This window comes from Catellatospora sp. KI3 (genome assembly GCF_029948125.1).
Lineage (GTDB): Bacteria > Actinomycetota > Actinomycetes > Mycobacteriales > Micromonosporaceae > Catellatospora.
The window spans coordinates 1-57,671 of the sequence record NZ_JASAMB010000013.1 but is presented as its reverse complement, the minus strand read 5'-3'; the positions used below and the strand labels follow the sequence as shown (position 1 = coordinate 57,671).

Sequence of the window (57,671 nt, the reverse complement as noted above, 5' to 3'; positions counted from 1 at the left end):
GGCCTGGTTGACCGCGGCTGAGCGGATTGACTCGAACAGGTCGAAGTCGTGGTGTGCGCCGGCAGCTCGGCGTACCGGACTGGAGCGCGCGACGCTGCTTGTGACCGTTCGGCAAACGCGCGCGCGTGCGACGCCGGTACTACGAGGTCGTTCTGCCATGGATGACCAGCAGCGGCGGCCCGTCGCGTAGCGTGAGGTCGCCGTAGTATCCGTAGCGGCCGATGAGCCCCGCGATGGGGTCTGTGCTCTCACCGACCGCCCGTATCGCGAGGTATGCGCCGGCTGAGCTGCCCGCGATGAACAGCGCCTCGGGATTGCCGCCGTACTCGGCGGCATGCATGCGTACCCAGGCGATGGCGCCCGGCGCAACAGGGCGGTCGCGACCCGGCGACCGTCGGCTGGTCGGAGGCGAGGAGCAAGCGCACGCCTCTGATCCTCCACGCCCGGGCCATGCCGGCGAGGTCACGGCCCGGGGAAGCGCTTGTTGGCCGATACCGTGGCAGCGACGTCGCCCCGATGCCGGCCGCGCCTCGACTCAAGCCTCAGCTGAGAGTGACGATCTCATTCCTGCAGGACGCGCTGCGGCTTGAACCGGCGAACCTCCTGCGGCCAGCCGCATGCCTGCGCGATCTTGCCGGCCCACATCCGGGCGGTCGCCTCATCCGGCACGTTCACGATGGTCAGGCCGCCCAGGAACTCCTTGCTCTCGACGTAGGGCCCGTCGGTGAAGACCACCGCGCCGCTGGTGGCGTCCGCGTTGAAGACCGGGCCGTCCTCTTCCTCCAGGCCCCCGGCGAAGACGAATGCCCCGGCGGTCTTGATCTCATCGACGACCGCCCTGGCGAGTGGACCGCGCCCGCGGAACCACTCCTCGGTGTGGTCACCCACCCACTGCTGATTGAAGTAGATGAGGTACTCAGCCATGTCCGCTCCCTCTGATCGTCCCCGGACCCGACGTCCGTGTCTGCATACGCTACGAACGGCATCCGGCGGATCCGACACTCTCCAGCTTGATTTCTGTCAACTGGTCAACCGTCGCGCTCACCTCGGCAGGAGCGTGCCTGAGTCGTCCGAGCACACACGTGCCGGCACTGCGAGGACGGTGAGGAAGGCCGCCGCCGGTACAAGCCCGGCATGCCGTTCCCGGCGAGAACATTTCGCGGATCAGGCGGTGCGGATGCGCAGTGACTCGTACGTCGGCACCAGCACCCGCCGCGCGGGAGCCCGGGACACCACCTGCCACGGCCGCCCGTCGGCGGTCAGAGCCTCCAGCAGCCGGGTCAGCTGCACCCGCGCCACCGCCGCGCCCAGGCACAGGTGCCGGCCGGCGCCGAACCACAGCTGCCGGGTCTCCGGCATGTACTGCCGGGTGATGTCGAACGGGCCCGCCTTGTTGTCGGCCACGTAGGTCAGCATCATCACCCGGCCGTCGCGGCGCAGCCGCCGCCCGGCGGTCTCGGTGTCCCGGGCGATGTGCCGCCCGATCACCGGCGCGGGCGTGGTGACCCGCAGGCCTTCACGCACCGCGTTGGCGGTGAGCCCGGCGTCGGCCAGCAGGCGGTGCTGTTGGCCGGTGTCGTGCAGCAGCGCCACGGTCCGGGTCAGCGACGACGCGCCGGTCTCGGTCCCCGCGATGACCAGCAGCGTTGTCAGCCCCTTCGCCAGGTCGAGCCCGAGGCCCAGACCTCGGCAGCGGCCCAGGAGGGTGTCCGGCCCACCGGTGCGGTAGGCCCGCTCGACGTCGGCGGTGATCGCGTCGACCAGCCCGCCCGCCTTGGCGATCACCTCCGGCGCGAGCGCCGTGGAAGCCTGCGTGCCCAGCGCCAGCGCCGCCAGCCGCTCGGCGGAGGCGAACAGCGCCAGCGCGGCCTCGTCGTCGCAGACGGCCACCCCGAGCAGGTCGGCGACCGTGTACGCCGACGTGGTGCGGACCACGGCGGCCAGGTCGACCTCCTCGCCGGCCGCCAGGCGGGCGCGTAGCCGCGCGTGGTGCGGACCCTGCACCCGGTCGACCAGCCGGCGGGCGCTGTCCTCGGTGAACAGGTCCCGGGCCAGCGAGCGCAGCTCGGCGTGGCGCGCTCCGGCGAAGAACGACGCGAACTCGGCTCCGAACAGCTGACCCCACAGGTCGCCGACACCGCCCTCGCCCACCATGCTGAACGAGGGATCGTTGAGGATGCGCCGGGACAGCACCGGGTCGGTCACCACCCAGCCGAGCCGGGGCAGCCGCACTATCGGCCCGAGCACGCGGCCCAGGGTCAGCAGCGTCCACAGCGCCGGGTTGCCCGCTCGCAGCAACCGGGCCTCGTGCCGGCGGGCGTGTGCGTGTTCTGTCACCAGACCGTGAAGCATTTTCGCCCTCCGACTACCGTGCACGAATGGTAGGCCATGCCGGGACGCTGCTGGGCGGCCCGGCCGTGCAGGAGGTGGGATGAGAGCCAGGATCGTCGGGGTGGAGGCGCACCTGCCGCCGGTGCTTGTCAGCAGCGCGCAGGTGGAGCGCCGGATCGCCGAGCACAGCCCGGGGTTCGTGCCGCACGCCTCCATCGTGGAGCGGCTGACCGGCATCCGGCACCGGCACTACGCCGCCGACGACGTGCAGGCCTCCGACCTGGCCGTGGCCGCGGCCGAGAAGCTGCTGGCCGGGCAGGGCCTGGGCGTGTCCGAGGTGGACCTGATCGTGTTCGGCTCGGCGTCGCAGGACCTGATCGAGCCCGCCACCGCGCACATCGTGGCCGCGAAGCTCGGCGCGAGCTGCCCGGTGTTCGACGTGAAGAACGCCTGCAACAGCTTCCTGAACGCGGTGCAGCTCGCCGAGGCGCTGATCGTCACCGGCCAGCACCGGCGGGTGCTGGTCTGCTCGGGGGAGGTGCCCTCCCGCGCGATCCGCTGGCAGGTGCGCGACCGCGCCCAGTTCGTCGACGCGTTCGCCGGGTACACCCTGTCCGACGGCGGGGCGGCGATGCTGCTGGAGGCGGCCGCTTCGGGAGGGATCTTCCACCGGCGCTTCGCCGCGGACTCCACCGCCTGGGACGTGGGCACCTTGCCGGCGGGCGGCACGATGCGCCCGCGCGACCTCGACGCGACTTTCTTCAGCGGCGACGGGCGGCGGCTGCGCGATGTGTTCGTCCGCAACGGTGCCCGGCTGTTCCTGGAGGCGCTCGGCGACACCGGCCTGAGCTGGGACGACTTCGCCGTGGTGGCGGTGCATCAGGTGGCGCTGCCGTACCTGGAGCAGCTGCGCGCCGGGCTGGGCGTGCCGGCCGACCGGCTCGTCGTGACGCTGCCCGAGCACGGGAACCTGGCCAGCGTCACGCTGCCGTTGCAGCTGGCCACCGCGATCCAGGACGGGCGGTGCGGGCCCGGTGACCGGGTGGCGCTGATCGGCCTGGCCGGCGGGGTCAGCCTCGGCGTCATGTTCGCGGAGCTGTGATGGGCCACCCGCTGTGGGTCGTCATCCCGGCGTACGACGAGCAGCGTTCGATCGGGGCGACGCTGCACCGGCTGACCGAGCAGACCGACTCGGCGTTCACCGTGGTGGTCGTCGACAACGCCAGCACCGACGGCACCGCTGCGGTCGCCGCCGGGTTCGCCGACCGGCTGGACCTGCACGTCATCACCGAGCCGGTGAAGGGCACGGGCGCGGCGGCCGACACCGGGATGCGGTACGCGATCGCCCACGGTGCGACGCTGCTGGCTCGAACCGACGCCGACTGCCTGCCCGCGCCGGGCTGGGTCGCCGCTGTGCGCCGCGGCTTCGGCGACGGGCTGCGGATGCTGAGCGGCCCGCTGCGGCCCCGTGCCGACGAGTTTCCGCTGCGCTGGTGGGAGCGGCGGCTGCTGCCCGCCGTGGTGTCGGTCGCGGCGGCGTTCGGCCGGTTCCGGCCCGGCAACCGCGACCGGGCGTACGTCGGCCCGTACGTGATGATGCCCGGCTGCAACCTGGCCATCACGGCCGAGCTGTACGAGGCGGCGGGCGGCTTCCCGCGTACCCGGATCGAGGACGTGCACGAGGACCGGGCCCTGGTCAACCGGGTGCGGCGGCTCACCGGCGCCTACGGCCTGCGCCGCGACGTGCTGGTGCACGGCTCGGTCCGGCGGCTGCGCGCGTACGGCCTGGTCGGGACCCTGGCCTGGTACGCCGACCACCGCTACACCCCCGACCGGGTGGACATCCGGTGAACCCGGGGACCTGGGAGCGCCGGCTGTACCGGCGCGCGCACCCGTTCGCGTACCCGCTGCTGCGGCTGCTGGCCCGGCGCGGTCCGGTGGTGCGGGTGCCCGGTCTGGGCGTCGTCGTCAACGACGCTGGCCTGGCCCGGCAGGTGCTGCTGGACGGCGAGACGTTCCGCAAGGACGGCCCCGGCTCGTCGGGTGACCTGTGGACCCCGATCCTGGGCCCGTCGGTGCTGCTCAACATGGAGGGTCCGGCGCACCGGGCGCTGCGCGGGCGGCTGGCCGAACTGTTCACCCCCGGCTACGCCGACCGGCTGTGCGAGCGGGTGCTGGCCGGGCCGCTGGCGCAGCTGTCCGCCCGGCTGGGCCGCGGCGAGCCGGTGGATCTGGTCGACGCGATGCGGGTGATGGCGGGGGCGGTCATCTGCGCCGTCGTCGGGCTGGACTCCCGCTCCGAGGACGACCACCGGCGGATGTTCCACCGCGGCGAGCAGATCGTGTCGATGGTGACCCTGCGCACCCGGACCCTGTCCCCCGCCCAGGCCCGCCGCGCCCGCGAGGTCCTGGAGCCCGTCGGCGACGTCGCCGCGCGTGCCTACCGCGCCGGGGACGAGGCCACCGTGATGGGCCGGATGCGGGCGCTGGGCATCTCCGAGGAGCAGGCGCGCGGCGCGGCGGGCGCGTTCTTCCTCACCGGCACCGAAACCGTCGCCACGCTAGTGCCGCGCCTGATCGCGCTGCTGCACGACGCCGGTGACCTGGACCGGGTCGCCGCCGACCTGACACTGCTGGACCCGGCCGTGGATGAGGCGATGCGGGTCAGCACCCCGACGCCGGTGATGCTGCGCAGCGTGCACGCCCCGGCCGCGATCGGCCCGGTGGCCGTCCGGCCCGGGGACCGGGTGCTGCTGGCCACGCACAACTGCTGCCAGGCGTACGGGCCGTTCGACCTGGACCGGCCGCACCCGCCGGAGCTGCGGCGGCTGTGGTTCGGGGCGGGTCCGCACTTCTGCATCGGCTACCCGCTCGCGATGGCCGAGATCCGGGCGGTGGCCACAGCTGTGCTGGCCGCCGCGCCGCTGCGGATCGTGCGCCGCCGCGCCGCCCGGGGCGTGCTGATCCCGACCTACCGGGAGCTGGTGGTGTGCCGATGAGCCTGGTGGAGCAGGTGCTCGCGCAGGCGTCGCGGACTCCGTCGGCGGTGGCCCTGGTCGCCGGCGACGGCGCGGAGCTGACCTACGGGCAGCTGCGCCGGCAGGTGCTGGCGGTGCGCCACGGACTGCGCGAGCACGGGCTGCGGCCCGGCGACGGGGTGCTGTTCTCGGTGCGGCCGTCGCCGGAGTCGCTGGTGCTGGCCATCGCCGTGGTCGCCGCCGGCGGCTGCGTGATCTTCGCCGACCCGGGGGCGGGCCCGGAGATGTTCACCGCCCGCATGCGGCTGGCCCGCCCGCGCTGGTCGGCCGCCGAGTCCCTGCTGTACGCGGCGAGCCGGCTGGCGCCCGTCCGGGCGTACGCCCGCCGCCGGGGCCTGCTGCTGCCGAACCTGTCCACCCTCGACGTGGCCCGTCACATCCGCACCGGACGGTGGCTGCCCGGCGTGCCCCGGGGCGCGCTGTCGCTGGACAGGCTGCTCAGGATGCCGCCCGCCGAGCCCGACTCGGTCGCCGACCCGGACGCGCCGGCGGCGGTCATCTTCACCTCCGGCACCACCGCGCATCCGCGCGCGGTGGTGCACACGGCCGGATCGCTGTCGGCGGCCCTCGGGCTGCTGCGCGAGCGGGTGCCGCTGGGCCCCGGCGACGTCGTGCACACCGACCAGCTGATGCTGGGCCTGCCCACGCTCGCGTCCGGGGCGCGCTGGTCGCTGCCGCCGCTGACCGGCGGCGCGGCGCTGTTCCGGGAGCAGTTGCGGCAGCGGCGGGCCACCCACACGTACTGCGTGCCGGTGCGGCTGGCCGAGGTCCTGGACGCGGCGACCGGCCCGCTGCCGTCGAGCCTGCGGCACATCCTGCTGGGCTCCGCGCCCGCCCCCGCCGGGGTGCTGCGCCGGGCGGTCGCCGCCGCCGGGCCCGCCGAGGTGCTGTCGGTGTACGCGATGACCGAGATGCTGCCCGTCGCGATCGCCACCGCCGCCGACAAGATCGCCCACGTCGCGGGCGGCGCGACCGGCGACCTGCTCGGCGAGCCGCTGCCGGGGGTGCAGGTCAGCGTCGCGGCCGACGGGGAGCTGCTGCTGGCCGGGCCGAACCGCAGCCCCGGCTACCTCGGTGAGCCGCCGACGCCCTGGCTGCCCACCGGCGACCTGGCCCGCGTCGACGAGGCCGGCCGCCTGGTGCTGCTCGGGCGCAAGAAGGACATGCTGATCCGCGGCTCGTTCAACCTCTATCCCGGACTGTACGAACCGGCGGTCGCCGCGCTGCCCGGCGTCGCGGAGGCCGCGTACGTCGGGGTGCCCGACGCAGAGCACGGCGACGAGCGGGTGGTACTCGCCGTGGTCGCCGACGGGCCCGCCGCGGCCGCCGTCCTGCCCGCCCGGCTGCGCCGTGACCTGCCGGGGGTCATCGACCACGACGCGCTGCCCGACGACATCGTCGTGCTGCCCCGGCTGCCCCGCGGCGGACGTGGCCAGAAGATCGACCGGGCGGCCCTGCGTGAGCTGGTCGCGGAGGTGGTCGTCCGGTGAGGATCGCGGTGACCGGGGCGTCCGGTTTCGTCGGCGGGGCCGTGTGCCGGGCGCTGACCGGTGCGGGGCACGAGGTCGTCGGGTTCGGCCGCCGCCCGTCGCCGGGGCCGGGCCACCTGGGCGCGGCCCGGTACCGGCAGTGGGACCTGACGGGCGGCCCGCTCGCGGACCCGCCGCCGGTGGACGCGGTGGTGCACTGCGCCGGCACCGTCTCCGACTGGGGGCCGCGCCGGGAGTTCTTCGCCGTCAACGTCGGCGGGACCGCCAACGCCCTGGCGACCTGGCCGGGGGTACGGTTCGTGCACGTCAGCACCGCCAGCGTGTACGACCCCCGGCGGCCCACGGTCATGGCGGCCGAGCACCTGGCCCCGGTCGGCCGGTACCTCAACGCCTACGGCGAGTCCAAAGCCGCGGCCGAGCGGGTGGTGAGCACCGCGGACCGGCCCGCGATCGTGCTGCGCCCGCACGCGATCTACGGACCCGGCGACCCCACGCTGCTGCCCCGGGTGCTGGCCGCGGTACGCGGCCGGTGGCTGCCCGCGGTCGGCGACGGGCGGCAGCTGATCAGCCTCACCTCGGTCGGCAACCTCGCGCAGGCCTGCGTGCTCGCCGCGTGCGGGCCGGTCGAGCGAGGCGTCTTCAACGTCACCGACGCCGCACCGGTGCCGCTCGACGACTCGCTGCGCGCCATCCTGGCCGCCCGCGGTATCACCGCCCACCCGGTGTACCTGCCGCTGCGCGCGGTGTGGCTGCCGGCGACCGTCGTCGAGGCGCTGTACCGGCTGGTCCGGTACCCGCGCCCGCCCCGGCTGACCCGCTACGCGATCAGCCACCTGGCCGTCGAACGCACCCTCGACATCACCGCGGCCCGCGACCAGCTCGGCTACCGCCCCACGCCGACCTCGTTCGCGGGTGCGGCACACTGGTGACCGCGATGCGGTCCGGACCGGAGCCGATCGGCGGCCGCTCAGGCGAGGCAGCCCGGTATCAGCCGCGCCGACCTGGCCGCGCTCCTCGCCTCGGTCGTGGAACGCGGCAGGTGCGTGCGGCAGGCGCCGTTGGTGGCCACCGCCTGAACCGACCGGCATCGCCGGGCGCCTGGCGGCCGCGGTCGGCGGGCATGGCTGCCCGCCGACCGCGTTCCCGACGGCGGTGACCCGAGCGTCCTCGGTGCACAACCGCTCTCTGCCGTCGTCTACCGCAGCCGCAGCGATCGCAGCTGGTACGGCCCCAGCTGCAGCGCGGCGGTGTCCACCTCGCCGACCACCGGCTGCTCTGCCAGGGTGCATTCGGTGACGGCCTGTCCGTCCAGGCCCGCGATCCGGGCGGTCACCGGCTCGGCCGTGGGGTTCAGCAACCGCAGCACTGCTCCGTCCCCGTCATCGGCCGGCTTGTACGCGGTGACCATCGCCCCGGCCACAGCCAGCCCGGTCGCGGCGGCAGGCACGGGGCTTGCGAAACGCAGCTGCCACGCCCGCAGCGGTGCCCGGACTTCCGCGGCGGTCACCGCCATGGCGCCTTCACCGGTGTCGAGCGCCACCGAGACGGAAGCCTGAACCGGCCGGCGGCACTGGGCCTGCGGTGTGGGCAGCTGCGGGCCGGCTCCGGTGGTACGCGAGCGCAGGTCCGGGCGCGACAACCAGCCGGTGGCACGCAGCACGGTCACGGCGATCTGCGGCGCCTGTGCGGGCAGCAGTCCCTGCACCTCGGGCAGTCCGGCGACGACGACTCCGACGCCGCCGGCCGCGGCCCAGGTGTGCACGGGCGCGACCGCGCATTCGGCTTCATGGGCCCGTTCGGTGGGCAGGGCCCCGATGGGTTCCGACAGGGGCCGGTGCAGCACCGAGAAGTGCGTGTCTGCGGACCAGTGGTCGGCCGGGCCGGTGGCGAAGTGCGCGCGCAGGCGGTGATCGTCTGCGGTGTTGTCGAAGGCGGCTGTCCAGTCCAGGCGTTCGATGCCGGCCCAGAGGGTCGCGGTCAGGCGGATCGGCATGCTGACCCGCTGCGGGCTGCGGGCCTGCCGGTCGCCGGTGAGCCCTTGGGGGATGTCCAGGGCGGCGTCGATGTGCCACACCTGCCGTACCGTGGAGGCGGTGTGGCGTACCGCCGACACGGTGGGGCTCGTCGCCTGGTCGCCGGGCAGTGGGTCGAAGTTGTAGGTGTCGCCGGCGTCGCCCTCGTCGACGAGCCGCGCGAGCCCGGGCAGGGTCCGGCCGGTGCGGGTGTCGGTGAGGGTCAGTGACGCGTCGGCGGCGACCTCTACCCGCCACGGGTGTGCGGCCGGTGCGGTGGCGCCGGCGGCAGGCGCATCCCCGAGTATCACCTGGTAGCCGCGCCTGCCGGACGGCCCGACCTCGGCGACGAAGGCGAGCCGGTGCCTGGCCGCGGGTCTGGTGTCGGGCGGCAGGTCCAGGTCCGCGCAGAACAGCGGTGTGTCAACCGGCGGGCCGGCTTCGAAGGGTACGTCGGAGCCGTCGTCGGTGCGCAGCCCGACGATGTGGCGGCCGGGGGCGCTGTGGACGTCGAGCTCCACCGGGCCGCTGACCGGACGGGCGTGCGGGTTGGCGACGATCAGGCTGAGCGTGTCGGCTGACGGCTCTCCGTAGAGCCGGGTGTCGTACCCCTGCTGCTGCAGCGCCCGTTGCAGCAGGTGCTCGCCGACCTGTTCGACGCGTTCGAAGCGGACTTCGTTCTCGCGGTGGACCTCGTCGACCGAGCAGCCGCAGATCGAATCGTGCGGGCTGTTGGCCAGCAGCAGCTGCCAGGCGTGGCGCAGCAGTCCGGTCGTGGCCGCGGTCGGTGCGGTCTGGGCGAGGTACGGCTCCACCCATGACTCGAGCAGCGTCTGCGCCGCGGCGTTGGCCTGTTTGAGGTACATCCGTGCGGACAGGGTCCCCGGTAGCAGGAACGTCAACCAGCCGCCCGGGTAGCGCAGCTCTCCTTCGACCAGGGGTGCGCCTTGCCGGTCGTGGGCGGGGTCGGCGAAGAACTGCGCGAGGGTGCTGTGGGTCAGGCCCGCGGTCGCGCGGTTCAGTGCGGGCGCGAGGTGGTCGGCTCCGTTGAGCAGCAGCTGCGGGCCGTCGCCTGCCCGCTGCCGCTGCTTGGCGGTGTAGTCGGCGACGCGCCGGCCGATGCCGTCCTCCTCCCACAGCACGTCGGGTTCGTAGTAGCACTGGTTGACGGCGTACACCTCGGAGCCGTCCGGGGAGCGCCAGCGGAATCGGGCGTGCTGGGGTGGGGCGCCGCGCCATACGAGGGCGGTGTCCAGGCCGAATCCGTTGAGGATGCGCGGCAGATCGGCCGGGTGGCCGAACGAGTCCGGGCAGTAGCCGACCGTGGCCAGGCCGTCTCCGTCGGCGATCCTGCGTGCGGTCAGCAGGTTGCGGATCAGGTTCTCGCCGGATACGAGCTGGTTGTCGGCCAGTACGTGCCAGGGGCCGATCGACAGTCTGCCGTCGCGGGCGTGCCGGCGGACGCGCTGCGCCAGGCCGGGGTCGACCGCTTCGACGTCGGTGACGGTGATGGTCTGGCCGTCGAGGTGGAACGACGGCAGCCGGCCGTCGTCGAGGGCGTCGCACACCTGCTCGACGAGTTCGACCAGGCGGGCGCGGAACGCCTCCATGGGCCGGTACCACTCGCGGTCCCAGTGGACGTGGTTGACGACGTGCAGGGTGGTCATTGGTGCTCCTGGCGCAGTGCGGCGGCGAACCTGGCGGTGATGTGCGACGGGCGGGTGATGGCGGTGCCGACGACGACGGTGTGGGCGCCCAGGCGCAGCGCGTGGGCGCACTGCTGCGGGGTGTGGAACCGGCCTTCGGCGGCGAACGGGACGGTCAGCACCTGCCCGAGCCGGGCGACCAGGTCGAGGTCTGGGTCGGTCGGCGGCGGGCGAGTCCCGGTGTAGCCGGACAGGGTGGTGCTGACGATGTCGACGCCGGCGTCCTGGGCGGCCAGGGCCTGGGCTTCGGTCGCGACGTCGGCCATGACCAGGATGCCGTGTCGGCGCAGTTCGGCGACGGTCTGGGCCAGGGTGAGCCCGTCGGGGCGGGGCCGGTCGGTGCCGTCGATGGCGACGATGTCGGCCCCGGCCTCGGCGACGGCGAGCGCGTCGGCGACGGTGGGGGTGATGTAGACGCCGTGGCGGCCGCGTTTGACCAGGCCGATGAGTGGTACGCCGCTGGTGGCGGCCCGGATGGCGGCGATGTCGGCCAGACCCTTGGCGCGGATGCCGACCGCGCCTCCGGCGCGGGCGGCCAGGGCCATCGCGGTCATGTGCGCCGGATCGTCGAGGGGTTCGCCGGGTTCGGCCTGGCAGGAGACGACGAGTCCGCCGCGTAGCGCGGTCAGCAGGGGTGGGCTGGTCATGGTCGTCTCGGTCACCGCAGGCCCGCCAGCGCCGCCATGGCGCGTTCCCGCCAGGTTCCGTCTGACCCGGCCGTGGCCGGCAGGTCGAGGGCACGCCGCAGGGCTGTCGCCGCCGCGGCCAGGGCCGCCGCGTCGGCGGTGCCGGGTTCGTCGTCGGGTCGCAGGTTCAGGTCGGCGGCGAGGTCGGCTTCCAGGCCCCCGTACGCGGCGAGCAGGTGCGCGGCGGTGAACAGGGGGTCTTCGGCGGGGATGTCGGCGATCCAGGCCAGGGGGGCGCCGTGGCGGACGAGGTCGTGCTGAACGGTGGCCAGCAGCGCCGGGGAGTTGACGACGTGGCGGGCCGACACTCCGGCGGCGCAGGCGACGGCGGCGATCGCGCCTGCGGCCTCACCGACGGCCCATTCGCCGTGGTGGACCCGGTATGCGGCGGCGGCGATCTGCGTGGCGGCGAGGTTCTTGGCGCCCATGACCAGGTTGGTGACCGATCCGGTCAGGGCGTGGGCGGGGATCGTGAACGGAGCGGTCTGCTGGTAGACCGGCTCCGGGTGGCCGGTGCGTTCGTGCAGGTCGATGTGGTACCAGGCCACGCCGACGGAGCCGGGCAGGTGCCGGGCACGGGCCCGTCCGGGAACCGGCAGCAGGTCATGGCCGGTGACGGGCTGGTCGTGGCGCAGGCGCCGCGATTCGCGCAGGTACGCGGCGGCGGCGTAGCCGTCGGGGGTTCCCGCCTCGTGCGGGGCGGGACGCAGGCCGGGGTAGCCGCGGCCGCCGTCCTCGCGGGGGGCCTCGGTGCGCAGCCAGTGGATGAACGCGGCGGTCAGCTCCCGTCCGGCCTGCTCGGCGCCGTGCGGGTCGCCGATGGGGTCGTATCCGGCGCAGTCGTTGCTGGCCCAGTTCAGCACGATCAGTTCGGGCTGCGCGGTGCGCAGCCGCCGGTAGGTCCAGAACGGCGGTTTGCCGTCCGGGCCCTCGGTGAACATGCGGTAGCGGTGCACGCCGCCGTCCCAGCCGGCGATGTCCAGGCCGCAGTGCTCGCGCAGCCGCTGGTATCCGGCCGGTGCGGGGCCGGGGTCGTCGGTGTCGTGCTCGGGGTGGTAGGTCAGCAGCGCGCACCAGGTGAACGACTGCTGGGCTTGCGGGTCGGGCCCGCCGGGCACCGCGTACGGCTCGGCGAACGCGTCGAAGCCCTCCGACCCGACGATCCACTCTTCGCCGGACAGCGGCAGCAGGTCGCCGCGTTCGGTGGCGTCGATGAACACGGCAGCGGTCAGTCGGCTGCCGTCGTCGAACTCCACGGAGGTGATCGTGTCGCCGTGGCGGGCTGCGGCGACGGGTGCGATACCGAGCCTGACCTGTACCCCGTGCTCGGCCAGCAGTTGCTCCATCACCTCCTGGCCCACTGCGGGCGGGAAGCAGAGGCGGCTCACCCAGCCGCCGCCGGGGTTGTCGTCGGCGCCGCAGGCGGCGCGGACGCGGTCGCGCAGCTGGCGGTAGGAGGCGGAGACGCCGAAGTGTTCGACGTGGGGGTGCTCGTCGAGCGCCGACACCAGCTGGGTGGTGATCTGGCCGCCGATGCGGTCGAGTTCTTCGGTGAGCACGACGGTGGCTCCGGCGCGGGCGGCGGCCAGCGCGGCGGCGACGCCGCCCATGCCGCCGCCGATGACGGCGACGTCGGCGGTGATGGTCATCGGTCTTTCTCCACGTCCAGGTCGATTTCGAAGGTGCGCTGCCAGGGCAGGGTCACGCTGCCCGTGCGTACCCGCCATCCGGGGACCGGGTCGAGCTGCTGCCAGCGTTCGGTGACGGCGTGTTCGATCCGGGCGGGGACGTCTGTTCCGGCGGGTATGTGGTCGTGGCGGGTCGGGTCGGCGCCGATCTGTGCTCGGACCCGTGCGCGGGCGTGGGACATGTAGCAGTGGTCCTCGGCGACGCGGTGGGCGAGCAGCCGCTGGTGGGCGGTGCTGTCGAACGTCCCGGTGGCCTTTCCGGCGAGGACGGCGACCAGGTGCGCCACGGCGGTGCCGATGCTGTTGCCGGCGGTGTTCCAGCCGGCGAACCCGGCCAGTCTGGACAGGGTGCCGTCGGCGCACAGCAGTTCGAGCAGGGCCGGGTCGGCGCCGTTGGGGTGGGCGCAGTCGGCCAGGGCCACGGTCCGCCCGGCGGTGATGAGCCGCCCGACCAGGGCGGCGGTCGCCTCGGCGGCGCTGCGGTCGGCGGCGGGCGGGGGCGCCACCGCCCAGTCGTGTCCGCCGGGCTGCGGCGCGTGTACCACCAGGACGGGGCCGGTGCCGCCGGTCGTGACGACGCCGCCTGCGGCGGTGATCTGGCTGGCGACTCCCTGGCCGACCGGGACGGGTTCGTAGGCGGCGGTGCGGGCCAGTCCGGCGGGGTCGGCGCAGGTCACCTCGATCTGGGGGGTGATGCGGGCGTGCTGTGCCAGGGCGCGGGCTGTCAGGGCGGTGCCGATCTCGTCGGCGCCGGGGTGGGACAGGACCTGCCCGTCGGGTTCGAGCCACCGGGCCCAGGTCTGCAGCCAGTGCCATTCGGCGCTGCCGACCGCGTCGGCGGCGGTGTCGTCGGCGCCGATGACGAGGGTGGCGACGGTGCCGTCGGCGGCCATCGCCAGTGCGTGCTGGTTGAGCAGGTGGTTGCGGTGGCGGCGGCGCAGGAAGTCGCGGCGGGCCTCGGCCGGGACCGCGTCGCGGTCCGGTTGGGGCGTGCCGTCGCGCAGCGCCCGGTGCAGCTGCGCGGAGTAGGCGTGCAGGGCCCGCCCGTGCTCGGCCCAGTAGGCGGGTTCCTCCGCGGCGTCGTCGGCGTCGGGGGTCCGCTGCACGACGGTCGCGGCGTGGGTGCGCCCGGTCCGCCCGGACAGCACCGACCAGCGGCCGAGCACGTCGCGGGCGTGCTCGCGGCCGATGCGGGAGGCGATGAGGCCGCCGAAGCCCAGCGTCTCCAGGGACACGACCGTGGCGTCGGCGGGGGTGTTGGCCAGCCAGCGGGCGATGGAGGCGGCGTCGCCGGGCTGGCGGTAGTCGGGCAGGACCGGCCGCGGCGGCAGCGACATCCGCGCGCCGGCCACGGCGGCGACCAGCTGTGGCAGCCGGGCGCAGGCGGGGCGGTCGTCGAGCGGGACCAGGACGATACGCATCATGACCGGTGCGCCTGTTCTGCCAGCACGGACGCGCCCAGCAGGGACGCGTCGGCGGCGGTGGCGGCGACGACGGGTACGTCGGCCAGTACGGGCATGGCGGCGGCCGCGGCGGCGTGGGCCGCGGCGCGCAGGACCGCCGGGACGGCGGCTCCGCCGCCGACGACGACTATCTGCGGGTCGAGGGTGTTGATGAGGGCGCCGATGGCGGTGCCCAGGGCCTGTCCGGCGTCGAACAGTACGGCGAGGGCGTCGACGTCGCCGTTGTCGGCGGCGGCGACGACCTGCTGCATCGTGGTCACCTGGTGCGTGGTGCGGCGGCGGTACGCGGCGGTGACGGCCGGTCCGGCGGCGACGGCCTCGACGTGTCCGGTGCCGCCGCAGGGGCAGGCCAGGCCGGCCGCTTCCGGTACGGGCAGGTGGCCGACGTGCCCGGCGGCGCCGGAGACGCCGGTGACCAGGTGACCGCCGCTGACGACGCCGCCGCCGATGCCGGTGCCGACGGTGATGCCGACGATGTCGGTGCGACCGGCACCGGCGCCGTAGGCGGCCTCGCCGAGCACGAACGCGTGTACGTCGTTGGCGATCCGGCAGGGCAGGCCCGTCAGGTCGGTCAGCGTGGCGGCGACGTCGGTGCCGTCCCACCCGTGCAGGGAGTCGGTGGCCGACCGGACCCGGCCGGTGGCATCGACGATGCCGGGAACTCCGGCGCCGAGGCCGACCGGCCGCAGGCCGGTGTCGGTGCACAACGCGGCCAGCAGGCCGGCGGCGTGGCCCAGGATCGCCCGGCCGCCGTCGCGTGCGGGTGTCGGGGCTGTGGTGCGGGCGACCACGACGCCGTCGCGGACGAGTCCGACGGCGGTCTTGGTGCCGCCGATGTCGATGGCGGCCAGGGTGCAGCCGGTGTTCATGGGGTTCTCCGGGTGACGGTGACGCGGTATGAGTAGCGGTCGGCGCGGTACACCGATTCGCCGCGTTCGACGGCGCGTCCGGCGGCGTCGAAGGTGATCCGGGTGACGCGCAGCGCGGGTGAGAACGCCGCCACGCCGAGCAGGTCGGCCTGGCGGGGTTCGACGACGGTGGCGGCGATGACCTGGTCGGCGTGGTGCGGCTCGGCGCCCAGCGCGGCGAGGGTCTCGTACAGCGAGCCGGTCACAGCGGTCTCGTCGGCGTCGCGCAGGATGTCGGCGCGGACCCATACCTGCTCCACGCACATGGGGCTGCCGTCGGCCAGCCGCAGCCGCTCGATGTGGATGACGGGTGCGCCGGGTGACAGGTTGAGGTCGCGGGCGACGTCGGCGCTGGCCGGGACGCGGGTGTAGGACAGCAGCTTGGAGCCTGGTGTCAGCCGCCGGGCGCGCATGTCCTCGGTGAACGAGGTCAGGGCCAGGTTCTTGGAGATGGTGGCGGGATCGGACACGTAGGTGCCGGAGCCCTGCTGCCGGTAGACCCAGCCCTCCTCCTCCAGGCGTCGCATCGCCTCGCGGACGGTGGCGCGGCTGACCTCGTAGCGGCTGGTCAGCTCACGTTCGCTGGGCAGCGGGTCGTGGGGGCGGTGTACGTGCTGGATGTCGTGCAGCAGCTGCTGGTAGACGACCTCGTGCTTGCGTTCTGCGGGTCCCTGGCTCATCCCTTGACGCCCCCTTCTCCGACTCCGCGGAAGAACAGTCTCTGCAGTCCTAAGAAGATGATGATGAGGGGCAGGACGGCGATCATCGTGCCGGCGGCCACGACGCGCTGGTCGTTGGTGAAGGTGCCCGACAGGTACTGCAGGCCGATGGTGAGGGTGTAGTTGTCGGGGCTCTTCAGGACGATGAGCGGCCAGAGGAAGTCGTCCCAGGCGAACAGGAAGCTGAACACGGCGACGACCGCCAGGGAGCCGCGGACGCTGGGCAGGGCGATGCGCCGGAACCTGGCCCACTCCCCCGCGCCGTCCATCACGGCGGCTTCTTCGGTCTCCTTGGGCAGGGCCAGGAACCCGGTGCGCATGACGAGGATGGACAGGCCGCTGACCGCGCCGGGCAGCAGCACGCCGAGCAGGTTGTCGACCAGGCCGATGTCGCGGACGGTCAGGAACACGCTCACCATGATCACTTCGAAGGGGACGATGAGCGCGGCGGTGACGGCGGCGAACACCACACCGCGGCCGCGGAAGCGCATCCTGGCCAGGGCGTATCCGGCCATGGCGCCGAACAGGCAGTTGGTCAGGACGCTGGCGCAGGCGACGATCAGCGAGTTGGTGATGTAGCGCCATACGGGCAGGGTGTCGGCGACCGCGGCGTAGTTGGCCAGGGTCGGGTGGTGCGGCAGCCAGGTGGCGTCGGCGCCGTAGATGGGTTCCTGGGCGCCTTTGAGGGAGGTCAGCAGCTGCCACGCGAACGGGCCGAGGCTGACGACGGTCATCGCGGCCAGCAGCAGGTACCGTCCGGTGAGACCGGCGGCGGTGGCGGTGCGGCGGTTCATGCCGCGCTCCCCTCGTTGCGGCGGCGCAGCCAGAGGCTGAGCAGCGAGAATACGATGGTGCCGGCGAACAGGACCAGGCTCAGGGCCGACGCGTAGCCGATCTCGCCGTCGACGCCCAGGCCGACCTCGCGGATGTAGAAGACCAGGGATTTGGCCTGGCCGCCGGGGCCGGCGCTGCCGTCGCTCATGATGTAGATCTCGGCGAACACCTTGGCGGCCGAGATCGCCGACAGGGTCCCGACCAGCACCATCGTCGGCCTGACCAGCGGCACGGTGATGGACCAGAACCGGCGTACCGGTGCGGCGCCGTCGACGGTGGCGGCCTCCAGCACGTCGCCGGGTACGTTGGCCAGCGCGGCGAGGTAGATGACCATGTAGTAGCCCAGGCCCTTCCATACGGTGACGGCCATGCAGCTGATCAGCAGCAGCGAGCTGTCGGTGAGGAACGGCAGGGGTTCGGTGATGACGTGCAGCGCGGTCAGTACCTGGTTGACCAGGCCGTCGCTGCGCAGGACCCAGCTGAAGATGAGCCCGACGACGACCATCGACGCCACGACCGGGGTGTAGAAGACGGCGCGGAACGCGGCGACTCCCGGCACCTTCCTGGCGACCAGGACGGCCAGCAGCAGCGGCAGGACGATCAGCAGCGGCACGACGACGGCCATGTAGAGGGCGGTGTTGCCCAGGGCGTGCCAGAAGCCGGTGTCGGCGCTGATGCGGGTGAAGTTGTCCAGGCCGTTGAAGGCGCCTCCGCCCAGGGCGCGGGCGTCGGTGAAGGCGAGCACCGTGGTGTTGGCCAGGGGCGCCCACAGGACGGTGACGGCGACCGCCAGCGCGGGGGCGAGAAACAGCCAGGGTGTGTACCAGCGGCGTCCGAGCATCGTGTCTCCAGGCGAGGGGTGCCGGCCGGGCGGTGGGGTGCCCGGCCGGCGGTTCTTGGGGCGGGGTTACTTGGCCAGCAGGGTGTTGGCCTCGGCGACGGCCTGGTCCAGGGCCGTCTTCGGGTCGAGGTCGCCCTTGACGGCGAGCTGGATCTTGGCGAGGACGGCAGCCTTGGTGCGGTCGTCGAACTGCACCGGGGTGAGGTTCTTGGCGGTCGCGATCTGCTCCGCCATGATCTTGCGGGCGGCCGACTCGGGGGTGCCGTCGCTGGTGTCGGTGAAGTACGGGTCGGTCAGCGACGCGGTCGTCGACGGCAGGATCGTGACGATCTTGGCGAAGGCGAGCTGGTTCTCGGCGTTGCTGACGTACTTGGCGAACTCCAGCGCCAGGTGCGGGTTCTTGCTGGCCTTCGGGACGAGCAGGCCCATCACCGACATGTTCGGGGCACCGGCGGTCCCGGCCAGCTGCGGACCGACGCCGGTGTTCTCGGCGATCTTCGGGGCGTTCTGCTTGACGACCTTGAGGAAGTTCGCGCCGGACGGGAAGATCGCGGTCTGGCCGGCGGAGTACGCCTCGGTGGCCTTGGCGTGGTTCTGGGTCAGCCAGTCCGGGGCGATGGCCTTGGACTGGTACATGTCGCGCAGCTTGGTCAGGTACGCGGCGGCCTCGGGGGTGTTGAAGGTCCACTGGGTCTGGTCGGCGTTGAGCAGCGGTACGCCCAGGCGGGCCAGGTCGGTGATGAAGCGGTTCTCCAGGGCGGGGTGGATGCCGTAGAAGGCGCCCTTGCCGGCCTGCGAGATCTTCTTGGCCTGCTCGAGGGCCTCGTCGATGGTCGCGGGGGGCTTGGCCGGGTCGAGGCCGGCCTTGACGTAAAGATCCTTGTTGATCATCGTGACCTCGGTGGTGAGGTACCACGGCAGCGCGTAGGCACCGGGCTGGCCCGGCACGGTGAACGCGTCCCAGGCGCCCGGCACGAAGGTCGGCTTGACGTCGCCGGCGTTGGCGGCGAGATCGTAGAAGACGCCCTGGCGCTCCAGCTTCTGGGCGAAGTTCGGGTTCAGGTTCACGACGTCGGCGAGGGTTCCGGCCTGCGCGTCGGTGGTGAACTTCTCCTGGGCGCCCTGGAACGGCACGTCGACCCAGTTGACCTTCGCGCCGGGGTGGGCGGCCTCGAACTTGGCGATCACCCCGTTGATGTACTCGTCGAACGTCGGCTTGAGCGCGAGGGTGGCGAACGTGATCTCACCCTTGAGCTCGCCGGAGTTGATGTCGCCGTTCGCAGTCGCGGGCTCGTCGTTGCCGAGCCCGCAGCCGGTCGTGGCCAGCGCGAGTGCGGCGGTCGCGGCGAGCAGCCAGCGCCGGGTGCGCATCATGCGTCTCCTTCATCGTCAAGAACACAAGTGGTACGGTCCATTTGTATGGCCGAGCTAAGTCGGCTTGGCCGTTACAGTCAAGTGTGACGACCGTCACACCAAGCCTTAGATCAGCGAAAACCTATGGTGAAGACCGCTAACAGCACCTGCCATGCCCACTAACGCCGCCCCTATCGCCTGTCAACGCCGTTGACTTATCCGTACCACCTTCCAATGATGTGGCCAACCACACGGGAGGTTCGTACCAGTGATACGACGCAAGACCACGTGGGCTGCGATAGCGGGAGCAGTAATCGCCAGCAGCGCCTACGTACTGGTCCAGTCCACCGCTGCGGCGGCTGAGGCGGGCACGCCTCAGGCGACCGCCGCAGACGGGGCTGCAGCCATGATCGACGCCATCAATCCATCCAGCCGCGCCGCCGGAGTGCTGGCGTTGTACACACCCGAGTTCGGCGCCGAGACCCGCACCAACGCCTTCGGCGGCGAAGCGGTGCTGCGCGCCACCGCCGACCGCGGCGTCTACGAGGTCGTATCGGTGTGCACCGTCTTCGACCGCTGCCCGGCCCCGGGCAACAACCCCATCCCCGCCGACGGCGCCGTGCTGTCAGCATCGCCGCCGGCCGCGGGCGGCGGCGACGACCGGCGCTTCCTGCGCGACCACCTGCGCGCCGGTCAGCAGGTGCGCCTGGACAACCTGCTCATCCGCACCGTCAGCTCCGCCGTCGACGCCGTCGACCCCACCGCTGGCACCAACCCGCCAGGCGTCGACCAGACCAAAGGCGTCTGCTTCCCCGGCTGCCGCGGCGCCGAACAGCTGATCGCCTACACCACCGCCAGCGGCCGACCCAGCACCCAGACCAACGACTACGGCTACGAGGTCGTCGTCACCGACGGGCGGGTCAGCGCCCGCGGCGGCAACAACCGCGCCATCCCCGCCGGTGGCATGGTCCTGTCCGGGCACGGCTCACGCGGATCGTGGCTGGAGACCAACGCCGTCATCGGCGCCGCCGTCACCCTGACCGGCGACACCGTCACCGTGGCCATCGACGCCCAGGCCTACCTCAGCGAGGCCGACGCCCAGCTCGCCTCCGCCCGGACCGCCCTGGCACAAGCCCGCGAATCCTGCGCCGCCATCGACGCCGCCGCCGTCGAACAAGCCCTCGACCGGGCCGGCCAGCTGCGATCGCAGGCTGCGGCGGCGCAGCAGCCGCAAGACGCCGCCGAACTCGCCCGATCGGCCGGCCACCAGGCCGCCATCGCGGCATACCGCACCCGCCCGGCGCGTGCCGCCGAAGGCCGCGGCCTGTGGGTACGGCCGACCGAGACCACCCCGGCGCAGATCAGCGCCGCCCTGGACCGCATCGCCGACGCCGGTGTCAACATCGTGTTCCTCGAAACCGTCTGGAACGGCTACACCATCTACCCCAGCGCCGTGGCCGCCGCCGACGGCCTGCCGGCGCAGAAGCCGGAGTTCGCCGGCTTCGACCCGCTGCGGATCTGGGTCCAGCAGGCCCACCAGCGCGGCATCGAACTGCACGCCTGGGTGCACACCTTCTACGTCGGCATCGCCGCCGGCGGGGCCCCGGTGCTGTCGGCTCATCCGGACTGGGCCGCGGTCGAACGCGAGGACGTCGGCAAGACCGGACCGCAGCCCTCCCGGATGGAACCCGGCTACTACTGGATGGACCCGGCGATCCCCGCTGTCCGCGACCACGTCAAGGCCGTGTTCTCCGAGATCCTGACCGGTTACGCCGTCGACGGCCTGCACCTGGACTACATCCGCTACCCGGTGTCGCAGCCCTTCGGGGCCGACTTCTCCTACAGCGACTACAGCCGCCAGCGGTTCGCCGCCGAACACGGCACCGATCCGTACACCCTGGACCCGCAGTCGCCGCTGTGGGAGACCTGGAACCGGTGGCGCGAAGCGCGGATCACCTCGTTCGTCGCGGACGTACGCGAGATGCAGCAGCAGGTGGCGCCGGCGGCGAAACTGTCGGCGGCCGTGTTCGCCGACCCCACGGACGGACTGAATAAGAAGTTCCAGAACTGGGGCGCCTGGGTCGATGCCGGCCGCCTGGACTTCCTCACCGGCATGTCCTTCGGCACCTCCGCCGACTCCGTCGGCGCCGACACCGCCGTCATGCGCCACCGCGTCGGCGACGTCCCGCTGTACACCGCCACCTACGGCCCGCTTCGCGGCTCGACCCCCGACCTGATGCTCGACCAGATGAGCGCGGTGGTCGACGCCGACTCCGACGGCGCGGCCCTGTTCGCATACAACCAGCTCAGCGCCCTGCAAGCCGAGGCGCTGCGGGAAGGCCAGCAGCGCAACCACGTTCCGGTTCCGCACGCCGACTATCCCGCCGCCGCCAGAGCGGGACTGGCCGACGCCGCCGCGTCCATCGGATCGGCCCGCGCCTGCATCAGCCTGGCCGACGCCGCCGCGATCACCACGCGGCTGTCGGCCGCGCGCCTGCTGCTGGACCAGCCCGCCGACGCGCGGCTCGACGCCGCCGCCCGGCTGCTGGACCAGGCCGTCGAAAGGCTCACCGCGGCCGGAGCCGAGCCCGGGTTCACCGAGCGGCTGCGCCGCGATCTGACGATGTACCAGCGCTGGCTGCGCCTGGCCCACCACGCCCGCTGACCACCGCCGCCGGGCGGGGCCTTACGCCACCGCGACCGGATCCGCCCGGCACCTCACCGCACCGGTTCACCCCACTCACGAAAGGCTCGACGATGCGCCACCGAACCGTCCGGCTGCTGGCCGGTATGACCGCCGCGGTCGCGGCACTGGCTCTGGCCGCCCCCGCCGCCGCTGACACCACCGTGACCACCGGCGCCTGGACCCCGGGCTCCCCCACCGGCCCGGGCGGCACCGTCCCCGTCGCCGACCTGCACCAGCTGCCCGGCGGGACCAGCGGCAGCCCGATCGTCGTCAGCAACAACCCCGAGACCTTCACCGGCAACGGCTGGCTGATGCTGCACTCCCGCACCACCTCCACCCGAGGCGGCAGCGCCCACGCCCTCAGCGGCACGTTCCCGATCTACCTCTACCACCAGAACGGTGCAGGCAGCACCCGCTACCTGCACGTGTTCGTCACCAACCCCAACGCCGGCAGCGTCACCGTGTCCGCTTCCGGCGCCGCCTACACCAACGCCCAGAAACCGCTGACCAGCGATCCCGCCCAGCGGGCCGGCACCGGACCCTGCTACGCCGTGGCCGACGCATGGAGCCGCGGCACCACCAGCAGCTACCTGTCCGGGGTGAGCGTCGCACCGGGCCAGGCCAAGCAGATCACCCGGATCACGATGAACGCCTCCAACATCGCCGACGGCAGATTCGAAGTCACCGCCAGCGCAGGGGTGTACGTGTACACCGCCGTCACCAGCGACGGAAACCTCGGCACCGCCGTCAACCTCAGCCAGCAGGACACCTCCTACGCCCCCGGCAACATCAAGTCCGAGACCGCCACCACCTACGGCCGCGAAGCCGGCGTGTACAGCACCTCCGGCTGGGACACCCAGACCGTGAACGCCCCGCTGCCCCCGGCCGGAAACCACTACGGCCTGGCCGTCAACACCACCAGCCGCCAGATCCCCGCCCCCGACCAGACCACCCCGGCGCTGGCCGCGCTGGCGGACTCCTCCACCCGCAGCTGGGGCAACTACGGCCACCACTACACCATCCGGCTGGTCCTGCAGAACACCGCCGCCACCAGCCGCACCGCGCGGGTCACGTTCGGGTCCAACATCACCGGCGCCACCGACGTACCCGGCAACACCTGGAACGGCCCGATCGCCGTCACCGACAACGGCACCACGGTCGTGCAGACCGTCTACACCCGCCCGACCGTGCCGCTTGACCAGCTCGGCACCTACACCGTCGCCCCGGGCGCCAGCCGCACCCTCACCCTCGACTTCTACGTCCCAGGCCTGATCACCGCAGGCTCGCAGCTGCTGCTCGAATCGATCTGACCCCAGCGGCGGTGGCAGCCGACCCGCCGTCACCGCCGCACCTCGGTCTACGCGACCGCCGAGCACCCGCGACCGAGCACAGCAAGGAACCCTCCATGCCGCACTACGATCTGTCCGCCGACGAACTGGCCGCCTACCGACCGCAGCTGCCGCGGCCGGACGACCTTCGGCAGTTCTGGGAAGGCACCTTCGACGAGGCCGCCGCCTGGCCCCTGCACGCCGCCTTCAGCGCCGTCGACACGGGACTGACCGTCATCGACACCTACGACACGCGTTTCACCGGAGCAGGCGGTGCGACGATCCGCGCGTGGCTGCACCTGCCGGCCAATCGCAGCACCGCACCGCTGCCGACCGTCGTGGAGTACGTCGGCTACGGCGGCGGCCGCGGCCTGCCGCACGAACGCCACCTGTGGGCCGCGGCCGGGTATGCCCACCTCGTGGTCGACACCCGCGGCCAGGGATCGGCCTGGTCCGTCGGCCATACTCCCGACCCGGCGCCTGACGGGGGCCAACCCGCCTACCCGGGCTTCGCCACCCGCGGCATCGAACACCGCGACACCTACTACTACCGGCGCGTCTACACCGACGCCGTACGCGCCGTGCAGGCGGCCCGCGCCCATCCGGCCGTCGACCGCCAACGCGTCGCCGTCGCGGGATCCAGCCAAGGCGGCGGCATCGCCCTGGCGGTATCGGCGCTGGCCGACGACATCTGGGCCGTCATGGCAGACGTGCCGTTCCTGTGCCATTTCCGGCGCGGCGCGTCGATCACCGACCGGGAACCCTATGCCGAGATCGCCCGCTACCTGCGCGTACATCGCGACCGTGAACACCAGGTCTTCTCCACCCTGGCCTACTTCGACGCAGCCGCCCTGGTCACGGACTCGGCCGCGCCGGCGCTGTTCTCCGTCGCCCTCATGGACCAGGTCTGCCCACCCTCCACCGTGTACGCCGCCTACAACCATTACCGCGGCCCGAAGCAGATCCGTGCCTATCCGTTCAACGAACACGAAGGCGGCGAAGGCCACCACCAGATCCAGCAGCTTCGTTGGTTGGCCGACCGAGCCGCCGACACTCCGTTGCGGCAGGTGTAGGTCCTGGACGGCGCCGAGGCGCGTGTCGGCGGGCAGCCGACCAGCGCGACGCCGACGCGCGGCAAGCTGATTGGTCGCCCAGCTCGGTACTGACCGTGGTGCTGCTGGTGCTGACAGGCGGGACCGCCGCTACGGCGGTCCCACGTAATCCCCGACGGTCCCATCCGCATAGTTACCAGCGGCCGCCCTGGCCGGGCTTATGCGACGGACGCCCGCGCACAAGGCCCGGCTACTCTGCGGGCGTCAGCCGGAGACCGTGGCGGTGACCACGACGTTGTCGCGATAGTGGCGGGTGGCCTCGTCGAACGGGCCGCCGCAGGTGATCAGTGTCAGCCGTAGCGCGCCGTCGCGGGCGAAGTAGCGTTCGAGCGGGATCCGGGCCTTGCGGAACTGTTCGACGCCGACGACCTGGAAGCCGTAGCCGCGGCCGGTGGCGTCGGTCAGCCGGACCGCAGCGCCTTCGGTCAGGTCGCGCAGCGTGAAGAACGCGCCTTTGCCTTGTGCGGCGCTGTCGACGTGGCCGGCGATGACGATCGAGCCCGCGACGGCTTCCATGCCTGGGCCGTACCTGTACCAGCCCACCCGCTCGACGCTGGGCGGGACGGCGAAGTCCCCGGACCGGGCGTCGATACCGACGGCATCGACCTTCGCGTTCAGCGACATCACCGGGATGCTCAGCGCGACGGGCGGGATCGTCGCCGGGGCGGCGGGCAGCCCGCCGCGCTGGACCGGCACCTGCACGGTCGGCTGGTCTGTGCCGTGCGGCGGGCTGGACAGCGCTTCGACCTTCGCCGAGACGCTGTCCTGGTCGCTGTCGGCGCATCCGGCCAGCAGCGCCGCGCCGACGGCGGCCAGGATGGCACGCCGGGACAGGTGCGGGCGGCGTGCCCCGCGAACATCGCGGGGCACGCCGTGGCGTTCGTCGCTCATCGGCCGGTGCGTCGGGTCGCGAACCGGACGCCGCCGGCGACCGCCAGCATCATGGCGGCAGCCGCCGCGACCAGCCACCACACGCCGGCACCGGGCTCGTCGGCCAGGCCACCGTCACCGCTGGGAACGCCACCCGGCGCGGAGTGCAGCCCCGTGATCACCTGCGCGACGACGCCGAGGTTCTTGCCGTCGGCCGAGCCCGTGGCGTAGACGATCGTGGCGGTACCCTCCTTGAGGTCGACGTCGGTGGCGGGGATCGCCACGGTCGTGGTCCCGGCAAGCACCACGTCGGCGCTGACGGTGCCCGCGGCCAGGTCGGCCTTGGCCTCGTTCGGGTTGGTCAGGTTCTGGAACACCGGCGTGCCACCGGCGCGCACGTCGACCGCCGGTGCGGCCGCGGTGTGGCGCACGATCAGCCGCGCCTTGCCCGCTCCGACCTTGCTGACGTCGTTCACGAACGGCGTGATCTTCGGCTTGCCGGCTGCGTCGAGGTGGGCCACGATGCTGATGTTCGCGCCCCCGGGCACGGCGGCGTCGTCGACGGACAGGATCGCCTTGTCGATGGGCTCACCGGGCTTGGTGAGGTCGATGTCGTACTTTCCTTCGGCCAGCTCCAGCGGCCCGGCGACGTCGCCGGGCTTGAAGCCCTTCAGGGTGACCTTGCCGTTGACGTACACGTCGACCGGCGTGTCCGGGATGCCGTGCACCACCGACACCTTCGACGTTGCGGCGTGGGCGGGCATCGCCGTGGCCAGGCCGGCGGTGGCGGTCACGGCCGTCGTCACCGCGGCCAGTGCCAGCGCGCGGCGCAGAATCAAGGGGCGCATGAGGTTCTCTTCCCTGATCGTCTCATCACGACGGTCATCGGTGCCGTCACAGGTTGCTACGGCCCTGCCCTCGGCGCCGGATGCGAGCAGAGAAGTACGTCTCATTCGCGTCCGCGCACCCGTCGCCGGTCGTACACGCGCGTGCGAGACCGCTGCGAGCAGGAGGGACACGTGTCCGCGGCTGGTGGCCGCCGACACGGTCGGCAGCCGCGACTCAGGTGCATCCAGAGCGGCCTGGCTCGTCGTACCCACTGGTGAAGGGTTTCTGCGCCGGGTGGAAGGAGGCGGTGTGAGTGCTGTGGCTACAGTCTGGTCGACCCCACGAAAGGCGATCTCTGCGGTGAGTGAGCAGCGCGAGAAGACCGCCGTGGTCGACGTCGACGACCTCGCCGAACGGTTCGCCGCCGGGGACGAGTCGGCGCTGCGGCAGGTGTACGACCGGCACGGCGGCGCGGTGTTCCACCTGGCGTCGCGGTGTCTGCGCGACCGCGGCGACGCCGAGGACGTCACCCAGGCGGTGTTCGTCGCGGCGTGGCTGAGCCGGGCCACGTTCGACCCGGAGAAGGGGAGCCTGCTGGGCTGGTTGCTGGCCATCGCCCGCCGGAAGGTCGTCGACCTGGTGCGGGTGCGCGAGCGCGCCGAACGCGTCGAAGAGGTGATCCGCCGGCAGCCCGACCCGCAGCCGGCCCCGTCGGCCGAGCACGTCGTCGAGCAGCTGGTCGTCGCGGACGAGCTGGCCCGTCTGCCCGCCGACCAGCGTAAGGTGCTGGAGCTGGCTTTCTACGACGATTTGACGCACCAGCAGATCTCCGACCGGACGGGTTTGGCGCTGGGGACCGTCAAAAGCCATATCCGCCGCGGTATGGCGGCCATCAAGCAGCGATGGGAGGTGGACGGTGCGGCATCTTGATCGCGATCAGCTGGTCCTGCTGGCCTTCGACGACCTGTCTGAGGAGCCCGACCTGGTGGAGCACCTGGCCGCCTGCGGCGCGTGCCGCCAGGAAGTCATCGAGCTGCAGCGCCTGTCAGGTGTCGTGGCGGAGACCAGGCACCTGCGTGAGCTGCCCGCTCCGCCGCCCGCGGTCTGGGCGGCCATCGCCGCGCAGACCGGCGTCGAGTCCGGCCCCACGGCACCGCCCGACCGCGGCCCGTCCAGCCCCGGCAGCGCGCCCGCCGCCGGGGGTCGGGCCCGTCCGCCCGCCGGGCGCCCGCCGAAGGCCGCAGGAACGTCGCGGCCGCCGACCTCGCGCAGGTGGGCGCGGTTGGCGGTGAGCACGGCCCTCGTGCTGGCCGCCCTGGCAGCGGGGGTGACCAGCGGTGTGTGGTGGGCAAGGCCGCAGCCGTCGCCGCGGCCGCTGGTAGTGGCCGCCGCGCAGCTGACCGCGTACGGCGACACCCCCGCCTCGGCCCTGGGCCGGGCCGAGGTCGTCGACGGCCACCGGCTGCACCTGCATGTCGACGGACTGCCCCCGGTCGACGGCTACTACGAGGTGTGGCTGATCGACCCCGACAGCATGCGGATGTTCTCCGTCGGCACGCTGGGCGGCGGCTCCGACGGCGAGTTCAGCCTGCCCGCCAACGCCGACCTGGGCACGTACCGGCTGGTCGACGTATCGGCCGAGCACTTCGACAACAACACGGCCCACTCCGGCGACAGCCTGCTGCGAGGCCTGCTCGGCTGACGGGCCCACCGGCCCGGTCGCGACGCTCCCGCCGGGGCGACGTGGCCGGGCCCGGTCGCCGCCCCGGCCGCATGCCCGCGCTGGGCAACCCTCGCCGATCTGTGGCTATCAGACACGATGCGGAGGCAGCGTTGACGCACACAGACGACCGCCGAACAAGCGGCGCATCCAGAGGCGGCCCGGCAGGCACCCTGCGGCGGAGGGCGCGGTGAGCACCGTGTCAATCGCGCTGCCCGGCGACTCGGGCAGCGCCGTCGTGGCACGCGAGTTCGTCGGGCTGCTCGTGAGGTCCTGGCGGCTGGACGAACACCGCACCGATGTGCTGGTGCTGGCTTCCGAGCTGGTCAGCAACGCGGTGCTGCACGGTGGCGGCGCCGTGGCGCTGACCCTCGAACGCACCGGCAAGGCGCTGCGGATAGCGGTCGCAGACCGCAACCCCGCCGCGCCGGTGCCCCGCAGTCCCGACGTCGGCGGCGGCTTCGGCCTCGAGATCGTGCACCGACTGTCGCGACGCTGGGGCGTCCAGCCCACCGCCGATGGCAAGGTCGTCTGGCTGGAGTACCCACTGCCGTGACCACCTGGAGCGGGGGCTGAGATCGTCCGTGGTGGCCTTCCAGCACCCGGACGAGATCGCTGAGTCTCATCCGAGGCTCCTCGGCTCGGTTGGCTTGCGGCCGACGCCAGTCGAGCTACTGCCGGCCGCCGCCCCGACCCGGCAGCACGCGTTACGCGCCGCCCGCGCCGAATCGCACGGCCGTGGCTCGGAGCGTGCCGTCCGGCTTCGCCGAGGGATGCATGTCTGGCGAGGCGATCAGCGACGGATGGTGTGATCATCGCGAAGGTCGGGTGCGGGTGCGGAGGTGGGCGACTGCCGTCGCGGTTGCGGCGGCTGTGAGAGGCAGGAACGCTGCTGGCAAGATCCCGAGCCGGTCGACGGTGGCTCCGGCGAGCGCGGACCCGGCCGCCCCGCCCACGGCGAGCGCGGTGGACAGCCAGGTGAACGCCTCGGTCCGGTTCGCCCGTGGTGTCGTGTCGTTGACGAGGACATAGCTGGCTGCGGCGACCGGGGTGAGAAACAGGCCCGCGACACTGAACGCTGCCGCGGTCGCGACGAGCGATCCGTCAGTGGCTGCGGCGACGATCGCCGGCACAGCCAAAGCGATGGCCAGCCGCGCCAAGGCGAGCGGGAAGTCGGCTTGGGCTCGGCGGAAACTGCCCAGTACACCGCCGCAGATCCAGGCGGCCAGCAGTAGTCCGCCCATGTCGGGTGCTCCGGCGTAGACGGCCAGCCCGGGCAGGACCACGGGCATGGCCCCGAACACGAGGCCCTGAACCGCGGTGGCGGCGATGAGGACCCTGAGGCGCGGGGCGCTTAAGGCACTGCCGGTGCGGTGTGGCGGGTCCGCTACGCCAGCGTCGGTTTGTGCGGCGTGGTAGACGAATGCGATCGAGCCGGACAGCGTCGCTGCTGCGGCAGTCCATACCGCGGCGGCCGGTCCGGCCCAGACCGTCAGCATCGTGGCCGACAGCGGCGCGAAGAGCAGCAGGACCTGCTGGATGAGGGACTCCGCCTCATATGCTGTGCGGGCCGGGGTTCCGGCCGCGACGAGCCGCGGCCAGAGGACTTTCATGCTGCCGGAGATGGGCGGGAATCCGACCCCCGCGAGCAGGGAACAGCCGAGCAGCGCACCGAATGGCGCATGCCGCGTCGCCAGGACCGGCAGAAGGGCGAGTGCCGCCGCGTACAGCGTGGCGGATGGCAGCAGCACCTGGCCGCGTTTGTACCGGTCGAGCAGTCGGCCCTGTATGGGCGTGGACACGGCGTCGCCGAACGCGGTCGCGGCGGCGAAGGAGCCGGTCGTCTGGTGTATCAGTGTCACGACGGCCAACGGTGTGATGCCCTTGGGCAGTCTGGCGATCAGGGAACTGGCGGCGACCGGAAACGCGCGGCGGGTGAAGATGACGGATAGGACGGCAGGCACGGCAACACCTCGGGTAGACGCGGGCACGGCGAAGCGTGCCGACGTAACCCCCCAGGATTTTGTCCTTCAAGGTGTCCGCCTTGCGGCAGTCGCGACGCTCGGACCAGTCCCGGTAGCCGCCCGGCGGAACCCTAGTCGCACATCGGTCGACGACAGCAGCTTAGCGTGACGGGCGTGAATGCGCGTCACGGCTGACAACAGCAGGTTCGTATAGTGATCGACGACCGGTCCAGGACCGAATGCAGTGAAAAGGCGATGGTCGCCAGGACAATGATCACGGTGGCGGGCGACCTGCGCCAGTGCATCCCGACCGCGCCCGCCGCGAGTGTGAACTTCCTGTTCGGCGCCAGCACCGTCTTATACCAGATCGAGGGCGTCGCGAGCGAGGACGGCAAGGGACCGAGCATCTGCGGACACCTTCACCGCCGAGCCTGGCCGTTTCATCGACGGCGGCGATGGCCGCCCTCTACCACTGGGAGCTGCCGCAGGCTACCGCAGGTCGGCGCGCGTGATCGCGCTGCGGGCCATCGCCTCGTTGGCCAGGCGCACCCGGCGCCTCTCCCCGTCACCGTCGATCCCGAACTTCTCATACAGGCGCAGCAGATGCTGCTTGACCGCAGCCTCGGTGACGACCAGCGCGGCGGCGATCTCGCGGCTGGACGCGGGCTCGGTGAACATCTCACCGGCCAGCAACGGGCGGCACAACTGGACCAGCACGTCGCGCTCGCGGGCGGTGATCTCCGGCGGCGGCGCGCCCGCCTCGGTGACCTGCCCGGCGGGTGCCCGGCCGGACCGCAGCACGAACCGCGACGCTCCGGCGCGGATCTCGTCGCCGTCGGCCAGTACCTGCTCCTGCCAGATGCGCTGGCCGTTGACGTAGGTCCCGTTGCGGGACCCGAGGTCGCGTACGCACCAGCCCGCCGGGTAGTGCTCGAAGACAGCGTGCAGACGCGACAGGAGGCGGTCGGCGGGCACGGCGATGTCGTTGGAGTCGGCGCTGCCCAGGGTGATCCGGTCACCTGCGAGGGCGATCAGGCTGGCACCGCCCGCTCCCCGCATCTCCAGGTGGGCCGCGAGGGTGCTCATCGTTCGGCCAGTTTCAATGCATAGGCGCCGTCGACGCCCGGTTCCCCGACCAGCAGCTCGTAGTCGCCGGCGCGCAGCGCGTACGGCCCGGACTGCAGGCAGCCGAGGTGGCCGGAGCCGACCTTGTCGCCGCCTGCCCGCGACAACCGCCATCGCACCAGGCTTGCGCAGACATAGCCGGTGACGTAGACGTCGCGGTCACCGGTCAGGTGTAGCCGGTAGATGCGCTGCTCTCCGACGCCGAGGGTGATCTCCCCCTGCGCCGGTACGCGCGTGCCGATCGTGATCACCGTGGCGGACCTGGTGGTGTCCGCGGTGGTCGGCGTGCCCGGTCCGGTGAGCGCCGGTCGTGCCACGACGGAGGCGGACATCTCGGCACGGGGACGGTCGCCGACACCGGGGTCGTCGCGCAGCGTCGCGGCGGTGGCGATGACGGCGACCAGTGTGGTGGCGGCAACCACGGTCAGCGCCAGCCGGGAACGTCCGGCCGGTGTCCGCTCGACCAGCGGCCGGTCGAGCAGCGGCCCGGCGGCGTGGCTGTCGTCGACCCGGGTCGCGTGGTCGACCCGGGTCGGCGGTGGCGGCGCCCACCGCGTGGACAGGATGCGCGAGGTGGCGTCGACCGGGTTGTCGGTGTCGTCGACGAGGGCGAGCAGCAGCGTCCGGGCGGTCGGGCGCCGGTCGGGCTCTTTGTCCAGTGCCGCCGCGACGAGGCTGCGCAGCGGTGGTTCGAGCCCGCCGAGGTCGGGCGGGTCGGTCAGGATGCGGTGCATCAGCTCGTACGGCGAGCCGGTGCCGAACGGGGGTCGGCCGGTCGCGGCGAAGGTGACGACCGCGCCCCAGGTGAAGATGTCGGTGGCCGTGGTGGTGATGCCGCGGAACTGCTCCGGCGCCATGTATCCGGGCGTGCCGACTAGGTGGCCGGATTCGGTGAGCCGGTCCGGGTCGTCGAGCGCGCGGGCGATACCGAAGTCGATGACTTTCGGTCCGACCCGTGACAGCAGGACGTTGCCGGGTTTGAGGTCGCGGTGCACGACGCCCGCGGCGTGGATGCCGTGGAGTGCGGCGCAGACACCGATGGCCAGACCGTCCAGCGTGGATCCGCGCATGGGACCCTGCCGCTCGACGGCGGTGGTGAGCGTGGGTCCCTCGATATACTCGGTGACGAGGTAGGCCAGGTCACCGTCGGCGCCCACGTCGAGGACCGGTGCGGTGCAGAAGCGGGCGACCCGGCGCGCGGCGGCGGCCTCGGCGGCGAACCGGGCTCGGAAGTGCTGGTCGCGTGCGTAATCCGCGCGGATGACCTTGACGGCGACCAGGTGTCCGTTGTCGGCCTGGCCTAGGAACACGACGCCCATGCCGCCTTCGCCGAGCCGGCCGAGCAGCCGCAGCCCGGCGACCTGCCGGGGGTCGGTGGGATGCAGAACCGGCGCCGCAGCGTCGGTCCTGTCTGCCACCCCGTCGGGTCCGGCGTCCACCGTCATCGGCGGCATTCTACGACCGTCAATCGACGGCGACGCGCAGCGCACCCTTGTCGTAGCGGTTCCAGCTGAGCAGGTATGTGCCAGCGGCCGGGGCGGGCACGAGGAAGCAGGCCAGCCCGCCGGTGGCCGTGGCGTGCGGGGCGGGGTAGATCTGGGCGCGGCTGCAGTTGTCGGCGGTGGCCAGCGAGGTGCCGTCGGGTGCCTTCAGGTGCAGGTCGCGGTCGAAGACCCAGGCGAAGCCGGCGGCGGTGTTGTTCGTGGCGGAGAACTTGAGCTGTAGGAACTCCTGTCCCGAGGGCGCCTGGCCGTGCAGGTACGGCTCGTCGGCGCGTACCTCCGCCGAGGTGACGGTCATGAACACCCCGCCGCTCTTGCCCGCCAGCACCTTGCCCGTGATCGGCACCGCTCTGGGCTCCAGGGAGACCAGCCCGTCGGGGCCAGCGAAGGGGATCACGGCCTGCCGGAGGGAGGGCTTGCCGACCACCAGCACCGCGTCGGCGAGCACGAAGTGCTCGTCGACGGTGAAGGCGTACAGGACGGGTTGGCTGCGCTGCGCCGGGATCTCGGGCAGCCGCTGCAGCTGGCGGTCTACTTCCGTGTAGGTGCGGTCGCCGACGGTCAGCAGGACCTCGGATGTCGGCGTGCCCGGGTACTCGGTGCTGAGGTTCTGGAACACCCCCTCTATCGTGACGGTCCGGCCGTCGCCGAATGAGGAGGCCACGACCGTCGCGGCGCCCAGGGTGCCCTTGAACCCGGCGTACCAGTAGGATTTGTCGATCTTCAACTCGGTCGATGGCGCAGCCGTGGGGCTCGCGGAAGCGGCGCCCGACCCGGTGGGGTGGTTCCCCGGCCCCTCGGCGCCGGGCTCCGGCAGGCAGCCGGTCAGCGCCAGTGCGACCGCCGCCGACGCGGCCACCGAACGCAACTTCCTCATGGCGCATCGCCTTTCGCCTCGTGCTGTCTCGTCGGGTCGGCGCATGCCGACTCCGCAGACCAATATGTCGCCCGGTCGATGGCCGGGCCATGGCCGTCGGGTGACTTTTCCGGTCGTCGAGGGCAGGTCGGCCTTACCTTTCGGTAAGCGTCACCGCTGCGTGGCGGATGAGACCGTCGTGTCGGCGTGATGGCCTGGCTGGGGCTTTCCTACACATCGGCGGCGGCGAATCGGCCCAGCCGCGGCTACAGTCGTGATCGGATCTGAGTGCGCCTCGCCGAATGGGGACAGCCGTGCCGCAAGATGTCACCTTCGACCTGCCGTTTCCCCTCCGGAGCAGCCGTCACCTCGACACGGCTTCGGCACGTAACCTGGACTGGGTGCGCGAGCGGCAGCTTGTGGACGGGCCGGAGGCGATGGCCTGGTATGCCAGCTGGGACATGGCCGGACTGGCCGCCTACGGATACCCGCACGCCCGAGACGCCGACGAGCTCACCCTGTGCGCCGACGCCATGGCCTTCTTCTTCCTCTTCGACGACCAGTTCGACGGGCCGCTCGGCCGCCGGCCCGACGAGGTTGCCCGCACCTGCCAGTTGTTCATCGACGCGGTTCACGACCCGCGTCCGTCGGGACCGGGCAGCCACTGCCTACGGGCGTTTCGTGAGCTGTGGGACCGCAGTCTGGACGGTGCCGCCGCCGGGTGGAAGGCGCGAGCGGCCCACGAGTGGGAGTACTACTTCGCGACCTACGCGCACGAGGCGATCAACCGCTGCCGCGGGCTGCCCACCGATCTGGAGAGGTTCCTCGAGGTCCGTCGTGGCATGTCCGGGACGGGGGTGCCTGTGTCGCTCGGCGAGCGGGCCGCTCGCATCGACGTGCCGCCTGCGGCGTTCCACAGTCCGCAGCTGCGGATCATGCGCACGATCACCGTCGACGTCACGTTGATGTGCAATGACGTGTACTCCTTGGAGAAGGAAGCCGCCCGCGGCGACATGGACAATTTCGTCCTGGTCGTCGAGCACGAGAACGCGTTGTCTCGTGCCGAGGCGGTCGAGCGGACACGTCGGGTGGTCGCCGAGCGCTGCGCCCGCTTTCAGCAGCTGGCCGAGGAGGTGCCTGAGATGTGCACCGTGCTGGGCCTGACGGTCGCCGAGCAGGACACCGTCCGGGTCTACGCCGAGATCATGGCCGCCTGGATCCGCGGCTATCACGAATGGGAGACTCGGACCCTGCGCTACCTCACCGCCGACGAGGTCGTGCCGGCCACGAAGCCGGGCTTCCTCGAAGCGCTGCTGTAGCCGACGGCGTCACCCCTGGACCAGCGCGTTGACCACCTCCAGGCGGCGCCCTTGCGCGCTAGTTAAGGCCGCCGTCTGCAGCAGGACCGCCAGTCCACGAGCGTCGATGAACCGTAGCTGGCGGAGGTCGAGAGACGCGCATCCGCCCCGGACATGATCGCCGCGCGCAGCCGCATACTGGCCCCGTCAGCGGTCCACAGCTCAAGCTCCCCACTACCGCGATCTTTGATGTGCCGTCGACCGTCACCCTCACCGGCAGTTCGCCCCGAATCGTCTACCATGTCACAGTGTCCGTGTGAGCACCGCGGCTTCGTCGGCCAGCAGGACGGGCACGGGTCCGCAGACCCGACCTCATATCGGCCGCGTGCTCCGATCTGAATGCCAGCCGGTCCAGGTTGCCCGCCGACGACGACCATCCCAGCGATCGCGGCAGTGACGAGCGTCAGCGCCGTCTGCTGCTCGGCCTTACCGGCTTGCTCCTCTGCTGCGGAATGTTGATCGTGGCCCGGCAGTCAGGGAACGTGCTGCAGGTCAGAAACGGCCCGTGGGCGCTGACACGCTGCACCATCACACCAAGGCCGCAGCGGGCGCAGGCCTGGACCGTAGACGCGACGAGGTCACCGGATGTCGCGTCGACCTCGACCGGCTCGAGTTTGCCTTCGTTGAGCAGCTCCGCGACGAACACCGACTCCCGTTCGCGGACCGAGATCAGCACGACCTGGTGGCGGGCCCGGGTCAACGCGACGTAGAACAGGCGCCGCTCTTCGGCGTGCGGATAGGGATCCGGCGCGGCCATGGCGAGGTTGAGCACTGGATCATCGGCGACCTCGGACGGAAACCCGAGCCGTCCCCGGGTCATGTTCGCCACGATGACGTAGTCGGCTTCCAGGCCTTTGGCGCCGTGGACCGTCTTGAACGTCACCGTCAGCCCTGCGGGCAGCTGCGCCGGCACGAACCGGTCGTCGTGCCGGTATCGGCCGAGGATCAGCACCGATGCCGGCCTGGTGCCGTTGCCTGGGCTCTGGTCGGACTCGCTGATGCGATCCAGTTCTGCTGCGACTGCGGCCCTGACGGCGGTCACCGTGTTGCTGGCGGAGTAGCGAAGCCGGACTCGGTCTCCGCCAGGCCCCGCCGAGGCGGTGACGGTCTTGCCGATCTGCCGGTCATTCTTGGCGACGAACGCGCTGGACACGTCACAGATCTCCTGGGTGCAGCGAAACGTCGTCGTCAGCCGCAGCATCGGCCCAGGGCCGAACCAGTGCCTGTACTCTCGCATGATCGTGATGTCGGCGCCGGCGAACCGGTTGATCGCCTGCCAGTCGTCGCCGACGGTGAGCAGGTACTTTCCTGGCTGGTCGACCAGGGCTCGGACGATGCGGGCGCGGGCCTGGCTGGTGTCCTGGAACTCGTCGACCAGCACCATGTCGTAGGGTAGCTGCGCCGCCCGGGTTTCGAGCATCTGCCCGGCGGTGACCAGCATGTCTTCGAAGTCGACGGCGCCTTCGTCGGTCAGGGCTTGCTGCCATGCCCGGTGAACGGGCCAGTACACCGACAGGAAGTGCCTGGTGCGGGCGGTGTTCAGTCCCGGCGAGGCTCTCAGCTTGGCCTCGACGGCTTCCTCGGTGAGATCGCCTGCTTTGACGTGCGCCATGAACGTACGAAGCAGCCTGGCCATGTCTTCGTGAGACGCCGGGACCGCGTCGCGGTCGGCGCTGGGCCGGTCGGGGTTCCATTCCAGGGTCAGGCCGGCCGCTGTCAGCTGAGCTCCGAACGCGACGAGGCCGTCGGCGCCCATGATCGACGCCCAGGTCGTTTCGATCAGCTGCGTTCCCGCATCCTGGTGCAGCTGACGTTTCCAGGCCATGCCCTCGGCGTAGCCGTGGAAGTCCGCCGGTGGTCGTCCTTGGGCGTCCAGCGCCCAGTGCTCATGCCATACATCGACCGCCGGGTAGTAGAAGTCCGGGTGGTACTGGCCATGCTCTGCGGTGGCCGTGTCGATCGTGAAAGGGCGCTCGTACGCAAAGTCGACCCCGTTGAGGTACAGGAAGTCGGCGATGATCTTTTCGCCCTGGCTGCGGACCAGGTGGCCGGAGAACGTTCGGTGCCGGGCACTTCGGGTGTCGCGGTGCCAGATGTCTCCGTCGGTGCCCTTGGGGTTGTCGCTGGTTCGCGCGTATAGCAGCCGGTAGGTGTCGTAGGCGTAGCGGAACCGCTCGGAGGAGTCGCGCAACCGGTCCACGATCCGCAGGATCTTGTCCTGGCCCTGACCGCCGTCGACCCAGGAGGCGACTCGCGGTTTTCGTCCGGTGACCTGCCCGATCACCGATAGACCGAACGCGTGGAACGTCGACGCGGTGACACCGTCAGCGCTCACGCCGACGGCGGCCAGCCGGCGCTGTAGCCGCTGCTGCAGCTCCTTGGCCGCGTCCTGGTTGAAAGCCAGCAGCAGTATCCGCTCCGGTGCCACGAACCCTCGGGCGATCGCATACGCGGTCCGGGCTACCATCACCGACGTCTTACCCGACCCGGCCGCCGCGACCACACTCACCCGGTTGTCCATACAGACCACCGCACAGGCCTGCTCAAACGTCAACGGCGTGGTCTCCACCCGCTGGAACAGGTCCCCGCGGGCGGTGAGTTCGGCTCGCAGCACCCTCTGATTGACCTCGACCGACCACCGCACCAGGTCAAGGCGCCACAACCTCACCGCCTCCTGCTCGACCTCACCGAGCAGCCCCCATACCGTGTCCACCGGACCACGGCCCGTGTCTCCCCGCGGGCGGCTGTCGACCAGCTGCCGAATCGTCTCGATGGTGATCCAACGACCGTCAGACTCCGCTCTACCCGCGACCGCGAGCACCTGTCTGGCCCAGGCGGTGATTGCGGCAACCTGAGCCCAGGCAGCGAGAAATGTCTGCAGCCGCTCGGCGGGGCGGCGGCCGATGCCGGTCAAAGTCCTCATATCAGAGCCGAGCTGGACCTGGACCACGTAACGCAGCCAGCGTCGGACAACCCGGACTTCGTCAGCGGCTCCGGGCCCAAGAGTGAGCGTACGATCGGGCAGGGTCAGCACCAGCTGGCCGCCGACCAGATCCAGGCGCCAGTCGCGCGATCCACGACGGCCAATCCGTCCCCAGGTCGTCTTGATCGCCTCCATGTTGTCCGGCCCTCCCATGCTGGCACTCGTCCATCGAGCCCCGGAGTCCGGATGAAGTTGTCGCCTCGGAAACACGGCGCTACGAAACGGTGCGGCCTGTTACGCAAATATCAATGATCGCTTGCGTCACCCATCGATGGCCACCCCTGCCACGGAGCGGCCTCTTGAATGAACACCGTCGCTCAAGTCCACCGGTTGAGCGGCGGCATCGCGCGACCCCGTCGAGGCCTCGTGCGCTTTCGCGGCAGCCTCGAGCAGATGCGGCGAGCTACGGGGATGGGTGCCCGGCGTCTCGAGGACGCGATGCAGCACCGTGACGGCTGTACCACTGCAGCGCTCGCGTGGGGCATCAGGCAATGTCGGAGATTGTCGGAGTTCGTGTCCGACCGCCTACGGACCGTCTCCGGCTGGCTTGTCTTAAGGCTGTTACTTGCAAGTAACAATGATGGGCTTTGGCATAGGTCGACACCCCGCTGACCTACGATTAACCGATCACCTATACCAGTCAAGCGCCGACTCGCCATAGTGGAACAGTAGATAGCAGCGATGACAGAAGTCCTTGAGCTGCACCGGCAGCAAAGACTTATAGACGAGAATACAACGTTTGCAGCTCGCACATTTGGCCTCTTGCGTCTTATCGGCAAGCTCTCCTACCTCGCTGAATCGACGCATTCGTTCAACCTTGACGAACGACTCGTAAAACGATTTTATCTGGTCATCCTCGCCGTGAAGGCCACACGGAAATCCGACGCGATGGCCACGCTTCGTTCCAGGCTCGACGCTCCACTCGATCGTGCCAAGGTCGATGCGTACCGCACGAATTACCTCGTCCTGAAACTCGGCCAATGACTGAACGGTACGACCTTCGCTCATCGCAAGGTCGAAGCCTATCCCGCTCGCTATTTTCCTCATACGATTGCTTCCGTAGACCTCGATGCTAGTTAGCAACGGCATGAAACGACTCTCCGCCTGGTCCGCCCATGCGCGAAAGTCCTGCGGGTTCCTTTCCTTGTACGCTTCGGCAACAACTTCGTCGAGCACGCTGAGGAATCTCATGTAGCACTCTATGCGCTCCGATCTCAGGCGATCCGACTCTTGTTCGCTTCGGCGACGAATCTCGCTGGCTTCCTGCCGAGCGGCGACTCGTTCTTCTTGGGAGGCGGCGTTGCGCGAAGAAAGGACTTGACCGAGCAAGGCGGCGCCAGCTCCGAGCAGTCCTGTGATCAGCGGCACAAGCCAATCAGTGAAGGGCATCGCAGCTCCGCTTCGACGTGTGTTGATCCACAGGGAAACTCACACTACTCATACGCATCAACGTCAGTTGGCTTCGTTCGGGCGAGCCGAGGAGGGACATAGCTGTGCTCGGAAGCACGTGGAGCGGTAGCACTAGGCGCGCACGACTCCCCGCCGACTGGCCAACCCGACGCGCCCGCGTCCTCGCCCGCGACGGCCACCGCTGCACCGCCAGCGACAACGGCGCCCGATGCACCCGCGCGGCAATCGACGTCGACCACGTACGCCGCGGCGACAACCACGACGAGATCGACCTGACCTCGCTGTGCGGCTGGCACCACGCCCGCAAGAGCAGCCAGGAGGGCAACACCGCCCGTACCCGCCTCACGCAGGCCCGTTCCCCGCGGGCGCCACCCCGGCAGGACGATCGGTCAATAGCGGGGCTCGACCCTGTTGTGTATCAAGACACAGTGGACCTTCTTGACGGCACCGACGCCGTGGTCAGCATTCTTGCTGGGATCGCGGGCATGATCGGATTGGCCTTGACACTGCGGGACAGACGCCGAAAAAGGACTAGCGATGGCAACTCGTCCCAAAGCGGCGAACCACCTATGCCGGACCGCCGAACTCTGTCGACTAAGGCTCGGTTCTGGTTGACGCCTGCGGTTGGTGTGGCAAGCGGCTTCGTGATCGCTGGCGTCGCTTCCATAGTCAGACAGATCTTGGAAAGTCCTTTGAACCCCGATCCAAGGGACAACGGGGAGATCGAAGGGGTTGCGGGGGGCCTTCTTGTCGCCGTCGTGTGGTTCCTCTTCGTGTTCAAGCGCTACGAGCGGCCACCGGCCACCAAGCCCGCCAGCAACAAACCGTCAACGCTGGCTGGGGCGATGCTGAACGTCTCACGGGCAGCGTTCCGCTGGCTCATGATGCGCGGCTGGCTTCGCCTCGCTATCACGCCAATCTTCTTTATAGGTACACACTTCTGCATATATTCGACCATGTACGGGGTCGGGGTGCTTACCTCCAACCCGGCTCGCGATTCCGTGGCCACCGCAACCGCAGCCATCACGGCACTTCCCCTGACGCTCTTGTGGATCTATTTCGCAATGAACCGGATCTACCAAAGCCGACAAGCGAGGAAGGCCGGGCGATGACCCTAAGCCGCCCGCGACACTGGGTACCGCGCCTACAAGAGCACCGCGAATGGCAACGCCGCGCATCCGTGCGCCTGCGACAGGCTCGAGGGCGCGAAGGCCACCCCAGACGGCGATAAGCCCAACACCAGCTAAGTGCGTTATTCATGAGGCGCTTGTCGATGTCCGGTAGATCTCCAGTGCCGTGACGGAGGCCAGGGTGACCGCGAAGTTGGTCAGCAGCCGCCGGTAGCCGGTGGCGAGGATCTTCCAGTTCCGCAGGTGGGCGATGACCCGTTCCACGCAGGCGCGGCGGGACGCGATCGTCTTGTTGAACGCCCGGAGGTGTTCGCTGAACGGCTGGTCGGGGCCGGTTCGGCGTTTGGGGACCATGAGTCCGGTGCCGGTGTAGGCGGTGTCGGCGAACCCGCCGGGTCCGCCGTCGGCGTGCATCCGGCCGGTGAAGACGTCGGCCAGGCCGGACTCGCGGAAGGCTCGGGCGTCGTGCATGGCGCCGGGCTGGGGTCGGCCGGTCATGACCAGGCGGCCGTGCCAGGACGCGACTACCTGCACGTTGAACCCGCAGCGGTGACGCTTTCCGGAATACATGCCCGAGGTGTAGGTGTCCTTGCGTCGGTCGCCGATCGGGACGAGGAACCCGTCGACGCGCACGGTCGAGCGCAGCTCACGTCCGGCGGTGGCCTGCGTGACGGCGGCCAGGACCTCGGTCAGGACCGGCAGGAGCAGGGTGACCAGGCGTGAGATGGTCGGCTGGGAACAGCCGAACAGCTCGGCCAGCAGCGGCTGGGACAGGTTGTGCCGCAGGTACAGCAGCACCGCGACCACCGCCCGGCGCGGGTCGAGTGCACGGCGGCGGCGCAGCGGCCACAGGCCGTGCCCGGTGACGCGTTCGACGAGGTCATCGACTTGATCGCGGGTCAGGCCGGTCATAGTCTCGATCCGTTCCGGCCGGGTGCCGGCTGCTGGAGTGTTCACAGTTCCGGTGGCTACCGGCGGCCAGGTCGCCGTGTCCACGGACGACAATCGGGACCACATGAGAGGTGGGCTGATGGCGCGCACGTGGTTGTCGGTGCGGGTAGAGCTGGTGTCAGGCCGCGGCGATGACTTCTGGCCCCGGCCCGGGCGGGTCTTCGCCGCCGCGCCGTCGCACACGTTCGCGCAGCTGGCCCAGGCCATCGACGCCGCGTTCGCGCGCTGGGACCTGGCCCACATGCACATGTTCACTCTGGCCGACGGCACCGGCGTCACCGACCTGGATCAGTGGGACGGCGACGCCCCTGACGGCAGCATCGACAGCCCAGCCACGAAGCTGAACCGGCTGGCGCTGGGCGAGCAGTTCGCCTACGTCTTCGACTTCGGCGACGACTGGGCACACCTGTGCACCGTCGGCGAGCAGAAGATCGACCCCCTCGACACGGCAGGGTTCAAGCCCGATACGCCCACGGCCTACTGGGGCTGGGGCGACATGCCCGACCAGTACGGCCGCGGCTGGGACGGCGACGACGGCGAGTCACCCGAGCCCAAGCGCCCGTCCCGGCCGCTGGCCGACCTCCCGCCGATCCTGCCCTGGTGGGGACCAACCCGCCGCTGATCACTTCACGAGGCCGCCCAGCCGGATGCCATTGACGGATGCCTCCTGAATAACGCTCTTAGTACGGCAGCGGCATTTAGCGCTTATGCGCTGGTAGCAGGCTCGTGGCGGCGCTTGTAGTGGCTGCGCTTGGCGACGGCTTGGTGCCGTCGTCGCCACCGTGACCATGCCATCGCCAGGTCCGCGGGCGCGGTCGTGTGGACGGCGGTGTTGATCAGCCGCCTGGTCTCGGCGAGGGTCAGATCGATCAGTCCGTCGCTGCTGGAAGCTGCCCCTTCGGCGATGGCGACGACGGTCAGCACCGCCAGGGCGATCATCGCCAGGAGCGTGAACCGGTGCCAGGCGGTCCAGCCGCGGCACTGGTACTGGTCGAGCCCGACCTGCCCCTTCGCAGTCTGGAACGCCTCCTCGACAGACCACCTGCTCCCGGCGACGGTGACCAGGCGCAGCAGCGGCACGGGGACCGCGCTCCAGCAGAGGTAATAGGCCAGCTGTCCGTCACCGCCGCGGCGCACGAGCAGGCTGTGGCAGCCGTCGCCCTCGTCGAGGACGGTGACCCAGGCCCAGTCGTAGAAGCGGTGGCCCTTGGAGCCGGGACCGGCCGAGCGGGTCTGCCACGCCTGCTCGGGCAGCAGCGCGGCGACGCGGTCGACGCGTTCACGCTGGACCGGGGTGGTGTTGACGTTGGTGTTGCAGGCCACGGCCAGGACGTGGGCGATGCCGCGTTCGCGCAGCCCGGCGCGTAGGACCGGGTCCCGGCCGTAGGCCTCATCAGCGATGAACCACCGGGCGGGGACCCCGGCAGCGACAGCGGCGTCGATCATGGCCATGGCCAGCTCGGGCTTGGTCGAAAACAGCACCTCGTCGGGGACGCCGGCCGCGGCGCAGCGGCGTTCGTCGTCGGACCAGGCGCTGGGCAGGTACAGCCTGCGGTCGATCAGCGTCCGCCCGCGCGGGGACACGTAGGCCAGGAACACCCCGATCTGGGAGTTCTCCACCCGACCGGCGGTGCCGGAGTACTGGCGCTGGACCCCGACCGAGTGGTTGCCTTTCTTAAGGTATCCGGTCTCGTCGGCCACGAGGATCCCGTCGCGGTGGCCGAGGTGTTCGAACACGAAGTCGCGCAGGTCGCCGGCGACGGCGTCGGTGTCCCAGACCGCAGTGCGCAGCAGCCGCTGCATCCGGTCGGGGCTGGCGTGACCGGCCTGCTCGGCCAGCCACCAGCCGTTCTTGCGCTCGATCGGAGCCAGCAGCCCCAGCAGCAGCTCACGCACTGTGCGCCGGGGCTCGGCGCGGGCGAACCGGGCGCCGATCCGAGCCAGTACACCCTCGAACACCTGCCACCATACGGTGGCGTCTACGCTTGGGCCAACGGCCACCACGACGTTATTCGGTTTGTCCACAACAGACGATGATCTCGCGGTGGCCGCCCTGCGCTCATCGGCCCTGCAGCCCCTGCGACCCAGATCAGCGCAGGTCAGACCGCATCAGTTACTTGTCGGCCGTATCAACCCGAAGTCCGCAGCACCTCATCCCTCATTACCGAGCCTCGGCAAGGCCTGACGCCGGGGAACTGGGTAGAGGCGGCGGGTTGCCTCGCATAGCATCGCCGTCGTGCAACCCGACCTGGCAGCCGCGATCGAGGAGCTCTATGCCGTCTTCGGGCGGCACCCGCTCGCACAGCGGATCGACTACTGCACGCACTGCGTAGGCGAAGACGAGGCGATGGTCCTACAGCGCAAGCGTCTGCGTGAACTAGCCGCGAGCGACCTTGAACTGTTCAGCCGTAAGGCGATGTCTACCTGGGGCGACGAGGCGGATTTCCGGCACTTCCTGCCGCGCATCCTTGAGCTGTTTGCCACCGGCGAGCTGACCCACGGGTACTTGTTCGTCAAGACCATGAGCAACGTCCGGCACTACGGGACGTGCTGGCCGGCGGATGAGGTCAAGGCCGTCGAAGAGTACATGATCACCCTGTGGCGGCGGACCCTGTCAGAACGCGAACCGATCTTGCGGGCGGCTGAGATTCTTGAGGGTGCTGCGGCGAACGACCACAGCATCGCCCCCTACCTGGCGATCTGGGCCGAAGACACGGGTGAGCCGGCGGCCATGCATTTGGCCGAGTTCATGGACGAGCTGGCGTGGACCTATTGGCAGGAAGACACCCTGCGCCGGGAGTCCCGGGCTTGGCTGCACTCCGGGGTCCCGGCCCGAATTCTCGAGACTGCCTTCCTCGCGAGTGGCGACCCGCAGGCCGCGACATGGCTCGGTCAGGCGTTGGAAAGGCTGGAGCTCCTTATGGACGACGCCAAGGAACCCGACGCTCCGAGCCTTCGACCTGCGCATGGCCACCATGTGCCGCTGCCGTATTAGCAACGTCCAATGATCAGACGGTGGCCGCCCTCAGGCATCCTCACAGCTCAGAGGAACCAGCAGTGCCGTATTAATTAGCCTCCGAACGTGGCCGAAATATGACAGGCCGAAAGCAGCGCCCGAAGTCTGAACTAGCATCGGACCTCGTGACGGAAAATTCCGATGGGCTTCTCACCGTCGACGCGCTTCGCAGCATGATCCGTGGCGGCAGTCTCGGCCTTCAATCACGCCAGCTGTTGCAGCTGCCGTTAGGGATCGGGAGCTTAGCGAGCGACGGTTCGCGCGTCACAAGCTTGGACCTGAGCTTCAACGAGCTCTGCGATCTCTCCTCCGAGATCGGCCGGCTAACCCATCTCGAATATCTCGATCTATCGGGCAATAGGCTCACAAGCCTTCCCACAGAAATCGGCATGCTAAAGAACCTCAAAGTGCTTATCTTGGCAGAAAACTTAATTTCTGATTTACCCTCCGAGCTGTTTAGCCTCGACTTTCTTCAAGAATTGGATCTTCAGGATAACCGATTGCGGAACATCCCGCTCGAACTTGGATCGATGCGGCAGTTACATACCATCGACCTCCGGCATAATTTCATTAGTCACCTACCGAGTCGAGCCGCCGTTCTACTAGCGTCCTCAAAGCTAGTAAGGCTCGAAAGTAACCCTTTGCCTGACCCCATACCGCAGCTCGTGGCACGCGGGCAGAAGGCGTTGGCACATTATGTTGCCGCCCTTGACGACGCCGTTGAGACCTTCGAGGCGAAGCTCCAGATTGTCGGAGAAGGAAATGTCGGAAAGTCCTCTCTTTTGGCCGCTTTACGAGGGGAACCATTTGTCGAAAACCGAGAGACTACTCACGGCATAGAGATCGACACCTTCGAGGTTAAACACGCCGGTACGGGCAATAGACTGACCTTGCATACATGGGATTTCGGCGGACAAGAAGTATACCGCATCACTCACCAGTTCTTTTTCGGCCAACGCTCCCTTTTCGTACTAGCGTGGAATCCCCGTGAAGGCGTCGAACAGGACGCGGTCGAGTCATGGATTAGGCGCATTCGACTGCGTGTCGGCGCAGGGGCCACAATTATCGTAGTATCTACTCACTGCGATACCAGGCGAGCAGAGATAGATTTTGCAAGCCTCCAAGTCGCCTTCAGCGACCTAAACCTCAGGCGAGCTGAGATTGACAGCAAAACGGGAACCGGCATCAGTGACCTTCGAGCCCTTATAGCTGAAAGCGCATCAGCGTTACCTCAGGTGGGCCAGAAAGTCAGCTCGAGATGGGGGTCCATACGCGATCAAATCCTAGGGCTTGCTGCCACAGATCCTCAGATCTCGTTCGAGCGTTTTGTCGGTATCTGCACTCAGAACTCAGTACTTGACCCGGGGGAGGCACGAACCGTTGCAGAATGGCTTCACGACCTTGGGCAGATCGTTCATTACTCGTCGGACGAGGGCCTCCGCGACGTTGTGGTACTCAATCCTGAATGGCTTACCAAAGCGATCGGCAAAATTCTGGAGGACACGCTTACTCGCGACAACCTCGGAGTTCTCGACCACGCCAGGTTATACGAACTTTGGAGCACGGGGGACCGGAGCGGCTACGCCGAGAGCTATCACCCGTACTTCCTACGCCTAATGGAGAAGTTCGAAGTATGCTATCGACTCCCAGATACTGATCGAAGCCTTGTGGCGCAGCTCGTTCCATACGAAAAACCGCTATTGCCGTGGGAACGAGGCGGTGCCCCACATGACGGACACCGAGCATTGCGCATAACTTGCAAGATGAGCGAGAGCGCTCCCGGCCTTATCTCTTGGCTCACCGTGAGGCATCACCGCAGTTCCGTCAATATGCATTGGCGCAACGGAATCTTTTTACGCCATCCGATCGCCGATTACGCTTCGGAAGCTCTGATCGAGCAGTCGACATCAACGACAGTTGAACTGGAGGTGCGTGCGCCCTCGCCGGACTTGATGTTCAACGTTCTCCGAGACAGCATCGAGGACGTCATCTGCTTACGTTGGCCCGGACTCGGGTATGAGCTGAGGGTCCCATGTCCCACAGATGGGCCGTGCAAAGGCGATTTTCCTCTAAAGGCACTGGGAATCTTTCTCAACATGGGCGACCAATCCATACGTTGCCCGTACTGTTTCGAGCAACACGATATAGCTGGGCTCTTGACGGGATTTGCCCCTAAATCTTCCCTCGTGAGGGAATTGTCCAAGTTGACCAGACGCCTTGCCAAGATTGAAGGCCACGTGGCCGACATGGCTCATGCAATGCGGCGCGTGATCAAAGCCATCGGAACCGAGGTTTCCGATTGCCCGCGGCTAATGACCTTGACGCCCACAGCGGGACTTAATCGCGTATATTCGACAACCTTGAGCTACGAGCTGACACTGTGGTGTGAGCACAGTGATTGCTGGCACCCGCTTGATACCTTCTACAAAATAGAGCTGCCGAAGGGCTGGGTTATCGGCATCGCCCCATACCTGCGATTCATCGCGAAGTCATTGAAAATAGCAACGACCGTGGCCAGCACTGGACTCTTTTCCTTCACCTCGGACTGGAACATGGATGCCGTTAAGGCGAAGGTTGAATTGATGGAAGAGGTCGTCCATTACTTGCCGAGTGATCCGGGCGCGGCTACAGAATCGGAGGCTCCCTTAAGCGATAGCCAGCTCACACCTGCCGAAGGGCACGCCTTACGTGGCCTGCGGGCACTGCTGTTCGATCTGGATAAGAATCAATATTTCGGCGGGCTTCGCAGGGTCCAGGATCCGAGCGGATCGTACTTGTGGATTTGCCAGGACCACTACCCGCTGTACGATCCGGGGCTGCCCAGCCTCCCGTCGCACTCTGACCACACCAGCAGTGGAACGAACTGGGGTTTGCCCAAGTGAGGTCCTTTCATCCTGATTGGCGTCGATGTCGCGTGCTGTAGAGCCAGGATGGCCCGCGCGATGGTGCCGGTCTTGCTGACCGTGCAGCGTACGCGGGAGAGGATCTGCCAGCACTTGAGCGTGGCGAAGCCGCGTTCGCCAGGTGCCCGGACTGCGGCGTGGCGACGGTTGTAGGCGGACGCGGGGATCAGCGGCTTTCCTTGCCGGCCCGGACCGGAGTGATCAGGGTGGGCGCCTCGCCCTGGTAGCCGCGGTCGCCCAGAACTGCAAGCCGTGTCGGACGGCGGCGTCGACCACACCCGTGTCGGCGTGCGGCGGTCAGGTCATGGGTCGAGCCCGGCAGTTCGTCGGAGATCCACAGCAGGTCTCCGGCCTCGCCGGACAGCGCCTGCAGGTTGACGCCGTAGGTGCGCTTGCGGTGCACCCACCACAACTTGTGTGCGCTGGTCCAGCGGACCCGGAACGTCGCGATGATCGTGCCGTCCAGGATCGTTACCTTCCCCATCCGCCCAGCCAGGGCCTCATCCAGCGACGGCGCCAGCGCGGCTCTTAAGTCGCTGGCCGACGAACAAGACGCCACCACCTATCGATGGTATTCGACATCTGCCGGCGAGTGGGCGTTGGCACGTCAACGTTGGGGACCTCCCGCACCGGCCAGGCCCGCCACGCTGAAGACACGGATACGGGCGGCCGGTGTGTCGGCGTGTGCGCCGCGTGTGGCGACGAGTGCGGCGGCTTCGGGCATGGTCAGGGGAAAGAGGAAGCGTTCGGGTTCGCCCGGTCTGCTGAGCGCGATGGCGTCCAGGCGGTGGCTGAGGCCGGGGACAGCGGCCAACTGCGGCTGAGGGTCGGTTGCGGCGGCGCTTTCTGCCACCGGGGTGATGACCGCGATCGTGGCCGGCCTGGCTCCGGAGATCAGCCTGCAGGAGAGCAGGAGGTCGGCCAGGATGGTGTCGTCAGGTTGGCGTCGGGCTGGTGGCCATTGGGCGGTGATGAGTGTTGGCGGGATGTTGCGGTCGATGGTGGCCAGGTCACCGGGTGCGTTGACGGCGATGAGGTTGCGGCCGGCGAGCCGGGTGGCTGCGGTGGCGTGGAGGTCGCCGGTGAGGCTGACGACGGTGTCGTCGCGGTTGGTGTAGGTCAGGACGAGTTGGCGGGTGAGTCGTGTGGCTAGGCCTGAGGCCGTGGGCATGGTGAGGTCGGTGTTGAGCCACCACATGGCGAGCGCTGGGCCGGGGTCGGTGTGGCCGCGTGTGGCGGTGTCGGCGGTGATCATGGGTGCTCCTGGTTTCTCGGGTTGTCTCCTATAGGCGTGTGTTGGGCATGTGGTGGCCGTGGTCGCCGTGGCTGGGCCAGCCAACATCGCCCAACATGTGTGGGCGAGCGATGTGCGTCCGTTGTGTCGGCAGCGGCCGCCGTGGGGATCGCCGGTGTTGGGCTGTGGTGGCCAACAGCCGTCGCGCACGGTCGGCATCGTTTTCGCAGGTCAACACCTGGCAACGTGTGCATGGGCTCGGAACGTGCCAGGTACGGGACCTGCTTGGCGGCTGCTGCCGGTGGCGGGTGGGCCTGGTCGCCGTCTGCGTCGGTCATGCTGTTGGGCTGGGGCACCGTTTCTGTTGGCTTGCCGTGGCGCCATGGGTTGGTGCGCTGCGACCTGGTGGCGCCTGACTCGGTGGAGTTGTGATGTCGCTGGTGGTCCGCCGCTCCTGTTTGGCTGCGGTGCAGGAGCAGTTCGAGATGTTGGCCGCGGCTGGGCAGCTGCCGCTGGCCGATCACATGGGCGATGTCTTCCAGCCGGCTGTGGGGCTGCTGCAGCTACGTGACTTGGTGCTCTCGGGGGCCGTCGGTGACGGTGTTGCCGACCGGTTGTGGCGGGTGCTCGTGCAGCGTTCGCGCAGCGACGCGGGGCCGTGGATGATCGCGGCGTTGGGGATGGCTCTGCCTGGCCTGCGCCGGGCGGCACGGGACTTGCGGCTGCGGTGGAGCGACGATGTCGAGGACCTGGAGTCTGAGCTGTTGGCGGGATTCCTGGAACGGCTGGAGACGGTCGATGTCGAGGCGCCGCGGATCTGCGGTCGGCTGATCGACGCGGCGGTGCGGGCGGTTCGGCGGGCGCAGTCGGCGGGGCGGTTGGCGCAGCAGCCGACGTCGTTCTCGGCGGGCCCTACGGTTCCGGGGCTCCCGTGGGATCACCCGGACTGTGTGCTGGCGCGGGCGGTGGCGGCCGCGGTGCTGTGCCGCGAGGAGGCCGATGTCATCGGTGCGACGCGGCTGGGCGACGCGACGCTGGCGCAGGCTGTGTCGGCGCTGGGGCTGACCAGGCCGGCTGCGCGGCGGTGGCGGCGACAGGCGGAGCTGCGGTTGAGAGATGCCATCCGTGCCGGTGAACTGGCGTTTTTCCCTAGGCGCCGACGCCGACGGCGGCAGTCTGCGCCGGTGGCAGCTGCTGCCTGAGCGCGGCTGTGTTGGGTGGATGTTGGGCGGTGTTGGGCTGCGATCAGGTGAATCCGTAGCCCAGCAGCACCTTTGGTAAGCGACGGGACTATCACGCCGACGATGCGGTGCCCGTCGCGCCAGCTGCGGCCGCGACTGTTGGATAGGCGGCCGGAGCCAGCTGCTGCACGCGGCTGGCTCCTGCGCTGGCGCACCTCGAGTCCGTACTACGCCCCGGTTCAGCCGGGGCCGGAGGTGCTGCCATGTTCCCTCGACTCGTTCAGCGTGCGTTTACAGTGACTCTGCCCGCGGCCACCGCGGTTGTTGTCGCTGCGTCCGCCGCCTACGCCGAACCCGATCCCGGTGACGACACCAAGCCCGATCAGCTGAATCTCGCTGGGATCATCGGCAACGTCCAGGGTCTGGTCACCGGGCTGCTGATCGGCCTGGCGACGCTGTTTCTGACTTTGGGGTGCGTGCGCTACATGATGGCCAACGGCGACCCGACCGCGACCGAGAAGGGCAAGGGCGCCTTCCGCAACGCGCTGATCGGCTACGCGCTGGCGATCGTGTCTCAGCCGGCGCTCGCGCTGGTCAAGAGCCTCGTCGAGTAGCCGTGAGCGCGATCGCCGGCCAGCTGATCGCGGTGTTCGTCGGGTGGCTGGCCGCCAACGTCGACAACACCCTGAACACTATGTGGGACCTGCTGTCCAATTCGCTGCTGCGCAGCCCGGATGTCACGGCCCTGCCGCAAGTGAAGGAGTTCGCCGGCACGTCGCTGACCGTCGTCAACACCGCGTACATTCTGGCGGTCCTGGCGACGGCCCTGATGATCATGGGGCGGGACACTATCTCGACGCAGTCTCCTTACGGTCCTGGTGAGCTGATCCCCCGGCTGATCATTGGGTTCATCGGCGCGAACGCCGCACTGCCGCTGACGTCGATGATCATCCGGTTCGCGAACGCGCTCACCGCGGCGCTGACCGACAAGCCGATCGCCGACCAGCAGACGCTGCCCTACCTGCGAGGGCTGGTGAGCTCGGCGCTGCCGGCGGGTTCGGGCAGCGGGTCGATCGGCGGCTCGCCGAGCCCGAACGCATTCCTGCTGATCGTGATCGGGCTGCTCATCGCGGTGCTGCTCGGCATCCTGCTGGTCCAGTGGATCACCCGTTTGGGTCTGCTGCTGTTGCTGGCGGGCATCTCGCCGCTCGCGCTTGCCCTGCACGGCACACCGTGGACCGAGGCTGCCGCGAAGCTGTGGTGGCGTTCGGTGCTGGCCACGTTGGGCACGGTGACCGCGCAGGCCATCACCATGCACTTGGCGATGCGGATCCTGCTGACTCCCACCGACACGCTGCCTGTGCTGGGTGTGCCGGGCGACCCGGGCGCGGTCCTGAACCTGCTGGTCGCCGCTTGCATGTTGATCGGCGTCATCAAGATTCCCGGCTTGATGAAGCGTCTGGTGCTGCGCGGCGGGTCCGGCGGGGGCCGGGTCATGGGGTTCGTCATCTTGCAGCAAGCGACCCGCGTCATCACCGGGCGCCTACCCAAGTTCAGCCGTAAGGCCCCGCTGGCCGGTGTCGGCGTCCGCTCGGGCGGCGGCGGTGCTGGAAGTTGGCCCCGTGTCGAGATGCCGTCCGAGCCGGCGCGCCCCGGTAGGGCGCCGTGGCGTGGCCGTCCCAGCTGGCAGGCCGACCCGAGCGGCTCGTCGCGTCCTGGTGGGTTGGCGGGCCCGGCAGGCCGCCTGCCGCGACGGGCCTCAGTTGCCCCGGCGCAGCCTCGCTCGCACCCGCGGCCGTACACACCGGACGAGCTGGCTGCCGGTGTCGATCTCTACACCCGCCGCATGAAGAAGCAACGAGGAACCATCTAAGGAGCGACGATGCGTCACGATCCCGATGTGGTGCCGGTGACCCGGATCCCGGCCGATGTCAACACCCCCGACAAGATCGCTTTCGCGATGACCGCCCGGCAGATCGCGGTCCTGAGCACGGCCGCCGTAGCCGTCTACGGCATCTACCGCGCCCTGGCCGGGCTCGTCGGCCCAGCGACCATGTTGGCGATCATGCTGCCGCTGGGCGGCGTGGCCACCGCCATCGCCATGGGCAGCAGAGACGGCCTGCCCCTGGAATCGTGGATGGTGGCAGCTCTGCGGTTCCTCCGTGCGCCGAAGATCCTCGCCCCGGCAGCCGACGGGCAGCACCATCCGCCGCCGGCGTGGGCACCGCACGTCGACAACCTGCGGCTGCCCGCTGTGCTGCGGCTGCCGGCCGGTGGCATCGACGAGCACGGCATCGTGGACACCGGCGACAGCGCCGTGGCGTTGGTGGCGTGCACGACGCTGAACATCGGTCTGCGGACCGGCGATGAACAGGCCGCGCTGCTGGCCGGGTACGGCCGGTGGCTCAACTCTCTCACCGGCCCGGTTCAGGTCGTGGTGTCGACGCAGCGCGTCGACCTGTCCAGCCACGCCCAGCGCATCACCGAACGCGCCGACCTGATCACCAGCCCGGCCCTGGCGGCGATCGCCGTGGAATACGCCGGGTTCCTCCATGACCTGGCCGAGCACCAGGACCCGCTGTGGCGGACCGTCACCATAGCCGTCTCCGCCACCGGCGAGGCGGCCCGCACCAGCGAGGTCATCCGCCGTGCCGAGCAGACCGCGATCGCGCTGACCGCACTGGGTGCCAGCGCGGCGGTTCTGGACGGTGCCCGCGCGACCGCGGTCCTGACAACCGCGGTCGACCCCTACGTCCCGACCGACGCGACGTGGCCGAGGTCGCGGTCCACCGACGTGATCACTGGAGGTACCCCGTGAAACTGCCCCGCGCATTGCGCAGACTCTCCCCCTCCGCTGCTGCGAGCCCGGCCGATTCGGCCGGGCTCGCTGCTGTTGTGGGCCCGTCGGCGGTGGAGGTGACGCCGAACTGGCTGCGGGTCGGTGACGGCTACGCCGCCACTCTGGTGATCACCGGGCTGCCGACGCTGGTCGGTCCGGCGTGGCTGTCGCCGCTGACGTCGTGGCCGGGCCGTATCGACATCATCCAGCACATCTCGCCGTTCACCGGGCCGCAGTCGGCGCAGATGCTGCGCCGTCAGCGGGCCCGGCTGGAGTCCAGCCGCCGGGTTGACGCCGACCACGGTCGGCTGACCGACCCGGCGACCGAAGCCGCCGCCGAAGACGCAGCAGATCTGGCCGACCGGGTCGCGCGCGGGCAGTCGAAGCTGCACGACGTCGCGACCTACGTGACGATCCACGCCACCGACCTCGACGAGCTTGCCGAAGCCGTGGCCCACGTCCGGGCCAGTGCCGCGAGCACGATGCTTGACACCCAGCCGGTGACGTTCCGGCAGCTGCAGGGCTGGACGTCGACTCTGCCGCTGGGCGCCGACAGTCTGCGGATGCGGCGGGTCATGGACACCGAAGCCCTCGCCGCGGCGTTCCCCCTCGCCAGCGCGGACCTGCCGGCGCCGCTGCCGGGTGAGCCGGCGCCGGCGGGTGGGGTGTTGTACGGGATCAACCCGGATTCGGCCGGGGTGGTGTGGTGGGACCGCTGGGCCCAGCACAACCACAACAGTGTCGTCGTCGCCCGCTCCGGTGCGGGCAAGAGCTATTTCGTCAAGCTGGAGGTGCTGCGCAGCCTCGCCGACGGCGTTCACGTCGCCGTCGTCGACCCCGAAGACGAGTACGTGCGCCTGGCCCGCGCTGTCGACGGGACCGTCATCCAGCTCGGCAGGCCTGGCGTGCGGGTCAACCCGCTCGACATCCCGCCCGGCGACCGCCGCAGCGACGCCCTCGTCCGCCGGGCGCTGTTCGTCCACTCGCTGGTCGCGGTCCTGCTCGCCGAGCAGCCCTCAGCCGCCGAGCAGGCCGCCCTCGACACGGCGATCGCCGCGGCGTACGCCGGTGCGGGCATCTCCCACGACCCGGTCACGTGGGCGCTGCAGGCGCCGCTGCTGCGCGACGTCGCCGCGGCGCTGGCCGAGCAGAGCGATGACGCCGCTGCGGGCCTGGCGGCCCGGCTCGCGCCGTGGACGAGCGGGTCGTTCAAAGAGCTGTTCGACGGGCCGACGACCACGGTCCCAGCCGGGCAGCTGGTGGTCTGGTCGACGCGGCAACTTGCTGACGAGCTGCGGGCACCGGGCATGCTGCTGGCGCTGGATGCGATCTGGCAGGACGTAGACGCCGCCCCCGCCCGTGCCGTCGCGGCACCTCGGCGGCTGGTGATCGTCGACGAGGCGTGGCGGCTGCTGCACGACGGCGAAGGTGCCCGGTTCCTGTTCCGGCTGTCCAAGCAGGCCCGCAAACGCCGCGCCGGGGTGTCGGTCGTGACGCAGGACGCCGCTGACCTGCTCGGGTCGCAGCTCGGGCAGGCCGTCATCGCCAACGCCGCGACGCAGGTCCTGATGCGGCAGGCGCCGCAGGCCATCGACGAGATCACGGAGGCGTTCGGGCTGACCACCGGCGAGGCCCGCGCCCTCCTCGCTGCCCGACGCGGAGAGGGGATCTTGCTCGCCGGCGCGCACCGGGTGTCGTTCCAGGCCCTGGCCAGCCCGGCCGAGCACCGGCTGTGTGTCGGAGACCTCGACCGCCTCGACGATGACGACGAGGACGAGGACGAGGAGCCGCGCCGGTGAGCGGCCTGCACATGGCAGCGTACGACGGCGACCCCGACCTGGCGTCCGAGCTTTCCGGCGTCGTCAGCGATGCGGTGATGTGGTGCACGGACCGGCCGTGGCTGGCGTTGGTCGGGTTCGCGGTGCTGTCGGGCGTCGGCGTGGCTCGTGTCGGGTGGCTGCGGCACATCGACCGGCTGCTGCATGCCAGTGCCCAGCAGGTCGTCATCGTGGCTCCGCCGCAGGTCGACCCCGCCGGCGTGACCGCGTTCTGGGCGGCGATGGCACCGCTGCTGAGCCGCCGCAGGTTCCGGGTGTGGCGGCCCAGGCCGTACATCACCTGGGAGTACCGGTGGGCTGGCCGCGAGCTGACGATCGTGCTGTGGCTGCCCGGCATCATCAAGGCCGCGCCGGTGCTCGCTGCGATACGTGGTGCGTGGCCGGGCGTGACCGTGTCAGCGGCCGATGCCGGACCTGCGCTGGCTCAGCGGGACGGCGTTGCGGTGGCCGCGTCGGCCGGTGCCGCGCTGGTGCCGGTGATGCCGTCGTGGTATCCGCTGCTGACCGACCATGAGACCGATCCTCTGCGGGCCGTCGTGGCTGCCGCGTCGGGGCTCAAGGACAGCGAGTCGGCGTGCGTGCAGATTCTGACCCGACCGGCGTCATCGCGTCAGGTCCGGCAGTTGCGGCGCGGCGTGGCAGCGCTGCGGACCGGCCGGAGTGCCGGCGGTGTCCTTGATCCGGGTCGGTGGCTGGGCGCGGTCCTGGACGGGTTCGAGTGGCTGATCAGCCCGTCGCGGCACCCGCATCCGGGTGCCGGGCCGTCGCAGCAGGCGCTGCTGGCCGTCGACCCGCAGCGTGACCGCGACGCCCGTGCCGCGGTCGAGAAGCTGACCGGGCCGCAGTGGGAGACCGCGATCCGCGTCGCCGTCGCCCATCACAGTCCACCCGACCGTCCGCCGGGCGCTACTGCCAGAGGCAGGCTCGTCACGGCCGTCGAGGCGCTGATGGGCGCCGCCGGGCCGTGGACCGGACGCAACCGGCTGCGGCGGCTGCGGATGCCGCACGCAGCGCAGATGCTGCAGGCGCGGTCGCTGCGGCACGGGTTCGTCCTCAACGCCGTCGAGCTGGCCAGCCTGGCGGCGCTGCCGCAGGACATGGCCCTGCCGGGCCTGCTGCGGGCGCGGGCCAAGACGATGCCCGCTCCGGTCGACGTGCCCTCCGGCGGCCGCGGTACGAAGATCCTTGGCCGGGCGGAGTGGGGTGGGCATCCGGTCGCGTTGCCGGTCGCCGACGCCCGGCAGCACGTTCACATCGTCGGAAGCACCGGCTCGGGCAAGAGCACTCTGATGCTGAACATGATCCTCGACGACATCGGCGCGGGTCGTGGCGCCGTGGTCATCGACCCGAAGGGCGACCTGGTTCGCGACGTCCTGGACCGGATGTCGGCGAAGAAGGCCAAGAAGGTCGTGCTGATCGACCCCGACGTAGACACCGGCACGACGCTCAACCCGCTGTTGGGTGAGGACCACGACCTGGTCGTCGACAACGTCGTGTCGATCTTCTCCAGGATCTTCCAGAAACACTGGGGTCCTCGCATCGACGACGTGCTGAGGGTGTCCTGCCTGACGTTGATGCGGCACGCCAACGCGACGTTGACGCTGGTTCCGCCGCTGCTCAACGACTTCACGTTCCGGCGCCGGTTCACCGAGGACCTCACTGACCCCGAAGGCCTGCGCGGGTTCTGGGAATGGTTCGAGGCGACCCCGCCGGCGGTCCGTACGCAGATCATCGGGCCGGTCCAGGCGAGGCTTCGGTCGGTGCTGTTACGCCCGTTCGTGCGCCGCACCCTCGGCACGCCGTTCAACTCGTTCGACATGGGCGAGATCCTCGACGGCGGGGTGCTGCTGGCGCGGGTGCCCAAGGGCGTCATCGGTGAGGACACCGCCCGGCTGATGGGGTCGTTCGTGCTGGCGTCGGGGTGGCAGGCCGCCACAGCCCGGGTCCGGCTCGACGAAGCCGACCGCCGCGACAGCGTCACCTACGTCGACGAATGCCATAACTTCCTCAACCTGCCCGGCTCGGTCGGCGACATGCTCGCCGAAGCCCGCGGGTACCACTTCGGCCTCGTCCTGGCTCACCAGAACCTCACCCAGCTGCCCCGCGAGACGCAGCTGGCCCTGTCCGCCAACGCCCGAACGAAGATCTTCTTCTCCAGCTCGCCGGAAGACGCCACCCAGCTGGCCAAACACACCAACCCGGAGCTCGACGAGCACGACCTGTCCCACCTGGACGCGTTCCGGGCGGCCGCGCGGCTGCTCGTCAACAACCGCGAGACCGCGGCATTCACGCTGCGCACCAACCCGGCGCCGCCGGTGGCCAATGAGGCCACCGCCGTGCGGCAGGTCATCACCGCCGCCGCTCAACACCGGCGCACGGCCGCGATCACACGCCTGGCCGGCATCGGCGACACCGACCGTGCCTCGCACGACCATGACGCCTGACCTTCGCTGCCCGGCCGCCTGCGGCGGCCGGGCAGCTCAACACAACCCCCGAGGAGACCTGGTGCACGGACCCGACAACACCCTTCGCGGCGGCTGCGGACACCGCCTCCTGCGCCTGGCTGGCTCCGGGTGGCTGCTGCCGACGTCACCGACACCGCGCCTACGTCGTGTCGGCATCCGCGCAGTGGTCGACCGCTGGCACCGCCACGGCCGTACCCGGCACTGGCCGGCCACGGCCCGGCGGCGCCGGTCCTGACCCCGGTCCTGCCCCTGGTCCGCACGTGCACCTGGGTCCGGTCCGCGTACTGCCGCCCCGATGCCGCCCCCGACCCAGCCGAAACACCAGCTAGGAGCACACGATGACCGACGGTCCAGGATCGCGACTGTCCCTTGAAGGGGACTCTTCTCTACCGGGGAACGACAACACGATGAAGGCACGTAAGCGCCCGCCGACGGCACGACTGCCGACCCTTATGGACCTGTCCGGGCGCCTCAACGCCCGCGACTTCACCATCGCCCACCTGCTCGACGAGCACACCGCGCTGACCACCGCGCAGCTGACCGCAGTGTTGTTCGGTAGCCCGGTCACGTGCCAACACCGGCTCAGCAGCCTGCGTAAGCTGCGCTTCGTCGACCGGTTCATCCGCAACCAGCCCACAAGGCCCCGCCCCATGTGCTGGGTCGTCGGTGCCTTGGCCGCCCGGTACGTCGCGCTGGTCCGCGATGAGGCTCCGCCTACACCCAAAGCCGTCCAGCAGCGCGCCGAACGGATCATGGCCAGCCCGAAGCTCGACCACCTGCTCGGCGTCAACGGCTTCTTCGTCGCCTTGGCCGCCCATAGCCGCACCGACTCGTCGACGCGGCTGGCGCGGTGGTGGTCCGAGCGCAGCAGCACCGCGGCCTACGGACGCCGGATCCGGCCCGACGGCCACGGCGTCTGGACCGACGGCACCACGTCGGTCGGGTTCTTCGTCGAGTACGACACCGGCACCGAACCCATCGGCCGTCTCGTCGACAAGCTGCCCGCCTACCAGCGGCTGCGCGATGACGGCGGCCCCGACTACCCGGTCCTGTTCGTCCTGCAGAGCCCTGTCCGCGAGCAGCACCTGCATCAGCGTCTGGGTGCCGGGGTGGGCTCGACGGTCAGGGTCGCCACGACCAGTCCGCTCGCTGGCGCTGATCCGGCTGCTGCGGTGTGGCGGGTGTCGGGTGAAGGACGTCGTCGGCGGCTGGCGGACCTGCCTTCTGCGCACGGGCAGACCGGGCCGATCAACCCCGGGCCGCCGCGTGTGGGCGACGATCCGCTTCGGCTGCTGCAGGCCCT

General features: G+C 70.2%; 48 protein-coding genes. 23 read left to right on the top strand and 25 right to left on the bottom strand.

The features are described from left to right. Window positions 1–139: 139 nt before the first annotated feature. From QEZ54_RS36400 to QEZ54_RS21005, 3 genes are all read right to left on the bottom strand, one after another. The gene (locus QEZ54_RS36400) at window positions 140–340 is read right to left on the bottom strand and encodes a hypothetical protein (protein WP_348650558.1); all 201 of its coding nucleotides are present in this window, start codon (window positions 338–340) and stop codon (window positions 140–142) included. 221 nt (window positions 341–561) lie between these two features. Further along, the gene (locus QEZ54_RS21010; RefSeq protein ID WP_281306386.1) at window positions 562–924 is read right to left on the bottom strand and encodes a YciI family protein; all 363 of its coding nucleotides are present in this window, start codon (window positions 922–924) and stop codon (window positions 562–564) included. Between the two features lie 240 nt (window positions 925–1,164). Beyond that, window positions 1,165–2,337, bottom strand: a complete 1,173-nt coding sequence (locus tag QEZ54_RS21005) for a cytochrome P450 (RefSeq protein WP_281306385.1) — start codon at window positions 2,335–2,337, stop codon at window positions 1,165–1,167. A gap of 94 nt (window positions 2,338–2,431) precedes the next feature. Here QEZ54_RS21005 and QEZ54_RS21000 point away from each other — a divergent pair, with 94 nt between their 5' ends. Genes QEZ54_RS21000 through QEZ54_RS20980 form a run of 5 tightly spaced genes read left to right on the top strand, consistent with a single transcriptional unit; the run spans window position 2,432 to window position 7,788 of the window. Further along, complete coding sequence (locus QEZ54_RS21000; protein ID WP_281306384.1) at window positions 2,432–3,433, top strand: ketoacyl-ACP synthase III; 1,002 nt, start codon at window positions 2,432–2,434, stop codon at window positions 3,431–3,433. Then, a complete protein-coding gene (locus QEZ54_RS20995) occupies window positions 3,433–4,182 on the top strand; it encodes a glycosyltransferase (protein ID WP_281306383.1) in 750 nt (249 codons plus the stop codon). The genes QEZ54_RS21000 and QEZ54_RS20995 overlap by 1 nt, the downstream gene beginning before the upstream one ends. Continuing rightward, complete coding sequence (locus QEZ54_RS20990; RefSeq protein ID WP_281306382.1) at window positions 4,179–5,330, top strand: cytochrome P450; 1,152 nt, start codon at window positions 4,179–4,181, stop codon at window positions 5,328–5,330. Before QEZ54_RS20995 ends, QEZ54_RS20990 begins: the two co-directional genes overlap by 4 nt. Further along, window positions 5,327–6,859, top strand: coding sequence for a class I adenylate-forming enzyme family protein (locus tag QEZ54_RS20985; protein WP_281306381.1), 1,533 nt, complete (start codon window positions 5,327–5,329; stop codon window positions 6,857–6,859). Before QEZ54_RS20990 ends, QEZ54_RS20985 begins: the two co-directional genes overlap by 4 nt. Beyond that, window positions 6,856–7,788: an NAD-dependent epimerase/dehydratase family protein gene (locus QEZ54_RS20980; protein ID WP_281306380.1), complete on the top strand. Its 933-nt coding sequence runs from the start codon at window positions 6,856–6,858 to the stop codon at window positions 7,786–7,788. Before QEZ54_RS20985 ends, QEZ54_RS20980 begins: the two co-directional genes overlap by 4 nt. 266 nt (window positions 7,789–8,054) lie before the next feature. Here the strand turns inward: QEZ54_RS20980 and QEZ54_RS20975 are convergent, their stop codons facing one another. The 9 genes from QEZ54_RS20975 to QEZ54_RS20935 form a co-directional block, all read right to left on the bottom strand. Further along, complete coding sequence (locus QEZ54_RS20975) at window positions 8,055–10,538, bottom strand: glycosyl hydrolase-related protein (RefSeq protein WP_281306379.1); 2,484 nt, start codon at window positions 10,536–10,538, stop codon at window positions 8,055–8,057. Beyond that, window positions 10,535–11,224, bottom strand: a complete 690-nt coding sequence (locus QEZ54_RS20970) for an N-acetylmannosamine-6-phosphate 2-epimerase (protein ID WP_281306378.1) — start codon at window positions 11,222–11,224, stop codon at window positions 10,535–10,537. Before QEZ54_RS20970 ends, QEZ54_RS20975 begins: the two co-directional genes overlap by 4 nt. Before the next feature lie 11 nt (window positions 11,225–11,235). Next, window positions 11,236–12,912: an FAD-dependent oxidoreductase gene (locus QEZ54_RS20965; RefSeq protein WP_281306377.1), complete on the bottom strand. Its 1,677-nt coding sequence runs from the start codon at window positions 12,910–12,912 to the stop codon at window positions 11,236–11,238. Beyond that, window positions 12,909–14,375 (bottom strand): DUF4127 family protein, encoded by a 1,467-nt coding sequence (locus QEZ54_RS20960; RefSeq protein WP_281306376.1) that lies wholly within the window; start codon window positions 14,373–14,375, stop codon window positions 12,909–12,911. The genes QEZ54_RS20965 and QEZ54_RS20960 overlap by 4 nt, the downstream gene beginning before the upstream one ends. After that, the gene (locus QEZ54_RS20955; protein ID WP_281306375.1) at window positions 14,372–15,283 is read right to left on the bottom strand and encodes an ROK family protein; all 912 of its coding nucleotides are present in this window, start codon (window positions 15,281–15,283) and stop codon (window positions 14,372–14,374) included. Before QEZ54_RS20955 ends, QEZ54_RS20960 begins: the two co-directional genes overlap by 4 nt. Continuing rightward, a complete protein-coding gene (locus QEZ54_RS20950) occupies window positions 15,280–16,002 on the bottom strand; it encodes a GntR family transcriptional regulator (RefSeq protein WP_281306374.1) in 723 nt (240 codons plus the stop codon). Before QEZ54_RS20950 ends, QEZ54_RS20955 begins: the two co-directional genes overlap by 4 nt. After that, window positions 15,999–16,835 (bottom strand): carbohydrate ABC transporter permease, encoded by an 837-nt coding sequence (locus QEZ54_RS20945; protein ID WP_281306373.1) that lies wholly within the window; start codon window positions 16,833–16,835, stop codon window positions 15,999–16,001. The genes QEZ54_RS20950 and QEZ54_RS20945 overlap by 4 nt, the downstream gene beginning before the upstream one ends. Then, the gene (locus tag QEZ54_RS20940) at window positions 16,832–17,716 is read right to left on the bottom strand and encodes a sugar ABC transporter permease (RefSeq protein ID WP_281306372.1); all 885 of its coding nucleotides are present in this window, start codon (window positions 17,714–17,716) and stop codon (window positions 16,832–16,834) included. The genes QEZ54_RS20945 and QEZ54_RS20940 overlap by 4 nt, the downstream gene beginning before the upstream one ends. 66 nt (window positions 17,717–17,782) lie before the next feature. Beyond that, on the bottom strand, window positions 17,783–19,090 hold the full coding sequence (locus tag QEZ54_RS20935; RefSeq protein ID WP_281306371.1) for a sugar ABC transporter substrate-binding protein: 1,308 nt from the start codon (window positions 19,088–19,090) through the stop codon (window positions 17,783–17,785). A 385-nt stretch (window positions 19,091–19,475) separates the two neighbouring features. On the opposite strand from QEZ54_RS20935, the gene QEZ54_RS20930 reads away from it, so the two are divergent. From QEZ54_RS20930 to QEZ54_RS20920, 3 genes are all read left to right on the top strand, one after another. Further along, window positions 19,476–21,734 carry a family 10 glycosylhydrolase gene (locus QEZ54_RS20930; RefSeq protein ID WP_281306370.1) on the top strand — a complete coding sequence of 753 codons (2,259 nt, stop codon included), beginning with the start codon at window positions 19,476–19,478 and terminating at the stop codon, window positions 21,732–21,734. 92 nt (window positions 21,735–21,826) lie between these two features. Continuing rightward, complete coding sequence (locus QEZ54_RS20925; RefSeq protein WP_281306369.1) at window positions 21,827–23,065, top strand: DUF3370 family protein; 1,239 nt, start codon at window positions 21,827–21,829, stop codon at window positions 23,063–23,065. Between the two features lie 11 nt (window positions 23,066–23,076). Beyond that, the gene (locus QEZ54_RS20920) at window positions 23,077–24,156 is read left to right on the top strand and encodes an acetylxylan esterase (protein ID WP_281306368.1); all 1,080 of its coding nucleotides are present in this window, start codon (window positions 23,077–23,079) and stop codon (window positions 24,154–24,156) included. A 243-nt stretch (window positions 24,157–24,399) separates the two neighbouring features. Here the strand turns inward: QEZ54_RS20920 and QEZ54_RS20915 are convergent, their stop codons facing one another. Both QEZ54_RS20915 and QEZ54_RS20910 read right to left on the bottom strand, forming a co-directional pair. Beyond that, entirely contained in the window at window positions 24,400–25,086 is a 687-nt protein-coding gene (locus QEZ54_RS20915; RefSeq protein WP_281306367.1) for a class F sortase, read from the bottom strand. Next, on the bottom strand, window positions 25,083–25,913 hold the full coding sequence (locus tag QEZ54_RS20910; RefSeq protein ID WP_281306366.1) for a DUF4397 domain-containing protein: 831 nt from the start codon (window positions 25,911–25,913) through the stop codon (window positions 25,083–25,085). Before QEZ54_RS20910 ends, QEZ54_RS20915 begins: the two co-directional genes overlap by 4 nt. Window positions 25,914–26,253: 340 nt before the next feature. On the opposite strand from QEZ54_RS20910, the gene QEZ54_RS20905 reads away from it, so the two are divergent. The 3 genes from QEZ54_RS20905 (at window position 26,254) to QEZ54_RS20895 (ending at window position 28,169) form a co-directional block, all read left to right on the top strand. Beyond that, on the top strand, window positions 26,254–26,823 hold the full coding sequence (locus QEZ54_RS20905; protein ID WP_281306365.1) for a sigma-70 family RNA polymerase sigma factor: 570 nt from the start codon (window positions 26,254–26,256) through the stop codon (window positions 26,821–26,823). Continuing rightward, on the top strand, window positions 26,810–27,595 hold the full coding sequence (locus QEZ54_RS20900; RefSeq protein ID WP_281306364.1) for an anti-sigma factor: 786 nt from the start codon (window positions 26,810–26,812) through the stop codon (window positions 27,593–27,595). Before QEZ54_RS20905 ends, QEZ54_RS20900 begins: the two co-directional genes overlap by 14 nt. Before the next feature lie 208 nt (window positions 27,596–27,803). Further along, window positions 27,804–28,169, top strand: coding sequence for an ATP-binding protein (locus QEZ54_RS20895; RefSeq protein WP_281306363.1), 366 nt, complete (start codon window positions 27,804–27,806; stop codon window positions 28,167–28,169). A 256-nt stretch (window positions 28,170–28,425) separates the two neighbouring features. Here QEZ54_RS20895 and QEZ54_RS20890 read toward each other — a convergent pair whose 3' ends face one another. The 5 genes from QEZ54_RS20890 to QEZ54_RS20870 form a co-directional block, all read right to left on the bottom strand. Beyond that, complete coding sequence (locus QEZ54_RS20890; RefSeq protein WP_281306362.1) at window positions 28,426–29,577, bottom strand: hypothetical protein; 1,152 nt, start codon at window positions 29,575–29,577, stop codon at window positions 28,426–28,428. 185 nt (window positions 29,578–29,762) lie between these two features. Next, a complete protein-coding gene (locus QEZ54_RS20885) occupies window positions 29,763–29,984 on the bottom strand; it encodes a hypothetical protein (RefSeq protein ID WP_281306361.1) in 222 nt (73 codons plus the stop codon). Window positions 29,985–30,066: 82 nt separating this feature from the next. Continuing rightward, window positions 30,067–30,663 carry an FHA domain-containing protein gene (locus QEZ54_RS20880; RefSeq protein WP_281306360.1) on the bottom strand — a complete coding sequence of 199 codons (597 nt, stop codon included), beginning with the start codon at window positions 30,661–30,663 and terminating at the stop codon, window positions 30,067–30,069. Further along, on the bottom strand, window positions 30,660–32,147 hold the full coding sequence (locus QEZ54_RS20875; protein WP_281306359.1) for a serine/threonine-protein kinase: 1,488 nt from the start codon (window positions 32,145–32,147) through the stop codon (window positions 30,660–30,662). The genes QEZ54_RS20880 and QEZ54_RS20875 overlap by 4 nt, the downstream gene beginning before the upstream one ends. Before the next feature lie 19 nt (window positions 32,148–32,166). Then, window positions 32,167–33,081, bottom strand: coding sequence for a hypothetical protein (locus QEZ54_RS20870; RefSeq protein WP_281306358.1), 915 nt, complete (start codon window positions 33,079–33,081; stop codon window positions 32,167–32,169). Between the two features lie 293 nt (window positions 33,082–33,374). Between QEZ54_RS20870 and QEZ54_RS20865 the strand changes: the two genes are divergently transcribed. Next, a complete protein-coding gene (locus tag QEZ54_RS20865; protein ID WP_281306357.1) occupies window positions 33,375–34,379 on the top strand; it encodes a terpene synthase family protein in 1,005 nt (334 codons plus the stop codon). Window positions 34,380–34,821: 442 nt separating this feature from the next. On the opposite strand, the gene QEZ54_RS20860 is transcribed toward QEZ54_RS20865, so the two are convergent. After that, window positions 34,822–37,536 carry a UvrD-helicase domain-containing protein gene (locus QEZ54_RS20860; RefSeq protein ID WP_281306356.1) on the bottom strand — a complete coding sequence of 905 codons (2,715 nt, stop codon included), beginning with the start codon at window positions 37,534–37,536 and terminating at the stop codon, window positions 34,822–34,824. A gap of 492 nt (window positions 37,537–38,028) precedes the next feature. Further along, entirely contained in the window at window positions 38,029–38,790 is a 762-nt protein-coding gene (locus tag QEZ54_RS20855; protein ID WP_281306355.1) for a hypothetical protein, read from the bottom strand. Window positions 38,791–39,239: 449 nt separating this feature from the next. Here QEZ54_RS20855 and QEZ54_RS20850 point away from each other — a divergent pair, with 449 nt between their 5' ends. Continuing rightward, a complete protein-coding gene (locus QEZ54_RS20850) occupies window positions 39,240–39,923 on the top strand; it encodes a hypothetical protein (protein WP_281306354.1) in 684 nt (227 codons plus the stop codon). Between the two features lie 144 nt (window positions 39,924–40,067). Here QEZ54_RS20850 and QEZ54_RS20845 read toward each other — a convergent pair whose 3' ends face one another. After that, entirely contained in the window at window positions 40,068–40,853 is a 786-nt protein-coding gene (locus tag QEZ54_RS20845; RefSeq protein ID WP_281306353.1) for a transposase, read from the bottom strand. Between the two features lie 118 nt (window positions 40,854–40,971). On the opposite strand from QEZ54_RS20845, the gene QEZ54_RS20840 reads away from it, so the two are divergent. Further along, complete coding sequence (locus tag QEZ54_RS20840; RefSeq protein ID WP_281306352.1) at window positions 40,972–41,514, top strand: hypothetical protein; 543 nt, start codon at window positions 40,972–40,974, stop codon at window positions 41,512–41,514. An 83-nt stretch (window positions 41,515–41,597) separates the two neighbouring features. On the opposite strand, the gene QEZ54_RS20835 is transcribed toward QEZ54_RS20840, so the two are convergent. After that, entirely contained in the window at window positions 41,598–42,851 is a 1,254-nt protein-coding gene (locus QEZ54_RS20835) for an IS701 family transposase (RefSeq protein WP_281306351.1), read from the bottom strand. Window positions 42,852–43,128: 277 nt separating this feature from the next. Between QEZ54_RS20835 and QEZ54_RS20830 the strand changes: the two genes are divergently transcribed. Together QEZ54_RS20830 and QEZ54_RS20825 are read left to right on the top strand one after the other, a co-directional pair. Next, entirely contained in the window at window positions 43,129–43,887 is a 759-nt protein-coding gene (locus QEZ54_RS20830; protein ID WP_281306350.1) for a hypothetical protein, read from the top strand. A 146-nt stretch (window positions 43,888–44,033) separates the two neighbouring features. Continuing rightward, window positions 44,034–46,790, top strand: coding sequence for a COR domain-containing protein (locus QEZ54_RS20825; protein ID WP_281306349.1), 2,757 nt, complete (start codon window positions 44,034–44,036; stop codon window positions 46,788–46,790). A 187-nt stretch (window positions 46,791–46,977) separates the two neighbouring features. Here the strand turns inward: QEZ54_RS20825 and QEZ54_RS20820 are convergent, their stop codons facing one another. Further along, window positions 46,978–47,373, bottom strand: coding sequence for a transposase family protein (locus QEZ54_RS20820; RefSeq protein WP_281306348.1), 396 nt, complete (start codon window positions 47,371–47,373; stop codon window positions 46,978–46,980). Between the two features lie 45 nt (window positions 47,374–47,418). Further along, the gene (locus tag QEZ54_RS20815) at window positions 47,419–48,066 is read right to left on the bottom strand and encodes a hypothetical protein (protein WP_281306347.1); all 648 of its coding nucleotides are present in this window, start codon (window positions 48,064–48,066) and stop codon (window positions 47,419–47,421) included. 410 nt (window positions 48,067–48,476) lie between these two features. On the opposite strand from QEZ54_RS20815, the gene QEZ54_RS20810 reads away from it, so the two are divergent. From QEZ54_RS20810 to QEZ54_RS20780, 7 genes are all read left to right on the top strand, one after another. After that, entirely contained in the window at window positions 48,477–49,247 is a 771-nt protein-coding gene (locus QEZ54_RS20810; RefSeq protein ID WP_281306346.1) for a hypothetical protein, read from the top strand. Between the two features lie 242 nt (window positions 49,248–49,489). After that, complete coding sequence (locus tag QEZ54_RS20805) at window positions 49,490–49,840, top strand: pilin (protein WP_281306345.1); 351 nt, start codon at window positions 49,490–49,492, stop codon at window positions 49,838–49,840. A 2-nt stretch (window positions 49,841–49,842) separates the two neighbouring features. After that, complete coding sequence (locus QEZ54_RS20800; protein WP_281306344.1) at window positions 49,843–51,099, top strand: hypothetical protein; 1,257 nt, start codon at window positions 49,843–49,845, stop codon at window positions 51,097–51,099. Window positions 51,100–51,108: 9 nt separating this feature from the next. Beyond that, window positions 51,109–52,044, top strand: a complete 936-nt coding sequence (locus QEZ54_RS20795) for a PrgI family protein (RefSeq protein ID WP_281306343.1) — start codon at window positions 51,109–51,111, stop codon at window positions 52,042–52,044. Between the two features lie 14 nt (window positions 52,045–52,058). Next, a complete protein-coding gene (locus QEZ54_RS20790) occupies window positions 52,059–53,864 on the top strand; it encodes a DUF87 domain-containing protein (RefSeq protein WP_281306522.1) in 1,806 nt (601 codons plus the stop codon). Further along, the gene (locus QEZ54_RS20785; protein ID WP_281306342.1) at window positions 53,861–56,347 is read left to right on the top strand and encodes a type IV secretion system DNA-binding domain-containing protein; all 2,487 of its coding nucleotides are present in this window, start codon (window positions 53,861–53,863) and stop codon (window positions 56,345–56,347) included. Before QEZ54_RS20790 ends, QEZ54_RS20785 begins: the two co-directional genes overlap by 4 nt. A gap of 359 nt (window positions 56,348–56,706) precedes the next feature. Next, window positions 56,707–57,671: replication-relaxation family protein (locus QEZ54_RS20780; protein WP_281306341.1), on the top strand; the 965-nt coding region annotated here is incomplete at its 3' end.

Coding starts and splice junctions, on each gene's coding strand:
- QEZ54_RS36400 (WP_348650558.1), bottom strand. CDS start 340: ATGCATGCCGCCGAGTACGGCGGCAATCCCGAGGCGCTGTTCATCGCG.
- QEZ54_RS21010 (WP_281306386.1), bottom strand. CDS start 924: ATGGCTGAGTACCTCATCTACTTCAATCAGCAGTGGGTGGGTGACCAC.
- QEZ54_RS21000 (WP_281306384.1), top strand. CDS start 2,432: ATGAGAGCCAGGATCGTCGGGGTGGAGGCGCACCTGCCGCCGGTGCTT.
- QEZ54_RS20995 (WP_281306383.1), top strand. CDS start 3,433: ATGGGCCACCCGCTGTGGGTCGTCATCCCGGCGTACGACGAGCAGCGT.
- QEZ54_RS20985 (WP_281306381.1), top strand. CDS start 5,327: ATGAGCCTGGTGGAGCAGGTGCTCGCGCAGGCGTCGCGGACTCCGTCG.
- QEZ54_RS20975 (WP_281306379.1), bottom strand. CDS start 10,538: ATGACCACCCTGCACGTCGTCAACCACGTCCACTGGGACCGCGAGTGG.
- QEZ54_RS20970 (WP_281306378.1), bottom strand. CDS start 11,224: ATGACCAGCCCACCCCTGCTGACCGCGCTACGCGGCGGACTCGTCGTC.
- QEZ54_RS20965 (WP_281306377.1), bottom strand. CDS start 12,912: ATGACCATCACCGCCGACGTCGCCGTCATCGGCGGCGGCATGGGCGGC.
- QEZ54_RS20960 (WP_281306376.1), bottom strand. CDS start 14,375: ATGATGCGTATCGTCCTGGTCCCGCTCGACGACCGCCCCGCCTGCGCC.
- QEZ54_RS20955 (WP_281306375.1), bottom strand. CDS start 15,283: ATGAACACCGGCTGCACCCTGGCCGCCATCGACATCGGCGGCACCAAG.
- QEZ54_RS20950 (WP_281306374.1), bottom strand. CDS start 16,002: ATGAGCCAGGGACCCGCAGAACGCAAGCACGAGGTCGTCTACCAGCAG.
- QEZ54_RS20945 (WP_281306373.1), bottom strand. CDS start 16,835: ATGAACCGCCGCACCGCCACCGCCGCCGGTCTCACCGGACGGTACCTG.
- QEZ54_RS20940 (WP_281306372.1), bottom strand. CDS start 17,716: ATGCTCGGACGCCGCTGGTACACACCCTGGCTGTTTCTCGCCCCCGCG.
- QEZ54_RS20935 (WP_281306371.1), bottom strand. CDS start 19,090: ATGATGCGCACCCGGCGCTGGCTGCTCGCCGCGACCGCCGCACTCGCG.
- QEZ54_RS20930 (WP_281306370.1), top strand. CDS start 19,476: ATGATCGACGCCATCAATCCATCCAGCCGCGCCGCCGGAGTGCTGGCG.
- QEZ54_RS20925 (WP_281306369.1), top strand. CDS start 21,827: ATGCGCCACCGAACCGTCCGGCTGCTGGCCGGTATGACCGCCGCGGTC.
- QEZ54_RS20915 (WP_281306367.1), bottom strand. CDS start 25,086: ATGAGCGACGAACGCCACGGCGTGCCCCGCGATGTTCGCGGGGCACGC.
- QEZ54_RS20910 (WP_281306366.1), bottom strand. CDS start 25,913: ATGCGCCCCTTGATTCTGCGCCGCGCGCTGGCACTGGCCGCGGTGACG.
- QEZ54_RS20885 (WP_281306361.1), bottom strand. CDS start 29,984: ATGCTCGGTCCCTTGCCGTCCTCGCTCGCGACGCCCTCGATCTGGTAT.
- QEZ54_RS20880 (WP_281306360.1), bottom strand. CDS start 30,663: ATGAGCACCCTCGCGGCCCACCTGGAGATGCGGGGAGCGGGCGGTGCC.
- QEZ54_RS20875 (WP_281306359.1), bottom strand. CDS start 32,147: ATGACGGTGGACGCCGGACCCGACGGGGTGGCAGACAGGACCGACGCT.
- QEZ54_RS20870 (WP_281306358.1), bottom strand. CDS start 33,081: ATGAGGAAGTTGCGTTCGGTGGCCGCGTCGGCGGCGGTCGCACTGGCG.
- QEZ54_RS20860 (WP_281306356.1), bottom strand. CDS start 37,536: ATGGAGGCGATCAAGACGACCTGGGGACGGATTGGCCGTCGTGGATCG.
- QEZ54_RS20855 (WP_281306355.1), bottom strand. CDS start 38,790: ATGCCCTTCACTGATTGGCTTGTGCCGCTGATCACAGGACTGCTCGGA.
- QEZ54_RS20845 (WP_281306353.1), bottom strand. CDS start 40,853: ATGACCGGCCTGACCCGCGATCAAGTCGATGACCTCGTCGAACGCGTC.
- QEZ54_RS20840 (WP_281306352.1), top strand. CDS start 40,972: ATGGCGCGCACGTGGTTGTCGGTGCGGGTAGAGCTGGTGTCAGGCCGC.
- QEZ54_RS20815 (WP_281306347.1), bottom strand. CDS start 48,066: ATGATCACCGCCGACACCGCCACACGCGGCCACACCGACCCCGGCCCA.
- QEZ54_RS20810 (WP_281306346.1), top strand. CDS start 48,477: ATGTCGCTGGTGGTCCGCCGCTCCTGTTTGGCTGCGGTGCAGGAGCAG.
- QEZ54_RS20805 (WP_281306345.1), top strand. CDS start 49,490: ATGTTCCCTCGACTCGTTCAGCGTGCGTTTACAGTGACTCTGCCCGCG.
- QEZ54_RS20795 (WP_281306343.1), top strand. CDS start 51,109: ATGCGTCACGATCCCGATGTGGTGCCGGTGACCCGGATCCCGGCCGAT.